Source organism: Nocardiopsis sp. NPDC057823, assembly GCF_042797335.1.
GTDB lineage: Bacteria > Actinomycetota > Actinomycetes > Streptosporangiales > Streptosporangiaceae > Nocardiopsis > Nocardiopsis changdeensis.
The window spans coordinates 1-55,971 of record NZ_JBHVLR010000011.1 but is presented as its reverse complement, the minus strand read 5'-3'; the positions used below and the strand labels follow the sequence as shown (position 1 = coordinate 55,971).

Sequence of the window (55,971 nt, the reverse complement as noted above, 5' to 3'; positions counted from 1 at the left end):
TTGATGTCCTTGACCAGGCGCTCCTGGGCCTCGGCCTCGGCGTGGATGATGATGGCCTGGCGCTGGCGCTCGGCCTCCTCGACCGCGCGCAGGCGCTTGATGGCCTCCTCCTGCTCGGCGACGGTGCGGTCCACGGCGACCCGCTCGCGGATGACGTCGGCGACCTCGCGCTTCTCGGCCTCGACCTCCTTGTCCTTGGAGATCCGGCTCAGCTCGGTCTCGCGCTCGCGGCCGATGACCTCCAGCATGCGGTCCTTCTCGATCCGCTCGGTCTCGATGGCGATGACGCGCTCGCGGTTCTTCTCGGCGACCGCGATCTCGCGCTGCTGGTTCTGGTGCTGGACGCCCAGCGCCTCGGAGGTGCGGATGTTGGCGGTCTCGGCCTTGAGGCGCTCCTCGGCCTGCACGCGGGCCGTCTCGGCCTCCTCGCGGGCCTTGATGATCTCGATCTCCCGCTTGGCCTTGGCCGCCGCCTCCTCGCGCCGCTTCTCCAGCTCGGCGAGGGTCTCGGAGGTCTCGGTGTTCTGGCGGTCGATCTCCTTCCTGCGGTCGTTCTCGAAGGCGTTGGTGCGCTTGTGCTCGGTGGCGGTGCGCTCGGTGATCTTCGAGATGCCCTGCGCGTCGAGGATGTTGTTGGCGTCGTGCTGGTGCAGCGGGGTCTGCTCCAGGTAGTCGATCGCCACGTCCTCCAGCACGTAGCCGTTGAGGTCCTGGCCGATGACCTCGACGATCTGCTGGCGGAACTCCTCGCGCTGGGTGAACAGCTCCTCGAAGTCGAACCGCTTGCCGACGGTCTTGAGGGCCTCGGCGAACTTGGCGTTGAACAGCTCCTGGAGGGTCTCGGGGTTGCTGGCCCGCTCGGTGCCTATGGCCTTGGCGACCCGCTTGACGTCCTCCTCGGTCTCGTTGACCCGGATGAAGAACTTCACGCTGATGTCGGCGCGGATGTTGTCCTTGCAGGTGAGGCCGTCGCGGCCGCGGCGGTCCAGGTCCAGGGTCTTGACCGAGATGTCCATGTACTCGGCCTTGTGCAGGACCGGCAGGATCACCGCACCGGTGAAGGTGACGTGGACGTCGCGCGTCTTGGAGATGATCAGCGCTTCACCCTGCTTGACCTTCTTGAACATCTTCAGGATGGAGACGATCAGGAGGAGCAGGACGAGGAGGGCGACGGCCAGGGAGATGCCGACGGTGAGGAACGCCGCGTCGGCGGCCTCTCCGGTGGATGGGGCGCTCAGCAACACGTATGGGGGCCTTTCTGCGATTGACCGTGCGGGGTCGAGTGGCCGTGCGGGGGCGGCGCGGGCGGGGGTGCGGGGCCCGGACGCTCCCGGGAGGGGGCTCGTGGAATGGGACGCGGGCCCCCGGCCGGTGGTTCCGTTCCCTGGGGGAAAGACTCGTGTCCGAGGGGCTCGTGCACGAGCCGGTGGCCGGAGGACCTGGGGGAGCCGGCGGGCACGGGCCCGCCCGGGTCGGCTCCGGCCGGGGCAGGCCGTGGCCGGGGTCAGCCCTGACCGGGGTCCAGGGCCGGGTCGAAGCGGGTGACCAGGAAGACGTCCCGGTCGTCGCTGTGGTCGAAGATCAGGGCGGTGCTCCCCGACGGCAGCACCTCGCCGCCGATGGTGCGCACCGGGATGGTGATGGAGGCCCCGCCCGCGGTGGTGATCTCCGCGTGGCCGAAGCCCTCGTTCGCCGAGCCGATCCGGATCACGCAGGTGCGGCCGACCAGTTCGTGCTTGGAGGACCCCTTGCCCTTGGGCAGGAACCGCTGCACGGCCATGACCGCGCCGCTGGTGAACGCCCACGCCGCCACGACGGCGATGACGAGGACGACCGCTCCGAGCGCCCAGAGCAGGGCGCCGTCGGGGGTGAGGAGACTGGTCACGATCCCGCCCATCATGCTCACGAACCAGGCGGAGAGCACCAGCACGGTGATCTCCACGGTCACCGGGGCCCTGCCCAGCCCCACCCGCCCCATGACCGCGCTCGCGCCCGCGGGGTCGCCGTCGGAGTCCGCGGAGTCGAGGACGTCGGTGTCGGCCAGGCCGACCGCGACCACGATCCAGTAGAGGACGATCACGAGGAGCATGGGGGTGAACAGTACGGTCGGGAAGCCGAAAGCCGTGCTGAGGAACAGCCCCACGCGGATCACGCCCCTTCGCGTCCATCCCGGTCCCCGGCGGCGCACGGGGGATGGTGGCCGTCAGGACGGGGACCGTGCCCGGAACTTTACCCAACGTCCCAGTTGAACGCGGTCCGGGGGGCCAGGGAACGTGGCCGGAACCGGCCACCGCCGCGCGGATTTCCGCGACGCGCGCACGGGCACCGGGGTTTACGGCGCAGTATTTCCGCACAGTGAATTCTTCGAGGTCATCGGGTGTCGTTTTCCCGGAACGCCCGGCCCGGCATTCCCCGGAACGCCCCCGCCGACAGGCGGATATCACATTGAGCTACGGTGCGGCATTCAAAGGTATTCGGATCCCGGCGCGGCGGAGGACTGTGGCGCTTCCCGAACGCCTCATTTAGGATCTGCTGCACCGCACAAGCGCGCCTACGGAGGGCGAGGTCTATCTCGTGAACCCCGGAAGCGGTTTCAACGGAGTCTTCTTCCGCCTTCTCGGGCCGCTCCAGGTCGAGGCGGGTTCCGAGCAGGTGCACATTCCCCCCGGACGCCAGCAGGTCATTCTCCGTGCGCTGCTGCTTGAGGCGGGGCGCACCGTTTCCACGGACCACCTGGTCGACGTGACCTGGGACTGCGATCCCCCCGACACGGCCCGCACCCAGGTGCAGATCTGCGTCTCGCGGCTGCGCAAGAGCCTGGCCCCCCTCGGCACGCCCCTGCTCACCTCCCCGCCGGGCTACCTGCTCCGAGTGGAGCCGGAGGCCGTCGACGTCCACCTGAGCCGCATCCTCGCCGAGAGGGCCGGGGAGGCCGTCGCCGGGGGCCGCCCGGAGGAGGCGGTCGCCCTGCTGCGCCGGGCGGCGGGCCTGTGGCGCGGCCCGTCCCTGGGCGGCCCGTCCGGCCGCCTGCTGCGGCCCCTGGCCGACCGGCTGGACGAGGACCGCGCGTCCCTCGTCGAGGCGTACCTGGACCTGGAGCTGGAGCTGGGCCGCCACGACCTGGTCGTCGGGGAGATCGACGACCTCGTCCGGAGGTACCCCCTGCGCGAGCGGCTGCGCTACCAACTCATGCTCGCCCTGCACCGTTCCGGGCGCCGGGCCGAGGCGCTCCGGGTCTACCGGCGGGGCCGGGAGCTGAGCACGGCCGAGCTGGGGCGCGAACCCGGACCGGAACTGCGCGCCCTGGAGGCCGCCGTCCTGGCGGGGGAGTCGCCGCCCGACCCGGACCCGGCCCCGGCGGCGCCCGCCGCCCCCGTCGCGGTCCCGGCCCCGCGCTCCCGGGCGGGAGCCCCGTGCCCCCGCCAGCTCCCCGCCGACACCGCGGACTTCTCCGGACGCGGGGAGCAGGCGGCGGCACTGGAGGCCGCCCTCACCGGGCCGGGCCGCGGCGGGGGCCGGGCCGCCCTCTGCGCGGTCGTCGGCCTCCCCGGCGTCGGCAAGAGCGCCCTGGCCGTGCACGTCGCCCACCGGCTGGCCCGCGCCGGCTTCCCCGACGGACAGCTCTACTGCGACCTGCGCGGCGGCAGCGGGACCCCGCTGGACCCCGCGCGGGCGCTGGCCCGGTTCCTGCGCGCCCTGGGCGTCCCCGACCGGGCGCTGCCCGAGGGGCTCGGGCCGCGCGCGCGGATGTACCGCGACCTGCTCGCACGGCGGCGGGTCCTGGTGCTCCTGGACGACGCCGCCGACGATCGGCAGGTCGCCGACCTGCTGCCCCCCGGGCCCGGCTGCGCCGCGATCGTCACCGGCCGCTCCGGCCTCGCCGGGATTCCCGGGGCCGACCTGGTCGAACTCGACGTGCTCCCGCAGGACCAGGCGCTGGAGCTGCTGCGCCGGGTGATCGGACCCGAACGGACGGACGCCGACCCCGAGGCCGCCGCCGAGCTGCTGGGCACGGTGGGCAGGCTGCCCCTGGCCCTGCGGATCGTCGCCGCCCGGCTGGTCGCACGGCCCCACTGGTCCCTGGCGTCCATGGTCGCCCGGCTCGCTGACGAGCGGCACCGCCTCGACCAGCTCTCCCACGGCGGGCTCACCGTGCGCGCCGGCCTGGTGCCGGGCTACGAGGGCCTGGCCCCGGACGCCCGGCGGACCCTGAGGCTGTTCGCGCTGGCCGACGGCCCCGGACAGCCCGGGTGGGCCGCCGGGGCGCTGCTGGACGACCGCAGGCCCCGCCCCGACGAGCTGCTGGAACCCCTCGTCGACGCCCGGATGCTCGCCGCCGACGGCACCGACGCCGCGGGCGGCCCCCGCTACCGGTTCCACGACGTCGTCCGCCTGTTCGCGCGCGAACGCCTGGCGGAGGAGGAGACGGAGTCCGAGCGGCGGGAGGCGGCGGCCCGGCTGGTCGGCGGCTGGCTCTTCCTGGCGGAGGAGGCCGACCTGCGCACCGGGGGCGGATCCGGCCGCATCGGCGCGGGGGGCCGGTGGCGCCCGCCCCCGGCCGATGCCGTCCTGCGCGACCCGGCGGCCTGGCTGTCGGCGGAGCGGTCCCGCCTGTGCGCGGCCGTGGACCTGGCCGCCGACCACGGTCTCGACGAGCTGTGCTGGAACCTGGCGCTGGCCCTGGTCCCCCTGTTCCACCGGCGCGGGTACCTGCGGGAGTGGGACCGGGTCAACGACCGGGCCGCCGAGGCGGTGCGCGCCGCGGCCAACCGCCGCGGGGCGGCGGCGGTCGCCTACTCCCGCGGCTGCCTGGACCTGGACCGGCGGAGGCCCGCCGACGCCCGCGCGGCCTTCGAGGAGGCCCTGGCGGTGTTCGGGGAGCTGGGCGACGTGACCGGCCGCGCCTGGTGCACCTGGGGGCTGGCCCGGCTGGAGCGGGCCGCCGGACGCCGCGAGCACGCCCTGGAGCTGTGCGGGCGGGCCCTGCGCGACTTCCAGGAGGTCGGCGACCCGGACGGGGAGGGGCGCGCCCTCATGCTCAGCGGACACCTCCGCACGGCCGCCGGCGCCGTCGACGCGGGGGAGGCCGACCTGGCCCGGGCACTCACGCTGTACGAGCGGACCGGGGACCCCCGGGGCCGCGCGCGGGTGCTGAGCCGGATGGGCCGGATGGCGCGGGACCTGGGTGATGAACGGCGGGCGCTGCGCCTGCTCACCGAGGCGCGGGAGCTGGACGGCGGGGAGGAGCGGGTGCCGCATACGGTGCCCGGCCCCCGGGACCTCGGGGACCGGGACGGGACGGCGGCCCGGGCGCCGGAGCAGGCGTGAGCGGCGCCCCCGCCCGGGCCGGCCGCGGCCGGCCGGTCACCGCGGGGCGCGGTCCCAGGAGGCGATGAGCCCGTGCTCGGACAGGGAGAACACGTCCCTGTAGACCAGCGTGGCCATGCGGGACGTCTCGGTGAACGCCCCTTCGGCGACCACGCCCTCCCCGCTGACGCGCACCAGGTCCACCCGGTGCAGGCCGCGCCCGGCCAGGTGCTCGCGCAGGGCCGCCTCGACCCGGCGTCGGCCCCGGCTGTACGGGACGCCGGGCAGGCGCAGGCGGGCGTACTCGTCCAGAAGGGAGGCGCAGCCGTCCAGGTCGGCGCGGTCGACGTAGTCGTAGAGGAGGAGCACGTGTTCGGCGCCCGCCCGCGCCACCCTTTCGCTGCGGCCGGGGGTGTGCTCCTGGCCGTGTGCGGTCATCCGGCACCTCCCCGGCCGGGGGTGCGCGGAACACCGCGGACGGCGGAGGCGTGGTTCATGGCGACTCCCGGGCGCTCGTGGTTCGGGGCCCACGCTAGGAAAACCCCCTGTCACCGGCCTATCCCCGGGCTATCCCGGCGTCTTCGCCGCGCTTCCCGGTAGCCGATATATCACTTAACGTGATATTTGCAGTTCCCTTCCGTCCGTCTTTCAACCATCCGAAATTTGGGTCTGGGTCCCAGTGGTGGGAATGTGAGAATTCGACCACGGCGACCTCGGTTTTCGGTCGAATAAAGTTCGCTTCTCTTCGCAATGCGTGTGATATAACTCCGTTTCGGGAGTCGTTCTCTTTGATTTCAGAACGGTGGGGAGCTGTGTGATCACGACGGGCGATCGGCCTGGCGACGACGGAATGGTGTTCCGCGTGCTCGGCCCCATCGAGGTCCGGGGCGCCGGGGGCCCGGTCCGGGTGCCCGTCGGCCGGCAGCAGACCGTCCTGGGCATCCTGCTCCTGGAACTGGGCCGCGTCGTCTCCACCGACCAGATCGTCGACATCCTCTGGGAGCACAGCCCGCCGGAGACCGTCCGGACCCAGGTGCAGATCTGCGTCTCCCGGCTGCGGACCCTGCTCAAGCCGACCGGCGCCGTCATCGAGACCCGGTCCCCCGGCTACGTCCTCAACGCCGCCCCCGAGACCGTGGACGCGCACGTCTTCCGCGCCCGGGTCCGCGAGGCGACCGCCCTGTCCCAGCAGGACCGGGGCGAGGAGGCCGCCGCCCTGCTTCGCTCCGCGGTCGGCCTCTGGCGCGGGCCGGTGTTCGGCGGCGTCGGCGCCGAGGCCCTGCGCGCCCGGGCCACCCACCTCGACGAGGAGCGGATGGCCGCCGTCGAGTCCTATCTCGCCATCGAACTCGAACTGGGGCGGCACCAGCGCCTCATCGGCGAGATCAACGGGCTGGTCGAGGAGCACCCCCTCCGTGAGGGGCTGCGCGCCCAGCTGATGCTGGCGCTGTACCGGTCCGGCCGCCAGGTCGAGGCGCTGGAGGTCTACCGCCGCGGACGCGACCTGCTCATCGAGGAGCTGGGGCTGGAGCCCGGGTCCGAGCTGCGCGAACTGGAGCGCGCCATCCTCGCCGGCGACCCCTCCCTGGAGCACGCGCCCCCGCAGGGCCCGGCCCACGCCTCGGGCGGCGGGCCCGCCACCGCGTTCGGCGGCGGGGTCACCCCCTTCCAGCTGCCCTCCGACACCGTGGACTTCGTCGGCCGCGACGGCACCATCGACCGGGTCGAGGGCGTCCTGGCCGAGCCCGGCAACGGAGCCCGGGTCGTCGTGCTCATGGGACGCCCCGGGGTCGGCAAGAGCTCCACCGCCGTGCGCGTCGCCCACCGGCTGGGCCCCGAGCGCTATCCCGACGGGCAGCTCTACTGCGACCTGCGCGCCACCCGGGGGACCCCGCTGGACCCCGGCGAGGTCCTGGGCCGCTTCCTGCGGGCGCTGGGCGTGCCCGGCCCCGCCGTCCCCGACGACGTGGACGAGCGCGCCGCCATGTACCGCGGCCTGCTGGCCACCCGCCGGGTCCTCATCGTCCTGGACGACGCCGCCACCGAGTCCCAGCTGCTGCCGCTCATCCCGGCCGGCCCCGGCTGCGGGGTCCTCATCACCTCCCGGGCCAACCTCACCGGCCTGCCCGGCGCGACCTTCCTCCCCCTGGAGACCCTCTCCGAGGACGCCTCGCTGGCCCTGCTGCGCCAGGTCCTGGGCGATGCCCGGGTCGACGCCGAACCCGAGGCCGCCCACGCGCTGGTGGGCGCGGTGGGGAGGCTGCCCCTGGCGCTGCGCATCGTGTCCGCCCGCCTCGCCGCCCGCCGCCACTGGTCCCTGTCCTCCATGGTGGACCGGCTGGCGGACGAGCGGTACCGCCTGGACGAGCTGGCCCACGGCGACATGACGGTGCGGGCCAGCCTGTCGCTGACCTACGACGGACTGGAGGCCGGGACGGCCCGCGCCTTCGGGCTGCTCGGCCTGGTCGAGGGCCCCACCATCCCCATGTGGTCGGCGGCCGCCCTGCTGGGGGACGACCGCCCCTTCCCCTCCGACATCGTCGAACCGCTGGTGGACGCCCACCTGCTGGACATCGTGGGCACCGACCCGTCCGGGGACCCGGTGTACCGCTTCCACGAGCTGGTGCGCGACTACGCGCGGGAGAGGTCGGCCGACGTCGAGGACGACGCCTCCCGCGGCGCCGCCATCGACCGCCTCATGGGCGGCTGGCTGGCGCTGCTGGACGCCGCCAACGACGACCTCATGGGCGGGGAGTACCTGCGGGTGCGCGGCGGGGCGCCCCGGTGGTCCCCTCCCGCGCGGTACGTCGAGCGCGTCCTGCGCGACCCCTACGCCTGGTTCGAGGGCGAGCGCGCCAACCTCCGGCACGTGGTGCTCCAGGCGGTCGAGCTCGGCATGGACGAGCAGAGCTGGGACCTGCTGGTCGGCTTCTCGGTCTTCCTCACCCGGCGCGGCTACATGCAGGAGCTGGCCGAGCTGCACGACCGGGTCGAGCCGTTCGTGCGGGAGCGCGGCAACCGGCTCGGCATGGCCTCCCTGTGGGCCACGGTCAGCGAGGCGCTCAGCCACCGCTACGACGGGCCCACCCGGGCGGCGCTGCTGGAGCGGTCCCTGGAGGCGTACACCGAGCTCGGAGAGGTGCGGGGCCAGGCGATCGCCCGCCGCGCCCTGGCCACCCTCACCGCCGAGGCCGGGGACGAGAAGCGCGCGCTGGGCCTGTGCGAGGAGGCGCTGGAGGGTTTCATCGCCGTCGGGGACCTGGGCGGCCAGTGGCGCAGCCTGATGCTCACCGGCTACCTGCGCGGACGCGGCGGCGACGTCGACGGGGGCCGCGCGGAACTCGACCGGGCCCTGGAACTGGCCGGGCGCACCGGGGACCCGCGGGCCAGCGCCCAGGTGCTGCGGCGCAGTGCCCAGCTCGACCTGCTCCGGGGGGACGTCGGGCAGGGGATAGGGCGGCTGCGGGAGGTGCTGGCCGTCGTCGAGGAGCTGGGCGACCTCGTCGGCCAGGCGATGGTGCTGCGCGACCTGGGGACCGCCTGCGCCCAGGCGGGCCGGATCGATGAGGCGCGGGGGCTGCTGGAGCGCGCGATGGCGGCCTTCGACCAGCTCTACGAGGAGAGGGAACGAGCCGAGGTGGCATCCGTGTTGGCCGACCTCGGCTGACCGTTCGCCATCGTCCTCACCCCCGCCCGCTACTTCTCCCAGCGGTCGGCCGGGGTGTCCACCTTCACCGTGACGGTGGCGGGGCCCTTCTCCCCGGGACCGGACGGGACGTCGACGGTCACCGAGACGGCGGCGCCGGGGCCCGTCTTCTCCCAGCGGTCCTCCAAGGTGCCGGCCCCCGTGTCCGCCAGGGCGGGGGAGGCGCCCAGGGAGACGGCGACGGCGGCGGCGAGGGCGAGGGAGAACTTGACGATCCGCATGGTGACCTCCGTTGGTGAGGGCCCCGTCTTCTCGGGGGATGGCCACATCCTGCCCCGCGCCGCCGCCGAAGGCTTATCACAGGGCTATTCGCACCATTGCACGGCGCTGACAAGGGCCTATCCCGCCCGGGGATAGGTCGCGGATAGCGGGTGGATGCCCCCCTTTCCGATGATCGTGGGGAGCCGATCGCGGGAGGAGATCCCGGGGCATCGGACCGGGATCGCCTTGGAATGCGGAGTGGTGATGAACGACGTCCCCATGCTTGAGACCCTGGGAGAGTGCCGTGTCGACGGGCGCCCCGTGCGTCACCGGCGGGCCGCGGAGCTGGCCGCGGTCCTGCTCCTGTCCGACGGGGCGGCCCCCCGCGACTGGCTCTCCACCGTGCTGTTCGAGGGCGACCCCTCGCCGTCCAGCCTGCCGACGCTGGCCATGCGGGCGCGGCGGATCGGCCTGGACGTCCGGTACGAGCGCGAGATCGGCGCGTACCGCATCGGCGAGGGGGTCCGCTGCGACGTCGTCGAGTTCCTGTTCCTGCTGTCGCACGGCTACGTCGCCCAGGCGATGGAGTTCTACAAGGGCCCCTTCATGGTGCGCAGCCAGAGCCCCTTCGCCGTCCAGACCCGGGCCCACCTGGAACAGCGCATCGTCGAGGCCGTCGTGGACACCGGCGACGCGCGCCTGATGGCCGACACGCTGCGGGTCGTGCGCGACCCGGGGATGCGGCGGGCGCTGGTGCGCGACGCGGACGCGGCACTGGTCTGACGGGCCGGTCAGGGCGGGGAGACGAGCAAAAGGGAGGGGACGGCATGCGGAAAGGCCAGGCGCAGCAGGCCGTACCCCGCTCCGGCCGCGCCGGACAGCGCCGGGGCGGCCCCCGGGGTGAGGCACCAGCCGCGGGCGCGGCCGTGCGCGCACAGGCCCGCGGCGGCGCGCAGCGGGACCTCCTCCGCGCCTCCGCCGCGCCACCGCGCGGCCGACACCAGGAACTCCAGGACGCCCAGGTCGCCGTGGCAGGCCCCGTGGTCGCCGGTGGAGCGCAGGCCGCCGCGGAGCAGGGCGTCGCGGACGGCGCGTTCCAGGGACGCCAGGTCCTCCAGGGCGGCCGAGCGGACCGCCGGCTCGCGCGCGTCGGCCAGCAGGGACAGCCGGGAGAGGCCGATCCCCGCCAGGCCGTGGCACCACGACACGTCCGCGGGCGGACGCCGTTCCAGCGCCTCCCGCTCCCGGGACAGCAGTCGGCCGACGGCCCCGCCGTACCCCGCGCCGGGCAGCGCGGCGTCCATGCGGGAGAGCGCGACCAGGACCCCGGTGGAGCCCGAGGCCATGCCGGGCTCGGGGGGCGCGGCGGCGGTCTCCTCGGCGAGCACCGAGGCGACGCGGTCGGCGACGGCCAGCGCCCCCGCCCCGGGCAGCGCCGCGTGCAGCGCCAGCGCGGCCAGGACGGTGCCCGCACGTCCCCCGGCCAGGCCGGGGGAGCCGGTGCCGGTGTGCCCGCGCAGCAGGGCCAGGTGCGCCAGGGCGCCCCGGGTCCGGGTGTCGTGCCCGCGCACCGCGCCGGCCGCGGCCAGGTGGACCAGTGCGGCAGCGGCCCGGCCGAACCGGTCGGGGGCGCGGGGGGAGAAGCGCAGGGCGGCGGTGTGGTCGGCGGCGGCCTCGGCGCGGGCCCGCAGGTCGGGGCCGCCGCCGAGGTCGGCGAGCCGGGCCAGCAGCGGTCCCGCCCCCGGGTCGCGGGGGGAGAGGCCGCGGGCCAGGTCCGCGGCCGCGGCGAGCGCGGTCTCCCCGTCCAGCGGCCGGTCGCCCGGACGCGGGTCGGCCGCGTCGGGGTCGTCCGGGCACAGGTCGCGGGCGGTCCGGCGGACCAGCGCCACCGCCCCGCCGGCGCCGTGGCGGTCCAGGGACCTCAGCCGGCGGCGCACGGACGCGGCCGGCGCCTCGGCGAGCACGCCCGGGACGGTGCGGCCCGCGCTGTCGACCAGGTCGACGGCCCCCGCCGGACCCGACAGGTGCGGCAGGTCGCCCCTGAGCAGGTCGGTGGACTCCGCCCGCAGCAGCGCCGACCACAGCCGGGCGTCCCCGTCCCCCGGCAGGGGCCGGGGCAGCAGCAGGGAGCGGGTGAGGCCGTCGCGCAGCAGGTCCGGGCGGTCCCCGGCGTCCAGGGAGGGCGCGTACAGGGCGGCCGGGTAGAGGTCGTGCCGCAGCAGGGCGCGGGACAGCCCGCCCAGCGGGCCCTTCCGCGACAGCCAGGTCCCCCGGTCGGCCACCAGGGCGTCGTAGGCGAACGCGAACCCGTCCGTCAGCGCGCCCGTGTGCCCCTCCAGCGGCAGCACCCCGCCGCCGGACCCGGGCAGGTGCTCGTCGTCCTCCAGGGGCTCCTCGTCCAACGGGTCGTCCTCGTCGCCGTCCTGTGAGACCGCGGCGTCCACGGGCCGCTCCGGCGGCCGGACCACCCCCGCCAGCAACCGCTCGGCGTCCGTCAGCACCGGGTGCGCGCCGTGCGCGACGATGTCCCGGTGGCGCGGGGCACTGCCGCTCAGGGCGTGGGCCAGCGCGGTGACGGCGCCCAGCCGCCAGTAGAAGGCGACGCCCTCCCCCTCGGGGCAGGGCTCGTGCTCGACGCGGAGCGTCCACCCGTGGTCGGGCAGGCGCAGCACCGGGACCGAGGACAGCCGGTGCGCGGGGCCGCGCGCGTTGAACCAGGAGACGATCCCCTCCCACAGCACCGCCGCGTCCGGCGGGCGCGGGGTGCGGACCATCCGGACGTCGCCGAACGAGACCACGGCCCCGGCCAGCCCGCCCGGGCGGCGCACGTACCCCGAGCCGAAGTCCACCAGGGTCACGGCGTCCAGCCGGCCCCCGTGCAGCCGGTCCAGCTCCGGGAGGTCGGCGACCAGGTCGCGGGCCAGCTCCAGCCGGGACTCCTCCCAGCGGGAGAGCACCTCCGCGACCCGGCGCAGCAGCACCGTGTACTCCTCCCACAGCTCGCGCTGCACCCGCGGCCGCGACAGCAGCTCCAGGTAGGCGCGGAACCGGGCCTCCCCGCTCGCGCCGCCGATCCGGCCGGAGAGCTGGGCGAACTGCATCTCCAGGGCCACGGTCGGGGTCATAAGGCGGCTCAGCTCCTCGTCCGGCCACGCCCCGGCCAGCAGGTCCGGCAGCCCGGCCAGGCGGGGGTCGGCCCCCCGCACCAGCGCGGTCGCCGCGTCGTGCAGGGCCCTCTGGTGCCCGTGCACGGCGTCCAGCGCCGGGCGCAGGAACCCGGCCGCGTCGGGGTCGGCGAGGAACGCCTCCCGCGCGCGTCCGGTGTCCCGCCCCAGGGCGATACGCGCGTCCGCGCGGCGCACCCACGCCTCCGGCGCGCCGGAGGCGGGCGCGTCCCCGGCGGTGTCGTCCGCCGCCCGCCGCCAGGGGAGTTCCTCGACGGTCCATTGCCTTTCCATGTTCGGCTCCCGTTCCGACCGGGGTCCCGATGACGTACCGGTGCTGTGGACCCAGTCTCACCAGGGGCGTTCACGTCGCCATCACGCCGGGGCCGGCGTCGATAGGCGGCCGATAAGCGGGCGATGGGGCCCCGGGCGACAGTAGGTGTGCAGGGATCGGACCTGTGCCGAGAAGGAGGCGTGATGACGAGGACCGTGGAGGTGTCGACACTGGGCCGCTGCGCTGTGGACGGCACGGCCGTGGCCAACCGCAGGGCCGTGGAGCTGGCGGCGCTGGTCGCCCTGTCGAACGGCTGCGTGCACCGCGACCGGGTGCTGGTGGAGCTGTTCGAGGCCGACCCGGCCCCGTCCAGCCTGCCGACCCTGGCCATGCGCGCCCGCCGGGCGGGCATCCCGCTCGGCTACGACCGGCGCCGGGCCTGCTACACGCTGGACGGCGCGGTCCGCTTCGACGTCGTGGAACTGCTCCGGCTCGTCCGCGCCGGGGACCCGGAGCGGGCCCTGGACCTCTACGCCGGCCCCTTCCTGTCCACCAGCCAGAGCCCCTTCGCCGCCGACACCCGGGCGGGCGTCGAGGGCGCCCTCGTGCGGGCGGTCCTGGCCCGGGGCGACGTCGCGCTCATGACCCGGGCGGACCGGTTGGTCAAGCACCCGGAGCTGAGCGAGGAACTGGTCAGGCGCGGCGCCGATCCGGCCACCGTCTCGCTGAGCCGCTCCTGGCTCTCCGGGCTCGGCTTCCCCGGCTGAGCCCTCCCGGCGGTGACGGGACCGCGGGCGGGAGGAGGACCCCGGACGACCGGAAAGGCCGCCCTTCCAGGTACCCCCTCCCCCCTGTGCCGGGGTGGTCTCTGGTACGTGCACCAGTCTCCGGCGCCGGATTCGCAGGGGCTTCACACGGCCCGGAAAAAAATTCTCGGAAGGATGTCGATCCGGCGGCCGCCCGTTCGACGAACAGGTGAGAGCGGGGGAGGGACCCCCACACCGCACGGAAGGCGAACACCATGCGCTACATGATGTCGATCATGTCCGACCCGCAGGCCGAGGCGAACACCGAGATGACCCCGGAGATCTTCGAGGCGATGGCCGCCTACAACGAGGAGCTGGTCAAGGCCGGCGTGCTGCTCGCCGGGGACGGCCTGGCGCCCTCCGCCGAGGCCGTCCGGGTGACCTTCTCCAACGGCGGGGCCCGGGTGACCGACGGCCCCTTCGCCGAGGCCAAGGAGTTCATCGCCGGGTACTGGATCCTCCAGGTGTCCTCGCCCGAGGAGGCCGTGGAGTGGGCCAAGCGCTGCCCCCACCCCCCGGCGGGCGACTCCGCGGAGCTGAACCTGATCCTGCGCCGGATCATGGACACCGACGACTTCAGCGACGACATGATGCCCGCGGAGCTCAAGGACCGCGAGCGCGAACTGCGGGGGCAGAACGCCCACGAGGCCCACGAGGACTGACCCGGGGGCGGGTTGCGGCGGTGTGTCCCGCGGTGCTCTGATGGGCCCGTGAGCCACACCGATACCCGGCGCGCGGTGGAGGCGGTCTGGCGAATCGAGTCGGCCCGCCTCGTCGCCGCGCTCACCCGCATGGTCGGCGACGTCGGCCTCGCCGAGGAGTTCGCCCAGGACGCGCTGGTCAGCGCCCTGGAGAAATGGCCGCGGGAGGGCGTGCCCGACCGGCCCGGCGCCTGGCTGACCACCGTCGCCAAGCGCCGCGTCGTCGACCGCTGGCGGCGCGACGAGCGCTTCCAGGACCGCATGGCCGAACTCGGCCGGCAGGTCGTCGAGAACGACGGCCAGGGCGGATTCGACGCCGTCCTGGAGGAGGACTACGGCGACGACCTGCTCCGGCTGATGTTCGTGTGCTGCCACCCGGTGCTGTCCACGCAGGCCAGGGTCGCCCTGACCCTGCGGATGCTGGGCGGGCTGACCACCGAGGAGATCGCCCGCGCCTTCCTGGTGCCCGAGTCCACCGTCGCCCAGCGCATCGTCCGGGCCAAGCGCACCCTGGCCGAGAAGAAGGTGCCCTTCGAGGTGCCCGTCGGCGGGGACCGCGACGCCCGGGTGGCCTCCGTGCTGGAGGTCGTCTACCTCGTCTTCAACGAGGGGTACACGGCGACCTCGGGTGACAGCCTCCTGCGCCCCGAGCTGTGCGAGGAGGCCATGCGGCTGGGCCGGGTGCTCGCCGGGCTGCTCCCCGAGGAGCGCGAGGTGCACGGGCTGCTCGCGCTGATGGAGCTGCACGCCTCCCGGTTCCGAGCCCGGGTCGCCCCGGACGGGTCCCCGGTGCCGCTCGCCGAGCAGGACCGCTCCCGCTGGGACCGGATGCTCATCACCCGCGGCATGGCGTCGCTGCTGCGTTCACTGCCGCCCGACCCCGCGCAGCCGCGCGGCCCCTACGCCCTCCAGGCGGCGATCGCCGCCGAGCACGCCCGGGTCCCGGACCCCGGCGACACCGACTGGACCGTCATCTCCGCCCTCTACCTGGCGCTGGCCCGGCAGACCGGGTCGCCGGTGGTGGAGCTCAACCGTGCGGTGGCGGTGTCGATGGCCCACGGCCCGGCGGCCGCCCTGGAGATCGTGGACTCCCTGGAGGGGGCCCTGGACGGCTACCACCTGCTCCCGTCCGTCCGCGGCGACCTGCTCGAACGCCTGGGCCGGGAGAAGGAGGCCGAGGCGGAGTTCCGCCGCGCCGCCTCCCTCACCCGCAACGAGCGCGAGCGCTCCCTGCTGCTGGCCCGCGCCGACCGCCTCGCCCCCTGATTCTGCCTTCGGCAGTAAGGGCTGGCGCACCCGCCCGGCGGAGGGCCAGACTGCGGTTCATGAGACTTCTGGTACTGGGCGGCACGGAGTTCGTCGGGCGGGCTGTGGTCGAGGACGCGCTGGAACGGGGGTGGGACGTCACCGTCCTGCACCGGGGGACGCGGCCCGCGCCCGAGGGGGCGACCGTGCTCCACGGCGACCGGCTGGCCCCCGACGGCCTGGCCGCGCTGGAGAAGGGCGAGTGGGACGCCGTCGTCGACACCTGGTCGGCGGCGCCCAGGGCGGTGCTGGAGGCCGCCCGGCTGCTGGCCGACCGGGCGGGGCACTACACCTACATCTCCAGCTGCTCCGTCTACACCTTCCCCTCGGCGGCGGGCTCGGACGAGTCCTGGCCCACGGTCGACGCCGACCCCGGGGCCGACGGCACCGAGTACGCGGCCGACAAGCGCGGCGGCGAACTGGCCGTGGAGGCGGCCTTCGGCGACCGCTCCCTGTTCGTGCGGGCCGGGCTCATCCTCGGCCCCTACGAGAACATCGGCCGCCTGCCCTGGTGGCTGAACCGGATTGCCCGGGGCGGCCCCTTCCCCGCGCCCGGCCCGGCCGACCTGCCGATCCAGTACGTGGACGCCCGCGACCTGGCCGCCTGGACCCTGGACGCCACCGAGGCGGGGCTGTCCGGGCCGTTCAACCTGGTGAGCCCGCCCGGACACGCCACCGTCGGCGAGCTGATCGACGCCTGCGTCGCCGCCACCGGCTCCGGCGCCGAGCCCGTGTGGCTCACCCCCGAGCAGGTCGCCGCGGCGGAGGTGGAGCCGTGGTCCCAGCTGCCGGTGTGGCTCCCGCCGGGCGAGCTGCACGACTCCCTGCACGGCAACGACGTCTCCAAGGCGGTGGCCGCGGGGCTGCGCTGCCGCCCGGTCGCCGAGACCGCCGCCGACACCTGGGAGTGGCTGGTGTCCATCGGCGGCACCGCCCCGCAGCGCCCCGACCGCCCCGCGGTGGGCCTGCCCGAGGGCGCCGAGGAGCGCCTGCTGGCCGGACGCGCCTGACACGCGCGCGGGGGGCCGCCCGGTCCGGGCGGCCCCCCGCGGCCGGGTCCTACTCCGCCGGCGCTCCCAGCGGTCGGGACGACACGACCAGCCTGTCGGCGGCGTCGTTGACGTCCACCACCACCGTGTCCCCCTCGGTCAGCGCGCCCGACAGCAGCTCGCGGGCGAGCGGGTCGCCGATCGAGGACTGCACCAGGCGGCGCAGCGGCCGGGCCCCGTAGTTGGGGTCGTAGCCGGTCATCGCCAGCCACTCCCGCGCCCCCGGCGTCACGTCCAGGTTCAGGCGCCGGTCCGCCAGGCGGCGGGCCAGCTTCTCCACCTGGAGGTCCACGATCCTCGTCAGGTCCTCGATGGACAGCGCCTCGAACATGATCACGTCGTCGAGCCGGTTGAGGAACTCGGGCTTGAACGTCGCCCGCACCACGTCCATGACCCGCTGCTCCCGCGTCGCCTCGTCCAGGGTCTGGTCCACCAGGAACTGCGAGCCCAGGTTGGAGGTGAGGATGAGGATGGTGTTGCGGAAGTCCACCAGCCGCCCCTGGCCGTCGGTCAGCCGGCCGTCGTCCAGGACCTGGAGCAGGGTGTCGAACACCTCGATGTGGGCCTTCTCCACCTCGTCCAGCAGCACCACCGTGTACGGCCGGCGGCGCACCGCCTCGGTGAGCTGGCCGCCCTCCTCGTAGCCGACGTACCCGGGGGGCGCGCCGACCAGGCGGGACACCGAGTGCTTCTCGGAGTACTCGCTCATGTCGATGCGGACGATCGCCCGCTCGTCGTCGAACAGGAACTCCGCCAGCGCCTTGGCCAGCTCGGTCTTGCCGACGCCGGTCGGGCCCAGGAACAGGAACGAGCCCGTCGGCCGGTCGGGGTCGGAGATGCCCGCGCGCGCCCGGCGCACGGCGTCCGCCACGGCCACGACGGCGGACCGCTGGCCGATCAGCCGCCGGCCCAGCTCCTCCTCCATGCGCAGCAGCTTGGAGGTCTCGCCCTCCATCATCCGCCCCACCGGGATGCCGGTCCAGGACGAGACCACCTCGGCCACCTCGTCGGCGCCGACCTCGTCCTTGACCATGGAGTCGGTCTCGGCCTCGGCGGACTCCTCCGCCTGGGAGGCCTCCTCCAGCTGCTTCTCCAGCTGCGGGATCTCCCCGTACATCAGCCGGGACGCCGTGGCGAAGTCGCCCTCGCGCTCGGCCAGCTCGGCCCGGGTGCGCAGCTCGTCCAGCCGGCCCTTGAGGTCGCCGACCCGGTTCAGGCCCGCCTTCTCCTGCTCCCAGCGGGCGACCAGCCCGTTGAGGCGCTCCTGCTTGTCGGCCAGGTCCGCGCGCAGCCGCTCCAGCCGCTGCCGGGACGCCGGGTCCGACTCCTTGTCGAGCGCCATCTCCTCCATCTTCAGGCGGTCGACGGTGCGGCGCAGCTCGTCGATCTCCACCGGGCTGGAGTCGATCTCCATGCGCAGCCGGGACGCCGCCTCGTCGATGAGGTCGATGGCCTTGTCCGGCAGGAAGCGCGCGGTGATGTAGCGGTCGGACAGGGTCGCGGCGGCCACCAGCGCCGAGTCGGAGATCTGCACCTTGTGGTGCGCCTCGTAGCGGCCCTTGAGCCCGCGCAGGATCGCGATGGTGTCGGTGGCCGTCGGCTCGCCCACGAACACCTGCTGGAACCGGCGCTCCAGGGCGGGGTCCTTCTCGATCCGCTCCCGGTACTCGTCCAGCGTGGTCGCGCCGACCATGCGCAGCTCGCCGCGGGCCAGCATCGGCTTCAGCATGTTCCCGGCGTCCATGGACCCGTCGCCGGAGGCCCCGGCGCCGACCATGGTGTGCAGCTCGTCGATGAACGTGATGACCTGGCCCTCGGAGTCCTTGATCTCCTGGAGCACCGCCTTGAGGCGCTCCTCGAACTCGCCCCGGTACTTGGCGCCCGCCACCATCGCCGACAGGTCCAGGCTGATCAGCCGCTTGCCGAGCAGGGACTGGGGCACGTCGCCCGCGACGATGCGCTGGGCCAGGCCCTCCACCACGGCGGTCTTGCCGACACCGGGCTCGCCGATGAGCACCGGGTTGTTCTTGGTGCGGCGGCTGAGCACCTGGATGACCCGACGGATCTCGCCGTCGCGGCCGATCACCGGGTCCACCTTGCCCTCGCGGGCCCGCTCGGTCAGGTCGACGCCGTACTTCTCCAGCGCCTGGTAGGTCTCCTCGGGGTTCTCCGTGGTGACCCGGCGCTTGCCGCGCACCCGCTCGAACGCGTCGAGCAGCGCCTCGGGTGCGGCACCGGCGTCCTTGAGCAGCCGGGCCGCCTCGCCGCCGTCGGCGGCCAGGCCCACCAGCAGGTGCTCGGTGGAGACGTACTCGTCCTCCATCTGCTGCGCGCGCTGGGCGGCGGTGTTGATGGAGACGATGAGCTGGCGGGAGGAGCCGGGCGAGGCCGCCGTGGACCCGGTCACCTGGGGCAGCGCGTCGACGGCCTCGTCGACCCTGTCCTTGAGCCGGTCGGGGTCGGCCCCGACCTCCTTGAGGAGCGGGCGGGTGACGCCCTCGGCCTGGTCCAGCAGCGCGGTCAGCAGGTGCACCGGCTCGGTCTGGGGATTGCCCTTGGTGGTGGCCAGGCGGATGGCCACCGACAGGGCCTCCTGGCTCTTCTGGGTGAGCTTGTAGTTCATGTGCGGTGACTCCTTATGCAAGCCGTGTCACGCAGGGTGATGTGTCGCGGTCGGCCGGACCCCGTGCCCCCGTGCCGGGCCGGCCGTCGCGGCCGTCAGGCCCCGTCGCCGCCGATCCGGTCGGGGCCGGGGCCCTCCTGCCCGGAGTCCCTCCGCTGACCGTCGTCCTCGGCGGTGTTGAAGATCGTCACGCGGGTGCGCCGGACCAGTTCGCCGCGCACCGCGGTCCCGCTCTCGGAGCGGGGCGGGCGGGCCCGCCGGGCCACCGCCCGGCGCGCCGCCTCCAGTTCGTTGGCGAGGTGGAACACCTGCTCGCGCAGCTGCTCCGCCTCGTGCTCCAGTTCCAGGATCCGCTTGATCCCGGCCAGGTTGATGCCCTCCTCCTGCGACAGCCGCTGCACCTCGCGCAGCGTCTGCACGTCGCGCATGGAGTAGCGCCTACCGCGTCCGGAGGTCCGGCCCGGGGACACGATCCCCAGCCGGTCGTACTGCCGCAGCGTCTGCGGGTGCATGCCCGCCAGCTCGGCCGCCACGGATATCACGTAGACCGGCGCGTCCACGCCGAAGGAGTCGTTCATCGGTCTCACGCACCCTTCGCCCGCGCTTCGAGCCCGTCGCGCGGGTCGTGGTCGGACGTCGCCGCGCGGAACTTCTCCAGGGCCTCGCGGGCATCGCCGTTGAGGTTCTTGGGGACGGAGACCTCCAGGGTGACGATCATGTCGCCGGTGGTGCCGTCCTTGCGGGTGACGCCCTTGCCGCGCACCCGCAGCTTGTGGCCGTTCTGCGTGCCCGGCGGCACCTTGACCGTCACCGGGAAGCCGCCCAGGGTCGGGATGCGCACGTCGGCGCCGAGCACCGCCTCGGGGAACGTGACCGGAACGGTGATCGTGACGTTGTCGCCGCTCCTGCCGAACACCGGGTGCTCCTTCACGTGGACGACGACGTACAGGTCGCCGGCGGGCCCGCCGTTCTCACCCGGCGCGCCCTTGCCCTTGATGCGGATGCGCTGGCCGTCGGCCACACCGGCGGGGATGCGCGTCTGGATGGTGCGGGTGCTCTTGCCGCGCCCGCTGCCGTGGCAGGTGTCGCAGGGGTCGTCGACGACCAGGCCGCGCCCCTTGCACTCGCTGCACGGCTCCGACAGGGAGAAGCCGCCGAGGTTGGTGTTCTCGTGCCCGGTGCCCGAGCACTTGGGGCACATCCGCGGGGCGGTGCCCGCCTTGGCCCCGGTCCCCTTGCAGGTGGGACAGGGCGCCTCGCTGGCCAGCTGGAAGGAGCGGGTCACACCGTCCGCGGCCTCGCGGAAGGTCAGGGTGGCCTCGGTCTCGACGTCGGCGCCGCGCCTGCTGCGCGTGCCGGTGCCGCCCCGGCCCCGGCCGCCGAACAGGCCGCCGAAGAGGTCGCTGAGCCGCTCGCCGCCGGTGCCCCCGCTACCGGCGGTGCCGCCCTGGCCGAACAGGTCGCTCATGTCGAACCCGCCCGGACCGGTCCCGCCGCCGGGCCGGTACGAGCCGCCGAACAGGGACCGCGCGTCGTCGTACTCCTTGCGGCGCTTGTCGTCCGACAGGACGTTGTACGCCTCGGAGATCTCCTTGAAGCGGTCCTCCGCCTTGGGGTCGCCGGTGTTGGCGTCGGGGTGGTTCTCGCGCGCCAGCTTGCGGTAGGACGACTTGATCTCGTCCTTGGAGGCGGTCTTTGAGACTCCGAGGACCTTGTAGTAGTCCTTCTCCAGGTAGTCCTTGGTGCTCATCGACTGGGTGCCTTCTCCCGCTGCTCTGATCGCGTCCGATGTTTCCAGGTGGTCCCGGGCCGCCCGGGACCGGGGTCGGCTCTGCGGGCCACCCGTGGGTGGCCCGCAGAGCCGCGGGTCCGACCGCTACTCCTCGGCCCTGCCGCCGGAGTCCTCCGCGTCGCCGGCGGGCGCCTCGGCGGAGCCGGACTCCTCGGAGCCCTCCACCGGGTCGCCGACGACCACACGGGCCGGGCGCAGGATCCGCTCGCCCATCCGGTACCCCGGCTGGAAGACCTCCACCACCGTCTGCACCGAGATCCCGGGGACCGGGACCAGGGTCAGCGCCTCGTGGACGTTCGGGTCGAAGTCGTCGCCCTGCTCGGCGAACCGCTCCAGGCCCAGCTTGGCGACCGCGCCCTCCAGGGCCTCGCCCACCGCCTTGAACCCGCCGGTGAGCTCGTCGTGGTCGCGGGCCCGGCCGATGTCGTCGAGGATCGGCAGGAGTTCACCCAGGACCTGGGCGGTGGCGACCTCCCGGACGGCCACCCGGTCCCGCTCGACGCGCTTGCGGTAGTTGGAGTACTCCGCCTGCACGCGCTTGATGTCGTTGGTGAGCTCCACGACCCGCTCGTCGGCGTTGATCGCCTCGGACACCACCTGCTCGGGGGTGTCGGGGATCTCGATCCCCTCCACATCCTCGGCGTCGGCCCCGGCGTCGGCCCCGGCCTCCGGGGCCTCCTCGGGCTCCTCCGCCGCGGCCCCGCGCACCTCACCGGTCTCCGGGTCGATGCGGCGGTTGTCGCGGATCACCGGACCCCGGCGCTCCTCGCCGTCGCCCGCGCTGCCGTTCGCGTTGTCAGACTGCGCCATCTGGGACGCGCCCTCCTTCCTCTCGGCCGAAGCGGGTCAGGACCGGTCGCCCTTGTTGTCCTCGTCGACGATCTCGGCGTCGACGACGTCGGCGTCGTCCGCCGAGGCGTCGGAGGCGGAGTCGCCGGCGGCACCGTCGGCGCCCTGCTGCTGGCCCTGGCTGTAGATCGCCGAACCGATCTTCTGGCTGGCCAGCGCGACCTTCTCGCTCGCCGTGCGGATGGTGTCGACGTCCGACCCCTCCAGGGCGGTCTTCAGGTCGGCCAGCGCGGCCTCGGTCTCCGAGCGCACGTCCGCCGGGATCTTGTCCTCGTTGTCCTTGATGACCTTCTCGGTCTGGAACACGAGGGACTCGGCGTTGTTGCGGACCTCGGCGCTCTCGCGGCGCTTGCGGTCGTCCTCGGCGTACTGCTCGGCCTCGCGGACCATCTTGTCGATGTCGTCCTTGGACATCGCCGAACCGCCGGAGATGGTGACGGACTGCTCGCGGCCGGTGCCCAGGTCCTTGGCGGTGACGTTGACGATGCCGTTGGCGTCGATGTCGAAGGCCACCTCGATCTGCGGGACGCCGCGCGGCGCCGGGGGCAGACCGGTCAGGTCGAAGACGCCCAGCTTCTTGTTGTCGCGGGCCATCTCGCGCTCGCCCTGGTAGACCTGGATCTGCACGGACGGCTGGTTGTCGTCGGCCGTCGTGAAGATCTCGGAGCGCTTGGTCGGGATGGTCGTGTTGCGCTCGATGAGCTTGGTGAACACGCCGCCCTTGGTCTCGATGCCCAGGGACAGCGGGGTCACGTCCAGCAGCAGGACGTCCTTGACCTCGCCCTTGAGCACGCCGGCCTGGAGCGCGGCGCCGATGGCCACGACCTCGTCGGGGTTGACGCCCTTGTTGGGCTCCTTGCCGCCGGTCAGCTCCTTGACGAGCTCGACGATGGCGGGCATGCGGGTGGAGCCGCCGACCAGCACCACGTGCTCGATCTCGCTCAGGCTGATGCCCGCGTCCTTGATGACCTGCTGGAACGGGATCTTGGTCCGCTCGACCAGGTCGGCGGTCAGCCGCTGGAACTCGGCGCGGGTGAGCTTCTCGTCCAGGTGCAGCGGGCCCTCCGCCGAGGCGGTGATGTAGGGCAGGTTGATCTGCGTCTCGCTGGAGGAGGACAGCTCGATCTTGGCCTTCTCCGCGGCCTCGCGCAGGCGCTGGAGCGCCATCTTATCCTTGGAGAGGTCCACGCCGTTGGCGTTCTTGAACTTCTCGACCAGCCAGTCGACGATCGCCTGGTCCCAGTCGTCGCCGCCCAGGTGGTTGTCGCCGTTGGTGGCCTTGACCTCGACCACGCCGTCGCCGACCTCCAGCAGGGAGACGTCGAAGGTGCCGCCACCGAGGTCGTAGACGAGGATCGTGGCCTCGTCCTCCTTCTCCAGGTGGTAGGCGAGGGCGGCGGAGGTGGGCTCGTTGATGATGCGCAGGACGTTGAGGCCCGCGATGGTGCCGGCCTCCTTGGTGGCCTGGCGCTGGGAGTCGCTGAAGTAGGCGGGGACGGTGATGACGGCGTCGGTCACGTCCTCGCCGAGGTAGGCCTCGGCGTCGCGCTTGAGCTTCTGCAGGATGAAGGCGCTGATCTGCTGGGGGTTGAAGGTCTTGTCGTCGATCTTCACCGTCCAGTCGGTGCCGATGTGGCGCTTGACCGACCGGATGGTGCGGTCGACGTTGGTGACCGCCTGGCGCTTGGCGACCTCGCCGACGAGGACCTCACCGTTCTTGGCGAAGGCGACGACGGACGGGGTGGTGCGGGAGCCCTCGGCGTTGGTGATGACCGTGGGCTCACCGCCCTCCAGGACCGCGACACAGGAGTTCGTCGTACCGAGGTCGATTCCGACCGCACGTGCCATGTTGCTTCCTCCGTCAAAGTTGAGTCGTTCGGGCGTAAGTTTGCTTCGTCCGGCGAGGGTTGTCAAGTCAGTTGAGTCGAGGCGACTCAAGTTACTTTCTACGACCTGACAACGAGCGACCCTGCGGGGTTGTTCCCGACTCCGGCGGGTTTCACGAGGAAGATGACGGAACCCCGGGGGAACCCGGGGGGATCCTTGACCGTGACTCGGGGTCGACCCCGGGGAGAACCGGGGACGGGTCGGGGGTGGTGTGCGCACCACTCCCGATACGGGGGGCCGCGACCCGCGAAAGGGGTGCGCGCGGCCCCGACGGGACGGGGGCCGCGGCCGTAGCTTCGGGGCATGGACACAACGGCCCACCCGTCACCCTCCACCACCCTCAACGGACGCCTGCGGCGCGGTCCCGCCCACCCGTCGCCCACCGCCACCCTCAACGGACGCCTGGGGCACGGCTCTCCCGCCCCCCGCCCCTGGCCCGTGCGGCTCCTCGCCGACACCCGGCACACGCTCCTCGGCCTGCCCCTCGCCGTGGTCTCGTTCTCCCTGATCGTCACCGGCCTGGCCGCCGGGCTGGGCGCCGCGGTCGCCGGGGTGGGGCTGTTCATCCTGGTGGGCACCCTCTACGCGGCCCGCGGGATCGCCCACGTGGACCGGATCCGCCTCGCCGACCTCACCGGCGGTCCCGTCCTGCGCGCCCCCTACCGCGCCCCCGCCCCCGGCGCCGGACCGCTGCGCCGGGCACTGGCCCCGCTGGCCTGCGGGCGCAGCTGGCTGGAGGCGCTGCACGCGGTGGTGCGCTTCCCGGTCGCCCTGGTCGCCTTCGTCGTCACGGTCACCTGGTGGGCCGGCGCGCTGGCCGGCCTGCTCTACCCGCTCTGGGGGTGGTCGCTGTACACGATCCCCGGGTACACCGACCTGGGCTCGCAGCTGTCGATGGACCACCCGCTGGTCGCCACCGCCCTGCTGCACATGGCCGCGGGCGCGCTGTTCCTGCTCACCCTGCCCGCGGTGGTGCGCGCCTGCGCCTACGCCGACGCCTCCGTCGGCCGGGCGCTGCTGCTCCTGCCGGAGGACCCCCGGGTGCGCGTGTACACCGCCCCGGCGGACCGCGTCCCCGCCGGGATCTGACCGCCCGGCCCCGGCCCCGGCTCCGTGGCCGGGGCCCTCGCCGCCGCGAACGCGCTCCCCCCGCAGGGGTGGCCCGCCGCTCCGCGCCCGCCGGCCCCGGCCGGCGGGCGCCGTCGTGCGGGCCGGTGGGATGACCGATGCCGGGTGGTGCGGGGGAGCGGTGGAATGGGCGGACGCGGTGCGCACGGGGGCGCCGCGGGGCGCCGCCGCGGCGCGTGTCACGGGGTGAACAGGGTGGACCCGCGTGGTTTCGTTGCGGCAGGAGTCACTAGCGTTGCCCCTGCGCGGTCGGGGTTTCCCGCAGAGCCGGTGGCCGTCGCATGATTACCCGCTAGTAACATAGATTTCGACCGCCGGTGTGTGGCGCACCGGCCGACGCAGCAGGATGGGAGGCCACGGGCGATGCTGTACCTGACACTGGGCATCATCACCTCGGTCCTCGCCGTGGTCGCCTTCACCATGTTCGGTCTGGCAGTCCGCCAGATCGTGCGGACCGTGAACGTGGGCCGACCGGTGGAGGCCGAGCGCAAGGGGCCGTTCGGACAACGGCTCACGATGGCGATCATCGAGATCGTCGGCCACGGCAGGATGCTCAAGCGGCCGTGGGTGGGTGTGGCCCACTGGTTCGTGATGGTCTCCTTCCCCCTGCTGGTCTTCACGGTCATCGAGGCGCAGGGCGAGGTCTTCGACCCGCACTTCCACCTGCCGTTGATCTACGACTGGACGGTCTACGGCCTGGCCATCGAGCTGATCGCCGGGACCAGCCTCGTCGGCATCCTGGGCCTGACCGCGTACCGGGTGCTCAACCGCCCCGCGCGCAAGGGCCGCGACTCGCGGTTCATGCACTCCAAGCAGTGGACCGGCTACTACGTCGAGGCGTACATCATCGGCCTGCTCCTCGCGATCTTCGCGATCCGCGGGCTCAAGGCCGCCACGGACACCTTCCCGTTCCCGGTCTGGGCCACCCCGATCTCCCACGCGGTCGGCGCGGTCATGCCCGGCGAGGCGGCGGTCGCCGACCCCGCGATCGCCCTGATCGCGGCGTTCAAGCTGATCATCAGCTACGCGTTCTTCATGGTCCTGGCGCTCCAGCTCACCATGGGCGTGGGCTGGCACCGCTTCATCGCCCCGGTCAACATCTACTTCAAGCGCAACGCCGACGGCTCCCCGTCGCTGGGCGCCGCCAAGCAGATGATGAACAAGGACGGGAGCGCGCCCCTGGACTTCGAGGAGGCCGACCCCGACGAGGACCCGTTCGGCGCGGGCAAGATCGAGGACTTCACCTGGAAGGGCCTCCTCGACTTCACCACCTGCACCGAGTGCGGCCGCTGCCAGTCCCAGTGCCCCGCCTGGAACACCGGCAAGCCCCTCTCCCCGAAGAAGGTCATCCTCGACCTCCAGCGGCACGCCTACGAGAAGGCCCCGTACCTGCTCCAGGGCATCAACGCCGAGACCCTCGCGGAGAAGCCCGACGACAGCCACGCCGGCGTCGACGTCCTCGCCCTCCTGGAGAAGCCGCTGGTCGGCACTGAGGAGGAGGGTGGCGTCATCCACCCCGACGAGCTGTGGGCCTGCACCAACTGCGGCGCCTGCGTCGAGCAGTGCCCGGTGGACATCGAGCACATCGACCACATCCTCGACATGCGCCGCTACCAGGTCATGGTCGAGTCCAACTTCCCGTCCGAGGCCAACACCCTCCTGAAGAACCTGGAGAACAAGGCCAACCCGTGGGGCATGTCCGAGGACAAGCGCATGGACTGGATCGAGGAGCTGGCCTCCCAGGAGAACCCGGTCGAGGTGCAGGTCGTCGACGACAAGCTCGACGCGGACACCGAGTACCTGTTCTGGGTCGGCTGCGCCGGCGCCCTGGAGGACCGGGCCAAGAAGACCACCAAGGCCATCGCCGAGCTGCTGGACATCGCGGGCGTCAAGTTCGCCGTCCTGGGCGGCATGGAGGCGTGCACCGGCGACCCGGCGCGTCGTCTCGGCATGGAGTACGTCTTCCAGATGCTGGCCCAGCAGAACGTCGAGACCCTCAACGAGGCCGGCGTCACCAAGATCGTGGCCAGCTGCCCGCACTGCTTCAACACCCTCGCCAACGAGTACCCGCAGCTCGGCGGCACCTACGAGGTCGTCCACCACAGCCAGCTGCTGGCCAAGCTGGTGGACGAGGGCAGGCTGACCCCGGTCGAGTCCATCGACGAGAACATCACCTACCACGACCCGTGCTTCCTGGGCCGCCACAACAAGGTGTACACGCCGCCGCGCGACATCATGGCGAAGGTGCCGGGCGTCAAGACGCAGGAGATGCACCGCCACAAGGAGCGGGGCTTCTGCTGCGGCGCCGGCGGCGCCCGCATGTGGATGGAGGAGCGGATCGGCAAGCGCATCAACACCGAGCGGGTGGACGAGGCGCTGACCACCAACCCCGACACCGTGTCCACCGCGTGCCCGTTCTGCCAGGTCATGCTGGGTGACGCGATCAACGAGAAGAAGTCGCAGGGCGAGGCGAAGGAGACCCTCGAGGTCGTCGACGTCTCCCAGCTGCTGCTGCGCTCGATCAAGGGCGGCAAGCCGCAGGAGGCCGAGCCCGCCGACGCCTAGGAGTCGGCCGGACCCGGCAGGGGGCGCTCACCGAGGGGTGGGCGCCCCCCGCGTCTTCTCCGAGCGGAGCAGCAGCAGGGCCAGCACCGCGATCCAGGCGAACCCGACCAGCAGGGACGCCCGCTGGTAGAGCCCGCCCACGGCGACCAGGCCGGGGTTCTGCTGGAAGCCGGCGCTCGCCCACAGGAAGCAGGCGAAGAAGGCGGCCGCGGTGAGCACCGAGTACCCGGCGACCACCCAGCGCCGGTCGGCCAGGGACCGCAGGGCGTAGAGCACGCAGGCCAGCGGCAGCCCGAAGAAGAACAGCGCGGACGCCGCGTCGTGCAGGACGCCCAGCGGTGTGTAGACCAGCTCGTGGGGGGTGCCCGGCGGGTAGCCGCTGACGGGGTCGGTGCGGAACAGCCCGGCGCCGACCAGGCCGGCGCCGCACAGGCCCAGCAGCCACGGGACGGGCCCGGTGCGGCCGGCGCGGCCGAGTTCGCGCCCGGCGCCGACCGCGAAGGCCGTGAGCAGCGCGCCGGTGAGCAGGAAGTTCAGTACCTGGACCCCGCCCGCCCCGTTGAGCGCCAGCGAGCTGACCGGGTGCCGGGCCAGGGAGTATTCGGGCCGCAGCAGACCCGCCAGGGTGGACACCCCGAGGAAGAGGGGGCCTGCGGCGACCCCGCACCACAGGAGCCCGCGGTTGGGTGACATGGACATCCTTCGTCGTCGTGGACAAGGGGACCACAGTAGGCTCGGCCCCGCCGGTCCGGAAAGTCCGGTCGCGGCCCTTTCCGGGTGGAGCCGGCCGCCGGTCGTCAGAGGAGATGCCGCGGGGCGGCCGTCGGTTGGGGGACCTTCGCCGGGAGCGGGGGCCGGACGGGAACTCCAAATAACGGACCGTTTACGGGACGGGCGGCCGCAGGCCCGTATATGCGGAACTGCGGAAAGGCCGAAAATCACGTCCCGGACACCCGGCGCGGCGGGGTTTGGCGGGTCAGGACCGGGTTTCCGGTTATTCCTCCCGCGCGCGTCGGGCGGGGAAATCACCCATCGGATATGACTTCCTGGGAAAAGATCACGGGGAACCCCGAAAGGGCGGAGTTCGCGCCCCACGCCCCGTGTTTTTCGTGTAGAACTCTTACCAGCACCCCCGACCGGGCGCCCGGCGCCCACCCGGGGTGTTGCCGCCCGTACGCGGTGAGGAAGGGGCGCGTGCGGGCGGCACCCCGTGCCCGGGACCCGTGACATCTGTCATCGTCGGCCCCGGTGGATTCCCACACGCGATCGGTGACAACGGCGTCTGTGGCCCCGGCCCCGGTTCCGGGAGTCTGGAGCCATGACGACGACGAGCACCGAATCCCTCTCCGACCGCACCGCCCCCGACGGCCCGGCGGTGGTCGTCCGCGACCTGCACCAGCACTACGGCGACTTCGAGGCGGTCAAGGGCATCTCCTTCGAGATCCGCCCCGGCGAGCTGTTCGCCCTGCTGGGCACCAACGGCGCCGGCAAGACCACCACCATCGAGACGCTGGAGGGCTTCCGGCGCCCCAGCTCCGGAACCCTGCGGGTGTTCGGCACCGACCCCTACGGCCAGCCCACCGCCCTGCGCGGCCGCACCGGCGCCGTCCTCCAGGGCAACGGCCTGATGGAGGACCTCACGGTCCGGGAGTCCCTCGTCCTCGCCCACGATTTGGTCTCCGACCCCCGCGACGCCGACGAGCTGCTGGAGCTGGTCGCCCTCACCGACAAGGCCCGCATCCCGGTCCGCCAGCTCTCCGGCGGGCAGAAGCGCCGCCTCATCCTCGCCCAGGCCCTGGTCGCCCGGCCCGAGGTGCTCTACCTCGACGAGCCCACCACCGGCATGGACCCCGAGGCCCGGCACACCACCTGGCGGATCATCTCCGAGCTCAAGCGGCAGGGGGTCGCGGTCCTGCTCACCACCCACTACCTGGAGGAGGCCGAGCGCCTGGCCGACCGGCTCGCCATCATGCACCGCGGCGAGATCCGGGTCGAGGGCACCCTGGAGGACGTCCTCGCCTCCTGGGGCGACCGGGTCACCTTCCGGGTGCCGGAGGAGGTCGGCACCGACGACCTGCCCGAGCCGTCCGGGGCCGAGGCCGCGGTGCGGACCCGCGACGGGCGGCTGTGGGCCACCTACACCGTCAGCGGCGCCGACGTCGAATCGCGGGCGCACCGGGTGGTCTCCGAGCTCGTCGCCTGGGCCGCCGAGCGCGGCGTGGTCCTGCGCAACCTCCAGGTGCGCGGCGCCTCCCTGGAGGACGTCTTCCTCCAGGTCGCCGGCGCCACCGGCCTCGCCGAGCAGTAACCCTTCCCCCGCCGACCTTCCGCACCCGGAGCGCATCCCATGACCCTCACCGCCGAACCCGCCACCGCCGTCCGCCCGCCCGCCATGAGCCCGGTACGCCAGACGCTGCGCCTGGCCCGCACCGAGTTCACCCTCTTCGTCCGCTACAAGACCGCCTGGATGTTCCTGGGCCTGGCGGTGTTCATGTTCCTCGTCCCGATGAACCTGCCCGACGACCCCGTCATGGGCGACATCGGCAGCGCCGACCTCGCCATGATCGCCGCGATGGGCAGCATCGGCCTGATCATCGGCATCGGCCACCCCTCGAACGTGTTCACCGCCCGCCGCGAGTCGCTCGTCCTCAAGCAGCTGCGGGTCAACGGGGTCACCCAGGGCGCGCTGTTCGGGGCGGTGGTGCTGCTGGTGGTCCTCATGTCCCTGGCCATCGCCGTGCTGGGCGCCGCCCTGATCTACGCCAACTCCGGCTCGCTGCCGCAGGACCCGGTCATGCTGGTGCTCGCCATCACGCTCAGCGCCGTCTCCATGAGCTTCCTGGGCCTGTGCGTCACCCCGCTGGCGCGCACCGCCGAGTCCGCCCAGATGGCCTCGATGGTGCCGATGATGTTCCTGCTCTTCGCGGGCGGCAACATCCTTCCGACCAGCATGTTCCCGGACCCGCTCGTCGAGGTGCTGGGCTTCCTGCCCTCCACCGCCGCGGGCCAGCTCGCCCAGGCCTCCTACACCGGCTACGACGTCTTCTCGGGCTACGCGTCCGCCGCCCCGGCCGGGTTCGGGGAGCTGTGGGCCGCGGCCGTGCCCGCCGTCGGCCTGCTGCTGCTGTGGACGCTCCTGTTCGCCGTGCTGGCCTTCCGCACCTTCCGCTGGGACCCCCGTCAGGCATGACGCCCCGGCACCCGGCCCGGTACCGCCCGCCCCGTCCGGGGCGGGCGTTCCCATGGGGGAGACTCGAACGGTGAACCAGGAGACCGCGTCCCCGAGCGCCGCGCAGCGGCGCCACCTGCGGACGGCCCGCCGGATGACCACCTACACGGTGTTCGTGACGCCCGTGATCGTGGTCCTGTGGCCCGTGATCGAGTTCGTCCAGACGCGCATGCACGGCAACCCCGGCTGGCCGGAGGCCGTGTCCCTGGTCCTGCTCACCGGCTCCTCCGTGTGCATGGGACCCCTCCTGGTCGACCGGATGCGCGGGGAGGCGGCCCCGGACACGCGCCTGTACGTCGCTTCGGTGCTCCTGGCCTGGTCGGGGGCGCTGTTCCTGCGGGTCGAGGTGTACATGGTCTCCGCCCTGGGCGCGTGGCTGTCGGTCATGCTGCACCTGCACCGCGACGGGCGCCGGTCCGCCCTGCTGGGACTGCTGACCGCCCTGGTCCCGTGGATCGCCTGGCCGTTCCTGTACCCGAACTCCCACGCCGGGGTGTTCGCGGTCTTCTGGGCGGGCGGGGTCCTCATGTGGGCCCTCTTCTACCTGGGCTGCACCGTCTCCTTCCGGCTCTGGGACATCGTGCGCGACGCCTTCGCGGCCCAGGAGGCCAAGGCCCGGCTGGCGGTGGCCGAGGAGCGGCTGCGGTTCACCCGCGACCTCCAGGACCTGCTGGGGCAGGACCTGAGCGTGCTGGCGACCCGGGCCGCGCGGGCGGAGCGGAACGTGTCCCGGGCCCCGGAGGAGGCCCGCGCCGAGGCGGCCGAGGTGCACGCGCTGGCCCGCGACGCGCTGCGCCGGGTCCGCGCCGCGGTCAGCGGCTACCGGGAGCTGGACCTGGCCGAGGAGGTGCGCTCGGTGACGGCGGCCCTGGAGGCCGACGGGACCCGGACCACCGTGACGGGGCTGGGCGGCCTGGACCCCTCCCCGGCGGAGGCGTCCCTGGCGGCCTGGGTGGTGCGCGAGGTCGGCACCGACGTGCTCCGGCGCAGCGGCGCCACCCGCTGCCGCATCGCCTTCTCCCGGGACCCCGGCACCGGGCGGGCGGTGGTGGAGGTCTCCGACGACCGGGCCCGCCGGGGAGGGGAGACCGGACCCGCCGGTGTGACGGACGGGCTGGCCGACCGGGTGGGCCGGGAGGGCGGCACCCTGGCGGCGGTGCGCACGGAGGACGGCGGCCACCTCCTGCGCGTCCACCTGCCCGCCGGCGCGACCCCCTCTTCCGAAGCCGAGGAGAACCGTTGACCTCCCCCCGCGAACGCGAGGGCGCGCCGGCGCCCTCCGAGGACCGGCACGACCGCACGATGCGCTTCGCCCGCCTGATCATCATGGTCACGATGGGCATGGTGGCGATGATGCTCGGCGGCATCCCGCTCTTCGAGGTCGTCTTCTCCGGGCCGTCGGACGACCCGTGGCGGCCGCTGGCCGCCCTGGGCACGTCGCTCCCCCTGACCGTGCTGGTCCTGCTGCTGATGCGGGACCGGATCGACGGCCGCAGGGTCCCCGACCCCCTCCTCTACTGGGGGTCGCTCGCCCTGCTCGCCGCCACCTCCGTCCTGCTCCGGGACGCGATGCTGACGATGGGCCTGTACGCCTCCTGGTGGTCCGTGGGTGTGTTCGCGGCCCCGCGCCGCTGGGGGGTCCCCGTCACGCTGGTGCTGCTGGCGGCCCCGTGGGCGATCTACCTCACCGAGAGGCCGGACCTCCCCTTCGCCTCCCACCTGCTCTTCTGGGCCGGGGCCATCCTGTGGGCGCTGCTGATGGCCTCCGGCTCCATGGCCACCATCTGGCTGTGGGACATCACCCGGCAGGCGGTGGAGGGGCAGTCCGCCCGGGCCCGGCTGGCGGTCACCGAGGAACGGCTGCGGTTCGCCCGCGACATGCACGATCTGCTCGGGCACAGCCTGTCGGCGCTGGCGGTCAAGGCCGAGCTGGCCGGGCGGCTCGTCGACCGGGCCCCCGAACGCGCGGAGAAGGAGCTGCGCGAGGTCCACGGCCTCGCCCAGGAGGCGCTGGGCCAGGTGCGCGCGGCGGTCGACGGGTACCGGGAGCCGGACCTGGCCGAGGAGGTCGCCTCGGTGCGCGGTGTCCTGGAGACGGCCGGGGTCCGGGTGGAGGTCACCGGACTGGAGGACCTGGAATGCGCGGAGGTCCCCGCCGGAGCGACCGCGCCGATCGCGTGGGCGGTGCGCGAGGGCGGCACCAACGTGCTGCGGCACAGCGACGCCACTCGCTGCCGGATCGACTTCTCCCTGGTCGGCGGGGAGGGCGGCCGGGCCCTGGTGGTGGAGATGTCCAATGACGGGGCCCGCGACGGCGACGGCGGCAGGGGCAACGGCCTGAGCGGGCTGTCCGAGCGGCTGTCGGCGGCGGGCGGCGGGCTCACGGCGGCGCGCACGCGCGAGGGCGGGTTCCTGCTGCGCGCCGTACTGCCCCTCTGACCTCAGCGGGCCCGGGCCGGGCCCTCGGGGGCGGGGGCCAGCCCCAGCACCCGGTCCAGCTCCTCCCGGGCCAGGCGGCGGTCGGCGTGGGCGGCGGCGGCGAGCACCTCCGCGTACAGCTCGATCTCGTCGAGCGCGACGTGGTCGTGCAGCGGAGCGGGCCGGTGCGGTTCGGATGCCACACGCGTTCACCCCCCGGGGGGTACAGAGGTGTCCTGGACGGGCGCAGGCCCCCTGGGGAGCGGACGGTGGAGGGCACGGGAACCCGTCCGGAGGACCCGGACCCAGGGTACGCGGCCCCCTCCGGGACCCGCATGACCCGGGAGGACCAGTGCCGGGACCACCCGGTCCGACCAGGAGGACGGGACCCTCCGGTCCACCCGTCACTCTTCTCCCACCACCCGCTCACTTTTCGCATTCGTGTGATCGTGCTGTGAAGGCCCCGGGAGATCGTGGGGTGACCGCAAAGGGCATACGGGAGGAGAAACACCATGGCCCAGAACAAGGGAACCCCGCGCAAGGTACTGATCGGAGCCGCCATCGCGGTGCTCGCCGCGAGCGCCGCCATCGCCGTCCTCGACCCGTTCCCGGGCGCCCAGCTGGGCGCCGGGCTGGTCGGGGCCGTCGCCCTCGTCGCCTTCGCCGTGCTGTCGGTCGGCGGCCGCAACTCCGTCAAGGCCTGACCCGAACGAAACCGTCCGGCCCGTCCTCCCCGCCCCGGGGGACGGGCCCTTTCGCGTCCCCGCCGCCGCGGCCGCCCTCACACGCCGCGCGTTCCTGTGATGGCGGCGCGACCCGCGGCCGTGAACCTCGGCTCAGATGTCTCGGCGCACGGGAGAGGAACGGCGATGAACGCACACGAGGCGAAGACCGTCCGCATCGGCCTGCACCTGGGCGGAGCACTGCTGGCCCGGCGCATCCGCGCGGTGCTGGCGGGGCGCGACTGGTCGGTGACCGAGCTCGGCGCCGCACCCGGCCCCGGGGAGCTGGAAGGCCTGGACGTCCTGCTGCTGCGCAGCGGCGCGATCGCCGGGCTGCCCGGCCGCCGCGAGCACCCCGGCCCGGCCTGCGTCGTCTTACTGGAGGGCGAGTCCGACCCGCGCTTCGTCGAGGTGGCCCGCTGGGGCGCCCACGCCATCGTGGACCGGGACGACCTGGACGGCAACATCACCCACGCCATCGAACAGGCCCTGGCCGGGGCGGTGTGGATCTCGCCGACCTTCGCCGGCCGGTGGATGGAGCTGATGCCGCCGATCCTGAGAGCCGACCTCGGCGCGGCCGAGCCCCTGTTCGGGGAGAGCCTGACCCGGCGCGAGCAGGAGGTGCTGGACCTGCTCACCCAGGGCCTGTCCAACTCGCAGATCGCCGACCGGCTCATCCTCAGCACCGGGGCGATCAAGTTCCACGTCTCCAACCTGCTGCGCAAGTTCGGCTGCGACCGCCGCTCCCAGCTCATCGCCCGGCACGGCGCGGGCGCCGGGCGTGTCCGGACCGCGGTCTGAACACGCCCGGCGCCCGGGGCGCGGGGTCAGCCCTGCGCACCGGCCCCCACCGGGGCGGCCTCGGCGCCGGCGAACTGGTGCATGGACAGCTCCATGTACAGCTCGTCGGACTCCACCAGCTCCTCGTGGGTGCCCGTCGACCGGATGCGGCCGCGCTCCAGGACCAGGATGCGGTCCGCCTCGCGCACGGTCGCCAGCCGGTGGGCGATCACCATCACGGTGGTGATCCGCGACGCCTCCCGGATGGTCTCCTGGAGGGCCTGCTCGTTGATCGAGTCGAGCTGGGAGGTGGCCTCGTCCAGCAGGAGCAGCCGGGGACGGCGCAGCAGGGCCCGGGCGATCGCCACCCGCTGGCGCTCGCCGCCGGAGAGGGCGACGCCGCGGTGGCCGACCAGGGTGTCCAGCCCGTTCTCCAGCCGGCCGACCAGCCCCTCCAGGCGGGTGCGGGAGATGATGTCGGCCAGCTCCTCCTCGGTGGCCTCGGGGGCGGCCATCAGCAGGTTCTCGCGCAGGGTGCCGGAGAGCACCGGGGCCTCCTGCTCCACGTACCCGATCCCGGCGCGCAACCGGTCCAGCGGCCACTCGGTGATGTCCCGGCCGTCCATCCGGACGCTGCCGGCCTGGGGCTCGTAGAACCGCTCGACCAGTGAGAAGACCGTGCTCTTGCCCGCCGCGGAGGGGCCGACGAACGCGGTCATGCCCCCGGCGGGGACGTCGAAGGTCAGCTCCTCGAACAGGGGCACCTGCGGGTCGTACCCGAACCGCACGTTGCGGAAGGACACCGACGCGGGCCGGTCGGCGGACGCCGGGGTCCAGCTCCCGGCGCCGGTCTCCTCCTCGTTCGGCATCGCCTGGACCTCGCGGATGCGCTGGAGCGAGGCCAGGCCCGCCTGGAGGCCGCTGATCGAGCTGGTCAGCTGGGTGATCGGACCGGTCAGGTAGAAGAGGTACAGCAGGAACGCCACCAGGACGGACAGGTCCAGGCCGCCGGTGGCGGCGCGGGCCCCGCCCACACCCAGGATGATGAGGAACGACACCTGGACCAGCAGCCCGGTGGACATGCTCCCGGCGGAGAACCACACCGCGGCCCGCTTCCCCTGCTGGAGCGCCCGCTCGGAGGCGGCCGTCACGACGGCGATCTCGCGCTCCTCCGAACCGCTGGCCTTGATGGTGCGCAGCGAGTTCAGCGACCGCTCCAGGGTCGAGCCCATCTCGCCCAGGGCCTCCTGGACGTTCAGGCTGGCCCGCCGGATGCGCGGCACGACGGCCCCGAACGCGAAGCCGACCACCACGACCACGGCCAGCAGCAGGGCCAGCAGCCCCAGGTCGAGGTAGCCCATGAGGACGATGATGCCGACGAACTGGAGCGCGCCGATGAACAGGTCCACCAGGTCGCGGGTGGTCGCGGTGCGCAGCTGGTTGCTGTCGGACACCACCCGGGAGAGCAGGTCGCCGGGGCTGCCGTGGTCGAGCACCGACATGCGCAGCCGCATGATGCGCCGCACCAGGTCGCGGCGCACCCCGTGCACGATGCCCTCGGCCGTGCGCTCGGTCAGGTAGTTGCCGACGGAGGCCAGGACCGTCGCGAACACCAGCAGCGCGGACAGCACCAGGATGAGCGCGACGTCGGGGCCCCCGCCCACCGCCATCCCGTCCAGGAAGTACTTGGCGACCATCGGCTGGGCCAGGGTGAGCAGCGCGGCGACGGTGGTGATCAGGCCGCCGGACCACAGGGCGAGGGAGTGCGGCCGGGCGTAGGACAGCAGGCCGCGCAGGCCCACCGGGGGTTCGGGTGCGGGCGCGTCGGTGTTCACAGGACGACCTCCTCGGCCGGTTGGTGGGGTGTGGTGGGTGCGGTGAGCGGCTCCGGGGTTCCGAGTAGGGAGGCGTCGCCACAGACGATCCCGGTGAAGCGTTCGGGACGGAAGAACTCCCGGGAGACGTCCACGACCTCGTCGTGGGTCACCCGGGCCAGCTGGTCGGCGAAGTCGGCGAGCCGCATGGGGTCCTCGCCGTTCAGGGCCATGTCCATGAGGCTGCCGGTGACCTCGGCCAGCGAGGTCAGGCGGGTGCGCATGCATCCGGCGGCGAACCGCTGCGCCGCGCGGAACTCCTCCTCCGTGGGCGGGTCCAGGACCATCCCGGACAGCTCCTCGGCGATCCCGGCCAGGACCGGGCCGGCGGTGGCCGCCGCGGTCTCGGCCTCCACCGCGATGAGGTTCGCGCCAGGGAAGGAGTCGACGTAGGCGTTGACGCCGTACACGTAGCCGTGGTCGTTGCGCAGGTTGCGGCTGAGGCGGGTGGACACGGCCCCGCCGCTGAGGGTGTTCAGGGCCAGGAACAGGGGCGCGTAGCGGTCGTCCTCGCTGGACACCGCGTCGGCGCGCAGTCTCACGTGGGCCCGGTCGGTGCCGGGGACGTGGACCACGGCGGGCGCGCCCGGGGCCAGCGCGGGGACGGGGGGCACGACCCACCCGGGGGCGGGGGAGTCCCAGCCGCCGAAGGCGCCGTGGACGGCCGCGAAGACCTCCTCGGCGTCCAGGGAGCCGCCCACGACGAGCAGCATCGCCCCCCGGGGGCCCCAGGTACCCGCGGGGACCCGCAGGTCCTCGGCGGAGGGCTCGGCGGGCAGCGGGTGGCGCCCGGCGCCCGCCCGGTTGCCCGCCAGGTGGTCCCCGTAGAGCCCCCGGTACAGGCCGTCGACCGCCCGGTGCTGGGGGTACGCGGCGGACGCCTCCAGCAGGGCGCGCTGGCGCCCGTACTCCCGCTCCGCCTCCCCGGGGTCGATGTCGGGTGAGCGCACCGCCTCGGCCAGGTAGCGCAGCGTCCGGTCGAGGTCGGCGGTGCCGCAGCCCCCCGACAGGACGGTCGCCCAGGGCGAGGCGGAGCCGTGCACCTCCACGGCGGAGGACTCCAGGTCCTCGCGGGAGGTGTCGCCCGCCCCGGTGTGCAGGACGGCGAGCGAGGCCCGCAGCTGGGCCCGGAACAGCTCGCCGGGCGTCCGGCTCGTCCCGGGGACCACCATCCGCAGCTCCGCCAGGGGGGTGTCCCCGTGCGGCAGGCAGCACACGCGCAGCCCGTTGGGCAGGGTCCGGCTCCGCAGGTCGTGGACGCGCATCAGTGTTCCCCTCCTTCTCCGGGGGAGAGCACCAGCAGGGCGCGGTGCTCCCGGGTCAGCAGCCGGGCGGCGGCGGCGACGTCCTCGGCGGTCGCCTCCGTGAAGCCGCGGTGGACGGTCGCCGGCAGGTCGCCGTCGCCGAACAGCAGCTCACCGCGGCCGACCGCGCGGGTGCGGGCGGCGAGCTGGTCGGTCCGGCGGTGGAAGGCGGCCAGCCGCCGGGCCCGCGCCCGGGCCAGCTCGGTGTCCGTGGGGCCGTGCTCGGCCAGCCGCCCGACCTGCCCGCGGACGGCGTCGAGGATCACGTCGCGCTCCACGTCGGCGGGGTGGACCGCGGACAGGACCCACATGTCGGGGTCGCGCGCGTCCAGCAGGTCGAAGAGCCCGTCGCGGGCCGACACCCCCAGGGCCTGCCCGGTGACCTCCGCCAGGCGGCGCGGCACCAGCGCCCCGGGGCCGCCGGCCAGCAGCTCGGCGACCAGGGCCAGACCGAAGTGCGCCGCCGGGTCGACCGCGGCGTCGGGGGTCCGGTAGCCGAGGGCGAACCCGGGCCGGGCCGCCAGCGGGTCGTGCGCGGTGCCCGTCACGGTCCCCTCGGGCTCCGGCTCCCAGTGGTGCGGGCGCGGCGGTGCGGGCCGGGCCGGGAGCGTCCCGAAGTGGGCCTCGGCCAGGTCCAGCGCCCGCAGCGGGTCGATGTCGCCGCTGACGGTCAGCACCGCGTTGGACGCCGTGCAGTACTCCTCCAGGAAGCCCCGGCAGTCCTCCAGCGTGGCCCGGGACAGCGCCGCCGGGTCGCCGAACCCGTCGTGGGCGTTGGCGTAGGACCGGAACAGCACCGGCGACAGCGACGGCCACGGGAACCGGCCGTAGGGCTTGCGGCCCTTGGCACCGATCTCCTCCTCGATGACCCGGATCTGGGTGCGCAGACCCGCCTCGGTGATCTCCGGCTCGCGGACGCGCCGGGCCTCCAGGGCCAGCATCTCCTCGGCGTGGTCGGAGGGGACGACGGTGTAGTAGTCGGTGTAGTCCTGCCGGGTGGAGGCGTTGCAGAACCCGCCCAGGGCCTCGATGCCGGTGAAGTGCCCGGCCGCGCCGTCGCCCTGGAACAGCAGGTGCTCCACCAGGTGGGCGAGCCCGGGGAACTCCGGGGGGTCGGACCGGAAGCCGGTGCCGAAGTGCAGGGCGATCCCCACGGCGCTCACCGAGCGCAGCGGGAGGACGCGGACGCGCAGCCCGTTGGACAGGGTCCGGTGCAGGGTGCGCGGCGGTGCGGTGGCGGTGGTCATCGCCGGGTGTCCTCCGTTCCGATGGTTCCGGTGGTGTGGTCCAGCAGCCCGGCCCCGTGCCGGTCGAAGGCGTCGGCCACCACCTCCAGGTGGGAGTCGACCGACGCGTGCCAGCCCACGTAGGCGCAGAAGTCGTGCACGTGGACCAGGACCCGCAGGGCGGCGTAGCGCCCGACCGCGTCCAGGTCCGGGCCGGGCCCGTACCCGGCGAGCAGGCGGTCCAGCAGGCGGCCCACCTCCTCCCGGGAGGCCGGTACGACCTCGCGGTGCTCCACCAGCTCCCCGGCCAGCCATCCGAGGTCGAACTCGGCCGGGCCCACCGCCAGCTCCTCGCCGGTGAGCAGGACGCCCTCGGACCCGGAGGAGACCGAGGGGATGAGCACTCCCAGGCCGGGCGCCCCGTGCAGCAGGGCGCCGGGGACGTCCCGGCCGTACCGGGCCAGGTCCTCGCACCACTCCCGGGCCAGGTCGAGCCGCCGTCGGCCCAGCACCCGCCCGGCGACCCGGTGCAGGTGGGCGGCGGCGTGCGGTCCCCGGCCGCTCTCCAGCCACCGCAGCAGCCGGGCGGGACCCTGCGGGGACGCCAGGACGGGCTCGGCGGGGACCGGCAGGGCGTGGATGCGGGACAGCAGTTCGCCGGTCCCGGTCATCAGGCCGCCCGGGCCGGTGACGTCCGCCTCCTCCTGGAGCATCCGCTTGGCCACCGAGGACGGGCCGGGGGCGGAGAAGACCCGCCAGGTCTGCCCCGGGTCGGGCGGCAGGTCCACCCGGGCCCGGACGGAGCCGGGCAGGTCCTCCAGGGGCCGGCGCAGCCGGATGGGGGCGGTGCCGATGGGCACCGAGCGGTCGATGCCGCTGTTGCGGATCCACACGAACCCGTCGGTGATGGTGTGCAGCACGGTCGTGTGCACGTAGGCGGTGCCGAAGTCGTCGACGATCCTGGTCAGCACGGCGTCCCCACCCCCACCAGGGCGCGGCGCAGTGACTCCACGCCGGTCAGGACGTCGGGCAGCGGGGCGGCGACGGCGGCGTCGTAGCCGCCGGTGTGCGCGCTCATCCCCGGGACCGGGTCGACCACCACCACGTTGTCGCGCTCGCGCAGCGCCTCCACGTGCTTGCGGTACACCAGCGATCCGGCCGCGCCCGGGGGCACGGACGGCGCGACGGCCACCGGCGCGGACGTGCACTGGAGCGCGAGCATCGCCGGGGTGTCGCCCAGGCCCACGGCGAACCGGGCCAGGAAGTGGAACGACGCCGGGTAGACGATGACGGCGTCCGGCCAGACGGCCAGGTCCACGTGCAGCGGCTTCTCGGTGGGGTCGTCGGACCAGGCGTCCACCAGCACCGGGTTGGGCTCCATCGCGGTGAGCGCGGTGTGGGACACGAACCGGGTCGCCGACGAGGTCAGCACCACCCGGCGGCGCAGCCGCGGGTAGCCCATGCTCAGCCAGGGGGACCAGGACGTCATGTGGGTGGCCGCCAGCGAGCCGGTCACGATGACCAGCAGGCGTTCGGCCCCGAGTTCGGGGAACAGGTCGGGGTGCGGTGCCTCCTCAGCCACGGAGCTCCTCCCATGCCTGGGCGATCTCCCGGACGTCGGCGACGGCCGAGCGGATGCCCTCGGTGTTCACGACCCCGGCGGGGTTGACGACGATCTCGCTCACCCCGGCGTGCTCGTAGTCGAGCAGGCCCTTGGCGACCTCCTCCGGGGTCCCGTACAGGTACACGCCCTTGTCGACCAGGGCGGCGGCGCCCGACTCGGGGTCGGCGGGGTCGGCCGGCACCCCCGCCCTGCGCAGCATCTCGGTGTAGTGCGGCAGGCCCAGGTGGGTGCTCGCCCCGCGCAGCGCCAGCCGCCGCGGGTCGCGGCCCGGGCGCGCGATCGCCGCGTGGACCACGGTGGCGATCCGCGGCGGGGCGGGCCGCCCGGCCCGTGCGGCGCCCTCGGCCAGCGCCGGGGCGATGGTGTCGTGCACGTGGTGGGCGGGGGTCAGCCACGTGATGGCGACGTCGGCCGCGCCCCCGGCCCGGCGGGCCATCCCGCTGCGCAGCACGCCCAGGCCCACCTCGACGCGGGGGAACCGGCCGATCTCCGGCAGGACCAGGCCCTCGCCCTGGTGGAACGCCTCGTTCACGGACTCCTCGGCCGGGCCGCCGTCGAGCAGGTCGCGGACGGCCAGGGCGTACTCGGCGGAGGTCCGCGCCGGGGTGTCGTAGGGCCGCCCGCGCAGCGCGCCGACCAGGCCCGGGGTGGCCGGGCCGTAGCCCACCACCACGGGCTTGCCGGTGATGCGGGCCAGGCTGCGGGCCTGGACGGCCGCCTCGAAGGGGTGCCGCAGCGGCATCAGGGTGACGCCGATGCCGACGGGGACGCGGTGGCCGCGCCCGGCCAGGTAGGCCAGGACCTGGTGGGTCTCGGCGTTCAGGGACTGCCCCATCCACAGCCGGTGCAGGGCGGTCTCCTGGACCAGCTTCGCCACGGGTTCGACGAGCTGGGGGCGTTCGGGCTGTTGGGGCTGGATCACGCTCAGGTGCGCTCGGGCCGACATGGCGATCTCTTCCTTCCGATGGCGCGGGGGTGGGGTCAGGTCCGGGTCCGGTCCGGGGCCGAGCCCGAGGCGCGTCGGGTCATCCGGCGCAGCAGGGGGACGGCGGCGGCGAGCAGCAGGGCCGTCCAGACGGCCGTCACGGCGGCCGCGGCGAGCGGGTTCCAGGTGTCGGCGCCGCCGAACCCGAGGGGCGTGCCGCCGGTCAGCCCGGCGTCGACGCCGTTGGCGATCCACTCGAACGGCAGGACCCGCACGGCGGCCCGCAGCGGTTCGGGGAAGAACGCGGCCGCCCCGGTGCCCGCCAGCGCGGCCGGGACGTACACGGCCAGCGCCGAGTAGGAGAGCAGGTCGCCCCCGGCGGGCAGGACCGCGCCCAGGAGCAGGCCCAGGGCCACGAAGAACAGCAGGCCCAGGACGAGGGAGCCGAGGGCGCCGGGCAGGGCGGCCGGGCCGCCCGCGGACAGGCCCCCGACGGTGAACGCCAGGCCCAGCAGGGCGCCGATCGACACGGCGCTCACCGCCAGGACGTGCAGGCACTTCTCCACGACGTAGGCCTGGAGCCCGCCGGGCAGCAGCCGCAGCCGCAGCAGGGTGCCGTCGGCCCGCGCCGCCAGGACCGCCTGGGCGACGGCGAAGGTCCCCGACTGCACCATGACCAGCATCAGGAAGGTCATGGCCAGGCTCGACGGGGAGGTGATGAAGAAGTCGGAGTCCTCGCGGGGGGCGGCCACCATGCAGGTCGTCCCGTAGACCAGGACGAAGAGCAGCTGGAAGTCCAGCAGCAGGCGGTCGGGGGAGGCGAGGGCGAGGCGGGCGCCGGTGCGGAACCGGTCCGCCCCCGCCCGCAGGGCGCGGCGGTTCACGGTGCGATCCCCTCTCGGGAGTCCAGGTGGGCCAGGTAGGCGTCCTCCAGGGAGCCGGTGCCGTGTTCGGCGGCGAGCTCCTCGCCGGGGCCGTCGAACGTGATCCGCCCGGCGACCAGGACGGCGATCCGGTCGGCGATGCGCTCGGCCTCGGCCATGTCGTGGGTGGTCGCCAGGACGGCGACGCCCTCGGCGGCGATCGAGCGGACCGCGTCGTGGAAGGCGCGGCGCGACCGGGGGTCCAGGCCGACGGTGGGCTCGTCCAGGAACAGCGCCTCGGGGCGGCCGGCCACGGCCAGGGCCAGGTCCATACGGCGGCGCTGCCCGCCGGACAGCTCGCGCACCCGCCGGTCCGAGAAGTCGGTGAGGCCGAACCGCGCGGTGAGCTCCGCCGGGTCGGCCGGGTCGTCGTGGTAGAGGGCGACGTGCCGGAGCAGGGCGTCCACCGGCCAGTCGGCGTGGTCGCGCCAGGACTGGAGCACGACGCCGATGCGTCCGCGCCAGGCGTCGTCCGCGTCGCCGGGGTCGCGGCCCAGCACCTCGACCGTTCCGGAGGTCCGCCGTCGCAGGCCCTCCAGGATCTCCATGGTGGTGCTCTTGCCGGCCCCGTTGGGGCCCAGCAGGGCGAGCACCTCGCCCCGGTGGACGTCGAGGTCCACGCCGCGCAGGACCTCGCGCGCTCCATAGGCCATCCGCAGACCGGCGGCCCTGACCAGTGGGGACATCGACGTGCCTTCCTCTCTCTCGTCGGGAGATGACCGCGGGGCCGCCGATGCGCTCGGCTCGGCGGCCCCGGGCGGTTCATTCCTTCAGGGGGTGATCAGGTGATCAGCAGCCCCAGTACTTGGTGCCGCTGACGGAGGCACCGGAGGCGGCGCTGGCGCTGACCGCGATGGAGACGACCACGGTCGGGGTGACCTCGGGGTTCTCCGACTCGGCGGAGTCGGCGATCTCGGCCGGGGTGGTGTAGTCGTCGGCGCCTTCGAAGAGGTTCTGCTCGGTCATGTCATTCCTTCTTTCGTGTGTTGTGTTTCCTGGTGGAACGGATCGGTGCGGACCGCGGTCAGCAGCCGACCCGGAGGGTGGTGGTCACGGTGACGCTGGTGACCGGCTGGAGGGTGGTCGGGAGCGTGGGGGTCGGTGCGAGCGTCGCCTCCGGGGACTCCGACTCGGCGGAGTCGGCGATCTCGGCCGGGGTGGTGTAGTCGTCCGCGCCGCCCATCAGGGATTCGGTGCTCATGCCGTTCCTTCCTTCCTGCCGCAGGGGTGTCAGCAGCCGACGCGCAGAGTGGTGATCACGGTCGTCGCCGGCCCGGTGGTCGGCAGCGTCGTGGCGGGGAGCGTGGTGATCGGGATGAGCGACACCTCGGGCACCTCGCTCTCGGCGGAGCCGGCGATCTCGGCCGGGGTGGTGTAGTCGTCCGCCCCGCCCATCAGGGATTCGGTGCTCATGGCCGTGTCCTTCCGAGACGGTGGCTCAGCAGCCCAGGGCCTTGGTGGCCCCGGCGCTGGCCGCGGCGCCGGAGACGAACGAGATGGTGACGGTGGGGGTGATCTCGGGGTTCTCGACCTCGTGCTCCTCGGCGATCTCCGCCGGGGTGGTGTAGTCGTCGGCGCCCTCGAACAGGTTCTTCTCGGTCATGTCCGTGTCCTTTCGGGTCGGCGGTTCAGCAGCCGATGGCCTTGGTGGCGGCCGCGCTGGCCGCGGCGCCGGAGACGAACGAGATGGTGGGGGTGATCTCGGGGTTCTCGACGTCGGTCTCCTCGGCGATCTCGGCCGGGGTGGTGTAGTCGTCGGCGCCCTCGAACAGGTTCTTCTCGGTCATGTCCGTTCCTTCTCTTCCGTGTGCTCTTCGTTGTCCGGTCCGTGCCGGCGGGGGGTTACCGGCGGGGCTTCACCGACGGTGAAGCCCGCCAGGAAGTCGGGGATGGAGGGGGCGTCGGCGACGCCCCCGTTTCCCGACGTGGGTGGGGTGGACTCGGAACCGGTGGTCACGGCCCTCGCCTCCCGAAGGGGTTCGTCAGCAGCCGAAGGTGTTGGTGAGCGCGAGGCTCGCGTTGAAGCTGCCGATGGCGGACGCGATCGAGGCGGGGGACGCCTCGGGGTTCTCGACGTCGTTCTCCTCGACGATCTCGGCCGGGGTGGTGTAGTCGTCGGCGCCCTCGAACAGCGTCTTCTCGCTCATGCGGTGTCCTTTCGTTGGGTGTTTTCCTCTGGTGTCCCGGGGCGCGGTGGCCCGGCCCCGGAAGTTCGTGCGGCCGTCAGAGGCCGATGTCGGGCGAGCCGTGCCCGCGGTGCAGGGCTCCGGCCGGCACCCCGCCCTCCTCCAGGGAGCGGGCCGCCTCCGCGGCGCGGTCGGTGCCCTCGCGGACCGCCCGGACCAGGCCCTCGGCGATCAGCCGTGAGCGGTGCTGGCCGAAGCTGAGGGTCCGGTCGCGCAGCTGCCCGTCGTCCGGCTCCCAGGCCCAGGCGACGCCGGGCGCCAGGGGCGCGGTGTAGAGGGAGGCTCCGGTGCCCAGGCCCTCGGTGCCGCGCAACCCCTCCACCAGGGCGGGGACCGCCGGCCAGGAGGAGCTGCCGAGGTAGACGACGATCGCGTCGTTGCGCGGGTAGGACGACCGGGTGGACAGGGCCTTGGCCTGGTAGCGGACGCCCGCCTCCTCCAGCAGGGTGAGCGCTCGGCCCCAGACGCCGGGGGCGCCGAGGTGGTCGGGGACGCTCAGGTACAGGCGGAGGATGTCCCCGCCGTCCAGGGAGTGCCCGCGGGAGCCGTGGACCATCAGGAAGCCGGGGGAGCGCCGCGGCAGCACCGACGGGATGCGGATGCGGGACCCGCCCGGGGCCTCCTCGACCCCGGCGCGCGGCACCCGGACCCGGACACCGCCCAGGCGGACCACGACCTCGTCCTGCGCGCCGCCGTCGGCGGCGGTGCCGGGGACCTCCATGACGCTCGTGTCGTGGGGGACCCGTTCCCGCAGGGCCTCGACCATGCGGGGGTCGCTGACGGCCGGGTTGCGCTTGGCGGCGCGGGGCGGCCGGCCGGTGTGCAGGGCCAGGTAGAGGGCGTTGGCCAGGGAGGCGGTCAGGTGCTTGGCGTCGGTCCCCTCGAACCGGTGCCCGCGGACCTCCCCCTCCTTGCCGTCGGGGGCGAAGTCGATCTCGTCCAGGGCCCGCCGCAGCGGTTCCGCCAGCGGGGGCGCGGTGGTCGTCGCACTCACACTCGTTCTCCGAATCCGATCGCGGGGGCGTAGCCCTGCGGGTTCAGCAGGGCGCGTCGCCCCACACCCGCGGCGGCCTTGTTCAGGGGGGTCAGGTAGGCGGCGTGCTGGGCCGCGGCCAGCACCCGGTTGAACAGGTGGTGGCCGACGTAGGCCGTGGCCCTGACCGCCAGGTCGATGTCGCCGCGGGCCTCGGGCCGGGCCTCCAGGTAGGCGGCCCAGAACGCCTCGATGTTGCTGCGCAGCAGCTCGAAGCGGCGGGCGCCGCCCGAGATCGGGTCCTCGGGGGAGGAGGTCATCGCCATGACGCCGCGGTGCAGCCACTCGCCGGCGAACGCGCCGATGTCGGAGGCCGGGTCGCCCGGGCGGATCTCCTCCCAGTCGGTGAGGTACAGGACGTCGCCGTCGCTGAGGAACTGGTCCAGCCGCAGGTCGCCGTGGACGAGCCCGGTGCGGTGCCGTCCGGCGCCGCCGGGGGGCACCGCCAGGGCGGAGGCCACCTCCCCGTCGTCGTGCAGCAGCCGCCACAGGTCCAGTTCGCCGGCGCTGGCCGCCGCGTAGGTCTCCAGGTCGATCGAGTCCAGGGTGCGCGGCGGGTCGGCGGGGCGGGCGCCGGCGCTCAGCTCCTCGGGCACCTCCAGGGAGTGGAGGGCGGCCAGGGCGCGTCCGGCCTGCTCGGACATCTCCTCGGTGAAGAGGTCGTCCCGGGCCAGGTCGGCGCCGTTGACCACGTCCTCCAGCAGCTCGAAGGCGGCCAGGCCGTGCTCGGTGTCCACGGCGTGGACGCGGGGGCCGACCAGGTCGGGGCTGTCGGCGGTGAGGCCGTCGACCAGGGCGATGCGCTCCAGGCGGGCGCGGACGTCCTCGGCCGGTCCGTTGAGGCGCTTGACGAACACCCCCCGGCCGGATTCGGTCTCGCCGGCCCAGATGTCGTTGCGGCCCAGGTAGGAGGTCAGGGTGTCTTCGACGAACCCGCCGAAGCCGTTCCGCTCCAGCAGGGCGGTGACCTCGGGGACGTCCTCCAGGGGGATGGGGTCGAAGGTGGTGGGCTTACTCGCCATCGGGGTTCACCTCGTAGACGGACACGAAGGACTGGCTGTGGTGGGTGAGGGGCTCCCGGTTCCAGCCCGCGTACCGCTCGCGCAGTCGCAGGCCGGCCAGGCGGGCCATGAGGTCCAGCTCCGAGGGCCAGACGTAGCGGCTCAGCTCGACCAGGCGGGAGTTCTCGTCTCCGACGAAGGTGCGGACGATGACCGCGAGCTGCGCCATCCGGTCGACGTAGGTCGTGTAGAGGCCGACCGTGCCGTCCTGGAGGTGCTGGGCCTCGGTCTTGGTGCCCTCGTCCAGCCCGTGGTAGATGAGCGGGTTGTAGGTCTCCAGGACCACCACACCGTCGTCGGCGGTGCGCGAGCGCATCAGGCGCAGGGTGGCCAGCTGCTTCTCCGCGTCGCTGACCATGCAGAGCGTGTTGAGCGGGTTGACCGTGACGTCGAAGGAGCCCTCGGGCAGCTCCTCGGAGAAGTCGCCGGCCACGGCGGTGATCCGGCCCTCGGGGTCGTTCTCCCGCAGCTTGCGGAGCATCTCCTCGGAGGCGTCGATCCCGGTGACCCGCAGGCCCCGGGCCGCCATCGGCAGGGCGACGCGGCCGGTGCCCACGCCCAGCTCCAGGACGCTGCCGCCCGGGGCCAGGCCCGCGATGAACTCCGCGGCCTGGTCGGCCAGGGGGCTCGCCGGGTAGATCATGTCGTAGACCCCCGCCAGGGAGTCCCCGTAAATATTCGCCGTCTGCATGGCTCTCCGGGCGGCTCCGCCCTGTCCTTTCCCGTTCGCCTTCGGTGTGTCCCGCTCTTTCGTTGTCACCATCCTGGACCCGCGCCCCGGTGAATGCGCTGCCCGTCTTTCCATTCCTGTTCCAATCCAAGGTCGAGGAATTCTCGGGTGGGTTTGACCCGTTTTGCGCGGAGGTTTGCTATGGTGTGATCGTCGCAGATCAGAGGGCTTCTGGTCGAAGGATTGGCCGGGTCCTGGTCTTTGGTCCAACCGGTTTCCAGGCCGTTCGGGGAGTGCGCGAAAAAATATTCCGTGCTTCGCGTACGGGTGCGGTGAATGATATTGATCGTGCCGTTCCATCGAGGTAGAAAAGGGGGCATGGCACAAACCGCGAAAAAGAACAAGGAAACCGACCGCCGAACCGCCGGCCCCGTCGTCGAGGTGCGGGACCTGCGCCAGCGCTACGGCGACTTCGAGGCCGTCAAGGGGATCTCCTTCGAGATCCGCCCCGGCGAGCTGTTCGGCCTGCTGGGCACCAACGGCGCCGGCAAGACCACCACCATCGAGACGCTGGAGGGCTTCCGCCGTCCCAGCGCGGGCACCGTCCGGGTGTTCGGCGTGGACCCCTACGGCCAGCCCTCCCAGATCCGCGAGCGCGCCAACGCCGTGCTCCAGGGCAGCGGGCTCTTCGACGACCTCACGGTCCGCGAGACGCTGGACTTCACGGTCGGCCTGGCCTCCCGCCCGCGCGACGCCGCCGAGCTCCTGGAGACGGTCGGCATGGCGCACAAGGCCGACACCATGGTCCGCCAGCTCTCCGGCGGCGAGAAGCGCCGCCTGGACCTGGCCTCCGCACTGGTCACCCGGCCCGAGGTGCTCTACCTCGACGAGCCCACCACCGGCATGGACCCCGAGGGCCGCCGGGACACCTGGAAGATCATCTCCGACCTCAAGGAGCAGGGCACCGCGATCCTGCTCACCACCCACTACCTGGACGAGGTCGAGCAGCTCGCCGACCGGCTCGCCATCATGCACCGCGGCGAGATCCGGGTGGAGGGCACCATCGGGTCCGTCCTCGCCGAGTACGGCGACCACATCGGGTTCCGGGTCCCCGCGGGCGTGCGCAGCGGCGACCTGCCGACCCTGTCCGGCGAGCGGCCCGGCCTGGAGACCCGGGACGGGCACCTGCACGTCTCCTACACCGTGCGCGGCGAGGCCGGCCCGCACCGCGCCTACCGGGCGCTGGCCCCGCTGGTCGAGTGGGCGCGCGACAACGACCTGGAGCTCGCCGACCTCCAGGTCCGCGGCGTGACCCTGGAGGACGTGTTCCTCCGGATCGCCGACGAGGGCGACGAGTAGACCCCCGATCCAACCCGCTACGGAATCAGGAGCACCCCATGACGCACACCCTCATCCCGGACACGGCGCGCGAGGCCGCTCCGGCCCCCGCCGACCCCGACCCCGTGACCCCGGAGGCCCGCCGCCCCAGCGGCCTCTTCCAGCAGGTCTCCGTCCTCGCCCGGACCGAGTTCCGGCTCTTCCTGCGGTACAAGACCGCGCTGATGTACCTGGCCCTGCCCGGCGCCTTCCTGCTCCCCTTCGCGGTGATGGAGCCCACGGAGCTGGTGCCCGGCGTCCTGTCCGTCCACTACCTGCTGCCCGGCACCCTGGTCGCCATCGCGACCACCCTGGGCCTGGTCCACCCCGCCAACGTCCTGACCATGCGCCGCGAGGCCCTGGTCCTCAAGCGGCTGCGCGTGAGCGGGGTGCGCCCGGCGGCGGTCCACACCTCGATGGTCGCCCTGGTCACCCTGCTCTGCCTGGTCGTGGGCGCCGTCTTCCTCGCCCTGGTCGGGGTGATGGCGGACCGGCTCCCCGCCGACCCGGTGATGATGGCGCTGGCACTGCTCCTGTCCTCGGTGTCCATGGCGCTGCTGGGCACCCTCATCTCCCCGCTGGTCCGCAACGGCGAGACCGCGCAGATGGTCTCCATGGTGCCGATGCTCGGCATGCTGGTCCTGGGCGGCGTGATGATCCCCCTGGACGTCATGCCCGACTCGCTGGCCACCGTCCTGCGCTTCCTCCCGATCGCCCCGGCCGTGGACATGCTGCGCTCCGGCTTCCTGGGCGCGGACGCCTTCGGCTCCATCCAGGAGCTGCACGACGCCGGCTTCGCCGAGCTGTGGGTGAACGCCCTGCCCGCCATCGGCGTGCAGCTCTTCTGGATCGCGGTGTTCGCGTTCCTGGCCCACCGGTTCTTCCGCTGGGACCCGCGCCGGTCCTGACGACGGCCCCGACACGACCCCGACACGGGTCGCCCCGCCCCGAGGGCGGAGCGGGCCCGGGAGCGCACGACGCCGTGCGTTCCCGGGCCCGTTCCGCGTTCCGGTGTCCGGCCGGGCTCAGCGCCAGGTGACCCCGGCGTGTTCCCGGGCGAGCTGCGCGTAGTGGACGGAGGTGTACTCCAGCACGGCCCGGTCGTCGTCGTCGAGCTCCCGGACGACCTTGCCGGGGACACCCGCCCACAGGGTGCCGGGCGGCACGGTCTTGCCCGGCGGCACCAGCGCGCCGGCGGCGACGAAGGCGCCCCTGCCCACCCGGGCCCCGCCCATGACGATCGCGCCGATGCCGATGAGCGAGCCCTCCTCGACGATCGCGCCGTGCACCATCGCCTTGTGGCCCAGGCTGACGCCGTCGTGCAGCTCCACCGGCTGGCCCGGGTCGGAGTGCAGGCCGCACTGGTCCTGGATGTTCACGCGCTCGCCCACCACGATGTCCTCGGTGTCGGCGCGCAGGACCGATCCGTACCAGACACTGCTGTCCGCGCCCAGCCGGACGCGGCCGACCACGACCGCGCCCGGGGCGATCCAGGCGTCGGGGTGGATCCGCGGGGTGCCGAACCCGGCCTCCCCGATCCGCGGCCCGGGGGCCGCCTCGCGGCCTTCGGTCCCACTGCCCATGTCGTGCTTCCTTTCGGTGGAGCGTGCACCGGCCCTCACGGCGGTGCGGAAGGCGGCGAAGTTGACCGCTCCGCCCCCGCGCGGGGATGATCGCGCATACCTTAGTAAGAACGTGATCGTAGGCCGCACGCCGATGTCCCCCTCGGGACCCTTGACGGGGTGTCGCGGCGTGTGCCTACCGTGGTCGTTCGGTCGTCCACAGTGTGACGCTCCGCGCCCGGCCGTTCCCCTCGTGCGGTCGAGGTCGCGGTGAAAAAGGACACTCGCCCACGGAGCATGCTTTACACGGGCTTGCGGGTGTTCACCGGACAATGGGGTACGGGGCAAGTCTCACCAGCTGCGACGTGCAGCCGATGACGGTGTACTAGGACATGAAAGGCACATGAGCGATATGTTGCCGGGTAGCGGACTGCAACAGGACATGTTCCCGACGGTGCGCAAGGGCGGTTACGACAAGGCGTCGGTCGACGAGCGCTTCATTCGTCTGAACAACGACAACCAGAGTCTGCGCCAGCGTCTCAACCAGATGGACGACGAGCTGGAGCAGTACAAGCGCGACCTGGCGGTCGCCCGTGAGAAGGCCCAGACCAAGCCCGAGCACGAGCAGATCAGCGAGCGCATGGCCGAGATCCTCCGCATCGCGGAGGAGGAGGCGAACGAGCGCCGGGCCAAGGTGGACTCCGAGGTGCAGGAGGCCCGGAAGCGGGCCCAGGAGGAGATCGCCAAGCTCCGCAAGGACGCCGAGGACCACGCCGAGCGCATCATCTCCTCCGCGCGCTCGGAGGCCAACGAGATGGTCACCGGCGCCAAGAAGGAGTCGGACCAGCTCCGCGAGCAGGCCCGCCAGGAGGGCGAGCGCCGCTTGGGCGAGGCCGAGGCGCGGGCCAAGAAGATCCACGACACCGCCGACCGCAGGCTCGCGACGCTGACCGCGACGCACTCCGAGGCGCTGCGCCGCCTGCGCGACATGCACTCCACGCTGGCCGACCTGGTCGCGGCGGAGGACAAGGCGGGGGCGCTGGAGACCGGCCTGACCCGTGAGGAGAACGTCTCCCCGGCACCGGCCAAGCCCGCGCCCGCCAAGCCCGCGCCCGCCAAGCCGGAGGCGGCCAAGTCCGCACCCGCCAAGCCCGCGCCGGAGGCCGCCAAGGCGCCCGGCCCGGTCGCGACGGAGCCCGCGGCCCAGGTCGAGGCCAGGACCGAGGTCTTCACGCCCAAGCCCAAGCCGGAGGCGGCCAAGCCCGCTCCCGCCGAGCCGGAGCCGGCCAAGCCCGCGCCCGAGGCCGCCAAGCCCGCTCAGCCCGCCAAGCCCGCGGAGGCCCCCAAGCCGGAGCCGGCTCCGGACGAGGCCACCATCCGGATCACCTCCCTTCCCGAGGTCCCGGACGAGTCCACGGTGCGGATCAAGCCCAACCCGCGGCCGCAGGCCCAGGGCCAGGAGCCCAAGGGTCCGCAGGCCGAGGCCCCGCGTCCCCCGCAGGGCGCGCGGTTCACCGGCCCCGCCCCCGAGGGCGGCCCGCAGGCCCCGCAGGGCACCGGGCCGCAGGCTCCGCAGGGCACCGGGCCGCAGGCCCCGGCCTCCGCCGAGCCCGGCGGCGACCCGGGCATCACCGGCATCTACCGGCGTCCGGAGGGCGGCCAGCCGCCGTCGGGCGACGAGGGCGTGCGGGTCATCCGCAAGCCGTAGCGCCGGCGCCGCGCGCACGACGATTCCGGGGTGGGGGCCGAGGTCCCCACCCCTGGTGTTTTATGTCCGGTTGTAGGGCGACGTCCGCCTTGTCGCGGGAGGTCGGCTACCATTCCGGAAGCCATGATTATCCGCGCGGCCATCCGGTCCGACCTCGGTGCGATTCTGCGTCTCCTCCGCGAACTCGGCGATACGACCCACACGCAGAGCGCTCACGTCCGCATGTCCTCCGCGGCCGTGCGCGCCTGGACCCGGATGGAGAACGACCCGGACCGCACCGTCCTGGTCGCCGAGCAGCGGGGCCAGATCATCGGCACCCTCGACCTGCTGGTGGTCGCCAACCTCACCCACGACGCCCAGCCCTGGGCCGTGGCCGACAACCTCGTCGTCGACCCGAACCTGCGCCGCCGCGGCATCGGCCGGGCCCTGATGGAGGACGCGCTGGACCGCGCCTCCCGGGCCGGGTGCTACAAGGTGGAGCTGCTGTCCCACGAGAGCAGGCGGGGGGCCCACGAGTTCTACAGGGCCCTCGGCTTCTCCGACTCCGCCGAGGGCTTCCGCCGCTACCTCTGACCCGTGCCCCGGGTGCCCGCTCCGGGCCCGCGGTGCCCCGGCGGCGCTACCGGCCCCTGGCCGGGGGACCGCCGCGCAGCGGCACGCCCCGCATGAACGCCACCGCGACCAGGCCCAGCACGGCGATGGGCACGCCCGCCAGGAACACCCCCTGCATCGCGTGGTCGAACGCGCCCACGATCACGTCGCGCACCGGGCCCGGCAGCGCGTGCACCAGCTCCGGCGAACCCTGGGCCGCCCGGCCCGCCCCGGCCAGCTGCTCCGCCAGCTCCGCGGCGCCCGAGTCGGTCCCGCCCGCGGCGTCGGCCGCCGCCCGCTCCCGGGCCGCCGCCACCGCGGCCGCCAGCTCGGTGTTGAGCCGCCCGACCATTACCGCGCCGAACGCCGCCACGCCCGTGGCCCCGCCCAGGTTGCGGAAGAACACCACCGAGGCGGTGCCCGCGGCCATGTCGGCGGTGGGCAGGGAACTCTGCGTGGCCAGCAGCAGGAGCTGCATGTTCAGGCCGAAGCCCAGTCCCACCAGGGCCTGCCCGACGACCACCGAGGTCAGACCCGGGTCCAGGTGCGCCAGGGAGAGCAGCACGAACCCGACCACGCACAGCACCATGCCGACGACCGGGTAGGCCTTCCAGCGGCCGCTGCCGCTCACGGCGTACCCGGAGCCGATCGAGGTGACCAGGAACGCCGCCACCAGCGGCAGCGTCATCATCCCCGACACGGTCGGGCTCATCCCGTGGACCATCTGGAGGTACTGCGGCATGTAGATGATCAGGCCGAACATCATCATGCCCACGCACACCGACGCCGCCGAGGACAGCACGAACGTCCGGTCGCGGAACAGCCGGGCCGGGATGATCGCCTCGCGCGCCCGCCGCTCCACGACCACCGCGCCCGCCGTCAGCAGCACCGCGGCGGCGCCCAGGCCGATCGCGAGAGGCGAGGTCCAGGCGATCTGGGTGCCGCCCAGGCTGAGCAGCACGATCGCGGTGCTGGCCGCCCCGAAGATCAGGGCGGCGCCGGTGTAGTCGACCGGGGCGTCGCGCCGGGGCGTGAACGGCATGGTGAACATGAACTGGATGACCACGAACGCGAACACCGCCAGCGGCACCGTGATCAGGAAGCACCAGCGCCACCCCAGCGGACTGTCCACCAGGAACCCGCCGACCAGCGGCCCGAGCACCGTGGACACCCCGAACACCATGCCGATGAGGCCGCTGTAGCGGCCGCGCTCGCGGGGGGCCACCACGTCGCCCAGGATGATGTTGGGCAGCGTGGCCAGACCGCCCACGCCCAGGCCCTGGAGGGCGCGGGCGGCGATCAGCCAGTTGATGTCCTGGGCCAGCCCGGCCGCGACCGACGCGACGATGAAGATGCCCAGGGACACCTGGAACAGCAGCTTGCGGCCCCAGATATCGGAGAGCTTGCCCCACACGGGGGTCGAGGCGGTCATGGTGAGCAGGGCGGCGGTCGCCACCCACGCCAGCCGGTCCTGCCCGCCGAGTTCGCCCATGATCGTCGGCAGCGCGGTGCCGATGATGGAGTTGGTGAGCATCGAGGTGAGCATCGCCAGGACGAGGCCGACCATGATGCGCCGGACCACCCTGGGGGAGGGGAGGACCTGGGCGTGGGGATCGGGCGGTTCCGGGGTACGGGGGACGGATGCACTGCGTACTGCCTGTTCCAACGAGATCCCTCATCCCGGACACACGAAAGGCCCCGCGGCGTATTGCCGGGGGCGGAATGTCCATCTCCAGGTATAGGTAAACGGTGTTGACCTTGTCAAGTCGATATCACCGGGGACGATTCGGTAGGCGAACCGGCAGCCGGGGTGTCAACCTGGAATCCGCACAGTCAGAGCAGGTCCGCCGAAGGGTGTGGAGATGGACGGTACGGACGAAACCGGAAGCGGTGCCGGGCCCGCCCGCGGCCGCGAGGCGACCAGAGAGCGCATCCTGGCCAGTGCCCGGGAGCTCTTCACGGAGGAGGGCTACGGCGCCGTGTCCTCGCGCAAGATCGCCGCGCACGCCGGGGTCAACGTCGCCCTGATCAACCGCTACTTCGGCGCCAAGCGCGGTCTGCTCACCGAGATCCTGCGCGAGGACGGCGTCTTCCCCGGCCTGATCGAGGGGGACCGGGACACCCTCACCCGGCGGCTGGCCGAGCACGTGGTGAGCCGCCTGCACGGCGAGAGCAGCGCCCTCCAGCGCGCCCTGGACCACTCGGCGGGCGACCCCGACCTCCAGGCGGTCTACCAGGGGCGCATCACCAGCGCCCTGATCGACCCGCTGGAGGCCTACCTCGGCGGCGGCACCGGAGCGCGCGCGAACGCCTCCCTGGTGACCGCGCTGATGCTGGGCATCACCCGGGTCCGCCTGGTCGAGGGCGCCACGGCGCTGCGCGCCCAGGCCCGGGAGGACCTCACCCGGCGCGTCGAGGCGCTGCTCGACCTGTGCCTGGAGGACTTCTCCGGGGAGTGACCCCGCCTGCCGCCCGGTACCTCCCGGCCGCCGTCCTCCGCCTGTCGCCCGCCGACGCCCGCCACCGCCCTCGAAGGACGGCCTGCGGGCCCTGTTTTGCCGGATCGGCAAGGAGAGTGGCGTACCGGGGCCCCGATGGTGAGTCTGGTCGTGGAGGTGGTCGACGATGACCGATGAGCAGTTCCCCGACGCGCCCCCGCCGGAGATGTTCCGCGCGGAGTACTGGGACGAGCGCTTCGCCGCGCCGGAGCGGATCTGGAGCGGGAACCCCAACGTCGCACTGGTGGCCGAGGCGGCCGGCCTGGAGCCGGGCCGGGCGCTGGAGGTCGGCAGCGGCGAGGGCGACGACGCCCGGTGGCTGGCCGAGCGGGGCTGGGAGGTGACCGCCACGGACATCTCCGCGGTGGCCCTGGAGAAGGCGGCCGCCCGGGTCGCCGAGCAGGTGCCCGAGGCCGCCGCCCGGATCACGTGGCGGCAGGCCGACATCTACGCCTGGGTGCCGCCGGAGGGCGCCTACGACCTGGTGACCTCGCACTACCTGCCGCCGCGCCCGGAGCGGCGGGCGGAGGTGTTCGGCGGGCTGGCCGCGGCGGTCGCCCCGGGCGGGACCCTGCTGCTGGTATCCCACGCCCTGCGCGACCTGGAGGACGGGGTGCCGCGCCCGCCGTGGCCGGAGATGTTCCCGACCCTGGAGGAGATGGCGGCCCTGGTCCCCGAGGACCGCTGGGAGACGGTGACCCTGGAGGAGCGGCCGCGCCCGGCCGTCTACAACGGCACCGAGTACACCATCCACGACGTGGTCCTGCGCGCCCGCCGCCGCGCCTGACACCGGGGTCCGCCCCCCCCCCCCCCCGGCGGCCGGGGGGGCCCGAACCGGCCCCCGGAACCCCCCCCCGGGCCGCCGACGCGGCGGGGGGGCCCGGGGGCCCGCCGCGGGGCCCC

General features: G+C 73.6%; 52 protein-coding genes (1 of these 52 only partly in view). 21 read left to right on the top strand and 31 right to left on the bottom strand.

From position 1 onward, the window contains the following. On the bottom strand, positions 1-1,244 hold the 5' portion of the coding sequence (locus tag ACFVNO_RS18600) for a flotillin family protein (protein ID WP_355257580.1). It extends 841 nt beyond the left edge of the window; only the first 1,244 of its 2,085 coding nucleotides appear in the window; its start codon is at positions 1,242-1,244; its stop codon lies off the left edge, out of view. A gap of 260 nt (positions 1,245-1,504) precedes the next feature. Continuing rightward, a complete protein-coding gene (locus tag ACFVNO_RS18595) occupies positions 1,505-2,143 on the bottom strand; it encodes a DUF1449 domain-containing protein (RefSeq protein ID WP_355257939.1) in 639 nt (212 codons plus the stop codon). Positions 2,144-2,574: 431 nt separating this feature from the next. Between ACFVNO_RS18595 and ACFVNO_RS18590 the strand changes: the two genes are divergently transcribed. Next, on the top strand, positions 2,575-5,328 hold the full coding sequence (locus tag ACFVNO_RS18590; protein WP_378894029.1) for a BTAD domain-containing putative transcriptional regulator: 2,754 nt from the start codon (positions 2,575-2,577) through the stop codon (positions 5,326-5,328). Positions 5,329-5,364: 36 nt separating this feature from the next. On the opposite strand, the gene ACFVNO_RS18585 is transcribed toward ACFVNO_RS18590, so the two are convergent. Beyond that, entirely contained in the window at positions 5,365-5,745 is a 381-nt protein-coding gene (locus tag ACFVNO_RS18585; protein ID WP_355257574.1) for a nuclear transport factor 2 family protein, read from the bottom strand. Between the two features lie 424 nt (positions 5,746-6,169). Between ACFVNO_RS18585 and ACFVNO_RS18580 the strand changes: the two genes are divergently transcribed. Further along, entirely contained in the window at positions 6,170-8,974 is a 2,805-nt protein-coding gene (locus ACFVNO_RS18580; RefSeq protein ID WP_355257571.1) for a BTAD domain-containing putative transcriptional regulator, read from the top strand. A 29-nt stretch (positions 8,975-9,003) separates the two neighbouring features. Here the strand turns inward: ACFVNO_RS18580 and ACFVNO_RS18575 are convergent, their stop codons facing one another. Continuing rightward, positions 9,004-9,234 (bottom strand): hypothetical protein, encoded by a 231-nt coding sequence (locus ACFVNO_RS18575; RefSeq protein WP_355257568.1) that lies wholly within the window; start codon positions 9,232-9,234, stop codon positions 9,004-9,006. 244 nt (positions 9,235-9,478) lie between these two features. On the opposite strand from ACFVNO_RS18575, the gene ACFVNO_RS18570 reads away from it, so the two are divergent. Then, entirely contained in the window at positions 9,479-9,997 is a 519-nt protein-coding gene (locus ACFVNO_RS18570) for a hypothetical protein (protein ID WP_220564368.1), read from the top strand. An 8-nt stretch (positions 9,998-10,005) separates the two neighbouring features. Here ACFVNO_RS18570 and ACFVNO_RS18565 read toward each other — a convergent pair whose 3' ends face one another. Then, on the bottom strand, positions 10,006-12,672 hold the full coding sequence (locus ACFVNO_RS18565; RefSeq protein WP_378894024.1) for a DUF4135 domain-containing protein: 2,667 nt from the start codon (positions 12,670-12,672) through the stop codon (positions 10,006-10,008). Between the two features lie 183 nt (positions 12,673-12,855). Here ACFVNO_RS18565 and ACFVNO_RS18560 point away from each other — a divergent pair, with 183 nt between their 5' ends. The 4 genes from ACFVNO_RS18560 (at position 12,856) to ACFVNO_RS18545 (ending at position 16,474) form a co-directional block, all read left to right on the top strand. Then, positions 12,856-13,419, top strand: coding sequence for a hypothetical protein (locus ACFVNO_RS18560; protein WP_355257562.1), 564 nt, complete (start codon positions 12,856-12,858; stop codon positions 13,417-13,419). A gap of 254 nt (positions 13,420-13,673) precedes the next feature. Next, entirely contained in the window at positions 13,674-14,120 is a 447-nt protein-coding gene (locus ACFVNO_RS18555) for a YciI family protein (RefSeq protein WP_355257559.1), read from the top strand. A 48-nt stretch (positions 14,121-14,168) separates the two neighbouring features. Further along, positions 14,169-15,425 (top strand): RNA polymerase sigma factor, encoded by a 1,257-nt coding sequence (locus ACFVNO_RS18550; RefSeq protein WP_355257556.1) that lies wholly within the window; start codon positions 14,169-14,171, stop codon positions 15,423-15,425. A 59-nt stretch (positions 15,426-15,484) separates the two neighbouring features. Beyond that, complete coding sequence (locus tag ACFVNO_RS18545) at positions 15,485-16,474, top strand: NAD-dependent epimerase/dehydratase family protein (protein ID WP_355257552.1); 990 nt, start codon at positions 15,485-15,487, stop codon at positions 16,472-16,474. A 49-nt stretch (positions 16,475-16,523) separates the two neighbouring features. Here the strand turns inward: ACFVNO_RS18545 and clpB are convergent, their stop codons facing one another. From clpB to dnaK, 5 genes are all read right to left on the bottom strand, one after another. Beyond that, positions 16,524-19,136, bottom strand: a complete 2,613-nt coding sequence (clpB, locus tag ACFVNO_RS18540) for an ATP-dependent chaperone ClpB (protein WP_355257549.1) — start codon at positions 19,134-19,136, stop codon at positions 16,524-16,526. A gap of 95 nt (positions 19,137-19,231) precedes the next feature. Then, positions 19,232-19,714: a heat shock protein transcriptional repressor HspR gene (locus ACFVNO_RS18535; protein WP_220564377.1), complete on the bottom strand. Its 483-nt coding sequence runs from the start codon at positions 19,712-19,714 to the stop codon at positions 19,232-19,234. A 5-nt stretch (positions 19,715-19,719) separates the two neighbouring features. Further along, positions 19,720-20,886, bottom strand: a complete 1,167-nt coding sequence (dnaJ, locus tag ACFVNO_RS18530) for a molecular chaperone DnaJ (RefSeq protein WP_378894017.1) — start codon at positions 20,884-20,886, stop codon at positions 19,720-19,722. Positions 20,887-21,012: 126 nt separating this feature from the next. After that, entirely contained in the window at positions 21,013-21,738 is a 726-nt protein-coding gene (gene grpE / locus ACFVNO_RS18525; protein WP_378894015.1) for a nucleotide exchange factor GrpE, read from the bottom strand. 36 nt (positions 21,739-21,774) lie between these two features. Next, positions 21,775-23,625: a molecular chaperone DnaK gene (dnaK, locus tag ACFVNO_RS18520; protein WP_378894012.1), complete on the bottom strand. Its 1,851-nt coding sequence runs from the start codon at positions 23,623-23,625 to the stop codon at positions 21,775-21,777. A gap of 342 nt (positions 23,626-23,967) precedes the next feature. Between dnaK and ACFVNO_RS18515 the strand changes: the two genes are divergently transcribed. Together ACFVNO_RS18515 and ACFVNO_RS18510 are read left to right on the top strand one after the other, a co-directional pair. After that, on the top strand, positions 23,968-24,753 hold the full coding sequence (locus ACFVNO_RS18515) for a sensor domain-containing protein (protein ID WP_378894009.1): 786 nt from the start codon (positions 23,968-23,970) through the stop codon (positions 24,751-24,753). A gap of 402 nt (positions 24,754-25,155) precedes the next feature. Beyond that, positions 25,156-27,357, top strand: coding sequence for a (Fe-S)-binding protein (locus tag ACFVNO_RS18510; protein ID WP_378894006.1), 2,202 nt, complete (start codon positions 25,156-25,158; stop codon positions 27,355-27,357). A gap of 27 nt (positions 27,358-27,384) precedes the next feature. On the opposite strand, the gene ACFVNO_RS18505 is transcribed toward ACFVNO_RS18510, so the two are convergent. Next, on the bottom strand, positions 27,385-28,050 hold the full coding sequence (locus ACFVNO_RS18505; protein ID WP_355257536.1) for a DUF998 domain-containing protein: 666 nt from the start codon (positions 28,048-28,050) through the stop codon (positions 27,385-27,387). Positions 28,051-28,675: 625 nt separating this feature from the next. Between ACFVNO_RS18505 and ACFVNO_RS18500 the strand changes: the two genes are divergently transcribed. From ACFVNO_RS18500 to ACFVNO_RS18485, 4 genes are all read left to right on the top strand, one after another. Further along, positions 28,676-29,665, top strand: coding sequence for an ABC transporter ATP-binding protein (locus ACFVNO_RS18500; RefSeq protein WP_378894002.1), 990 nt, complete (start codon positions 28,676-28,678; stop codon positions 29,663-29,665). Positions 29,666-29,704: 39 nt separating this feature from the next. After that, positions 29,705-30,547: an ABC transporter permease gene (locus ACFVNO_RS18495; protein ID WP_220564385.1), complete on the top strand. Its 843-nt coding sequence runs from the start codon at positions 29,705-29,707 to the stop codon at positions 30,545-30,547. Positions 30,548-30,617: 70 nt separating this feature from the next. Continuing rightward, positions 30,618-31,829, top strand: a complete 1,212-nt coding sequence (locus ACFVNO_RS18490; RefSeq protein WP_355257529.1) for a histidine kinase — start codon at positions 30,618-30,620, stop codon at positions 31,827-31,829. Continuing rightward, entirely contained in the window at positions 31,826-33,025 is a 1,200-nt protein-coding gene (locus tag ACFVNO_RS18485) for a sensor histidine kinase (RefSeq protein ID WP_378893997.1), read from the top strand. Before ACFVNO_RS18490 ends, ACFVNO_RS18485 begins: the two co-directional genes overlap by 4 nt. Positions 33,026-33,027: 2 nt before the next feature. Here the strand turns inward: ACFVNO_RS18485 and ACFVNO_RS18480 are convergent, their stop codons facing one another. Further along, a complete protein-coding gene (locus ACFVNO_RS18480) occupies positions 33,028-33,207 on the bottom strand; it encodes a hypothetical protein (RefSeq protein WP_355257523.1) in 180 nt (59 codons plus the stop codon). 309 nt (positions 33,208-33,516) lie between these two features. Between ACFVNO_RS18480 and ACFVNO_RS18475 the strand changes: the two genes are divergently transcribed. Continuing rightward, the gene (locus ACFVNO_RS18475; RefSeq protein WP_378893994.1) at positions 33,517-33,708 is read left to right on the top strand and encodes a hypothetical protein; all 192 of its coding nucleotides are present in this window, start codon (positions 33,517-33,519) and stop codon (positions 33,706-33,708) included. Positions 33,709-33,873: 165 nt separating this feature from the next. Beyond that, positions 33,874-34,527 (top strand): response regulator transcription factor, encoded by a 654-nt coding sequence (locus tag ACFVNO_RS18470; protein ID WP_355257520.1) that lies wholly within the window; start codon positions 33,874-33,876, stop codon positions 34,525-34,527. A gap of 26 nt (positions 34,528-34,553) precedes the next feature. Here the strand turns inward: ACFVNO_RS18470 and ACFVNO_RS18465 are convergent, their stop codons facing one another. The 17 genes from ACFVNO_RS18465 to ACFVNO_RS18385 form a co-directional block, all read right to left on the bottom strand. Next, complete coding sequence (locus ACFVNO_RS18465) at positions 34,554-36,341, bottom strand: ABC transporter ATP-binding protein (protein ID WP_355257517.1); 1,788 nt, start codon at positions 36,339-36,341, stop codon at positions 34,554-34,556. Beyond that, a complete protein-coding gene (locus ACFVNO_RS18460; RefSeq protein WP_355257514.1) occupies positions 36,338-37,645 on the bottom strand; it encodes a pitrilysin family protein in 1,308 nt (435 codons plus the stop codon). The genes ACFVNO_RS18465 and ACFVNO_RS18460 overlap by 4 nt, the downstream gene beginning before the upstream one ends. Next, the gene (locus ACFVNO_RS18455; protein ID WP_355257511.1) at positions 37,645-38,931 is read right to left on the bottom strand and encodes a pitrilysin family protein; all 1,287 of its coding nucleotides are present in this window, start codon (positions 38,929-38,931) and stop codon (positions 37,645-37,647) included. Before ACFVNO_RS18455 ends, ACFVNO_RS18460 begins: the two co-directional genes overlap by 1 nt. Then, the gene (locus ACFVNO_RS18450) at positions 38,928-39,881 is read right to left on the bottom strand and encodes a hypothetical protein (protein ID WP_355257508.1); all 954 of its coding nucleotides are present in this window, start codon (positions 39,879-39,881) and stop codon (positions 38,928-38,930) included. Before ACFVNO_RS18450 ends, ACFVNO_RS18455 begins: the two co-directional genes overlap by 4 nt. After that, positions 39,875-40,492, bottom strand: a complete 618-nt coding sequence (locus ACFVNO_RS18445) for a flavoprotein (RefSeq protein WP_355257505.1) — start codon at positions 40,490-40,492, stop codon at positions 39,875-39,877. Before ACFVNO_RS18445 ends, ACFVNO_RS18450 begins: the two co-directional genes overlap by 7 nt. After that, a complete protein-coding gene (locus ACFVNO_RS18440) occupies positions 40,485-41,480 on the bottom strand; it encodes an LLM class flavin-dependent oxidoreductase (protein WP_355257502.1) in 996 nt (331 codons plus the stop codon). The genes ACFVNO_RS18445 and ACFVNO_RS18440 overlap by 8 nt, the downstream gene beginning before the upstream one ends. Before the next feature lie 35 nt (positions 41,481-41,515). Next, positions 41,516-42,343 (bottom strand): ABC transporter permease, encoded by an 828-nt coding sequence (locus ACFVNO_RS18435; protein WP_355257499.1) that lies wholly within the window; start codon positions 42,341-42,343, stop codon positions 41,516-41,518. Beyond that, positions 42,340-43,068: an ABC transporter ATP-binding protein gene (locus tag ACFVNO_RS18430; RefSeq protein WP_355257496.1), complete on the bottom strand. Its 729-nt coding sequence runs from the start codon at positions 43,066-43,068 to the stop codon at positions 42,340-42,342. Before ACFVNO_RS18430 ends, ACFVNO_RS18435 begins: the two co-directional genes overlap by 4 nt. A 103-nt stretch (positions 43,069-43,171) precedes the next feature. Then, a complete protein-coding gene (locus ACFVNO_RS18425; RefSeq protein ID WP_220564398.1) occupies positions 43,172-43,348 on the bottom strand; it encodes an LxmA leader domain family RiPP in 177 nt (58 codons plus the stop codon). Positions 43,349-43,406: 58 nt separating this feature from the next. Beyond that, on the bottom strand, positions 43,407-43,583 hold the full coding sequence (locus tag ACFVNO_RS18420; protein WP_220564399.1) for an LxmA leader domain family RiPP: 177 nt from the start codon (positions 43,581-43,583) through the stop codon (positions 43,407-43,409). 29 nt (positions 43,584-43,612) lie between these two features. Continuing rightward, on the bottom strand, positions 43,613-43,795 hold the full coding sequence (locus tag ACFVNO_RS18415) for an LxmA leader domain family RiPP (protein ID WP_220564400.1): 183 nt from the start codon (positions 43,793-43,795) through the stop codon (positions 43,613-43,615). 25 nt (positions 43,796-43,820) lie between these two features. Beyond that, complete coding sequence (locus ACFVNO_RS18410; protein WP_220564401.1) at positions 43,821-43,985, bottom strand: LxmA leader domain family RiPP; 165 nt, start codon at positions 43,983-43,985, stop codon at positions 43,821-43,823. A gap of 25 nt (positions 43,986-44,010) precedes the next feature. Then, a complete protein-coding gene (locus ACFVNO_RS18405; protein WP_220564402.1) occupies positions 44,011-44,169 on the bottom strand; it encodes an LxmA leader domain family RiPP in 159 nt (52 codons plus the stop codon). Between the two features lie 195 nt (positions 44,170-44,364). Next, positions 44,365-44,529, bottom strand: a complete 165-nt coding sequence (locus ACFVNO_RS18400) for an LxmA leader domain family RiPP (RefSeq protein WP_220564403.1) — start codon at positions 44,527-44,529, stop codon at positions 44,365-44,367. Positions 44,530-44,605: 76 nt separating this feature from the next. Continuing rightward, a complete protein-coding gene (locus tag ACFVNO_RS18395) occupies positions 44,606-45,562 on the bottom strand; it encodes a T3SS effector HopA1 family protein (RefSeq protein WP_355257489.1) in 957 nt (318 codons plus the stop codon). After that, the gene (lxmK, locus tag ACFVNO_RS18390; RefSeq protein ID WP_220564405.1) at positions 45,559-46,623 is read right to left on the bottom strand and encodes a class V lanthionine synthetase subunit LxmK; all 1,065 of its coding nucleotides are present in this window, start codon (positions 46,621-46,623) and stop codon (positions 45,559-45,561) included. The genes ACFVNO_RS18395 and lxmK overlap by 4 nt, the downstream gene beginning before the upstream one ends. Then, on the bottom strand, positions 46,613-47,353 hold the full coding sequence (locus ACFVNO_RS18385) for a bifunctional 2-polyprenyl-6-hydroxyphenol methylase/3-demethylubiquinol 3-O-methyltransferase UbiG (RefSeq protein ID WP_220564406.1): 741 nt from the start codon (positions 47,351-47,353) through the stop codon (positions 46,613-46,615). The genes lxmK and ACFVNO_RS18385 overlap by 11 nt, the downstream gene beginning before the upstream one ends. 357 nt (positions 47,354-47,710) lie before the next feature. Here ACFVNO_RS18385 and ACFVNO_RS18380 point away from each other — a divergent pair, with 357 nt between their 5' ends. Both ACFVNO_RS18380 and ACFVNO_RS18375 read left to right on the top strand, forming a co-directional pair. Continuing rightward, positions 47,711-48,691, top strand: coding sequence for an ABC transporter ATP-binding protein (locus tag ACFVNO_RS18380; protein WP_355257485.1), 981 nt, complete (start codon positions 47,711-47,713; stop codon positions 48,689-48,691). Between the two features lie 38 nt (positions 48,692-48,729). Beyond that, positions 48,730-49,617, top strand: a complete 888-nt coding sequence (locus ACFVNO_RS18375) for an ABC transporter permease (protein ID WP_378893976.1) — start codon at positions 48,730-48,732, stop codon at positions 49,615-49,617. A 117-nt stretch (positions 49,618-49,734) separates the two neighbouring features. On the opposite strand, the gene ACFVNO_RS18370 is transcribed toward ACFVNO_RS18375, so the two are convergent. Further along, positions 49,735-50,292 carry a gamma carbonic anhydrase family protein gene (locus ACFVNO_RS18370; protein WP_355257479.1) on the bottom strand — a complete coding sequence of 186 codons (558 nt, stop codon included), beginning with the start codon at positions 50,290-50,292 and terminating at the stop codon, positions 49,735-49,737. Between the two features lie 391 nt (positions 50,293-50,683). On the opposite strand from ACFVNO_RS18370, the gene ACFVNO_RS18365 reads away from it, so the two are divergent. Together ACFVNO_RS18365 and ACFVNO_RS18360 are read left to right on the top strand one after the other, a co-directional pair. Next, positions 50,684-51,979 carry a cell division protein DivIVA gene (locus ACFVNO_RS18365; protein WP_378894277.1) on the top strand — a complete coding sequence of 432 codons (1,296 nt, stop codon included), beginning with the start codon at positions 50,684-50,686 and terminating at the stop codon, positions 51,977-51,979. A 123-nt stretch (positions 51,980-52,102) separates the two neighbouring features. Beyond that, entirely contained in the window at positions 52,103-52,552 is a 450-nt protein-coding gene (locus ACFVNO_RS18360) for a GNAT family N-acetyltransferase (protein ID WP_220564410.1), read from the top strand. A gap of 46 nt (positions 52,553-52,598) precedes the next feature. Here ACFVNO_RS18360 and ACFVNO_RS18355 read toward each other — a convergent pair whose 3' ends face one another. Further along, positions 52,599-54,236 (bottom strand): MDR family MFS transporter, encoded by a 1,638-nt coding sequence (locus ACFVNO_RS18355; protein WP_378893971.1) that lies wholly within the window; start codon positions 54,234-54,236, stop codon positions 52,599-52,601. A gap of 196 nt (positions 54,237-54,432) precedes the next feature. Here ACFVNO_RS18355 and ACFVNO_RS18350 point away from each other — a divergent pair, with 196 nt between their 5' ends. Together ACFVNO_RS18350 and ACFVNO_RS18345 are read left to right on the top strand one after the other, a co-directional pair. Next, positions 54,433-55,029, top strand: a complete 597-nt coding sequence (locus tag ACFVNO_RS18350) for a TetR/AcrR family transcriptional regulator (RefSeq protein ID WP_378893968.1) — start codon at positions 54,433-54,435, stop codon at positions 55,027-55,029. Positions 55,030-55,195: 166 nt separating this feature from the next. After that, positions 55,196-55,855 carry a bifunctional 2-polyprenyl-6-hydroxyphenol methylase/3-demethylubiquinol 3-O-methyltransferase UbiG gene (locus ACFVNO_RS18345; protein ID WP_355257470.1) on the top strand — a complete coding sequence of 220 codons (660 nt, stop codon included), beginning with the start codon at positions 55,196-55,198 and terminating at the stop codon, positions 55,853-55,855. Positions 55,856-55,971 lie beyond the last annotated feature (116 nt).

Coding starts and splice junctions, on each gene's coding strand:
- ACFVNO_RS18415 (WP_220564400.1), bottom strand. CDS start 43,795: ATGAGCACCGAATCCCTGATGGGCGGGGCGGACGACTACACCACCCCG.
- ACFVNO_RS18385 (WP_220564406.1), bottom strand. CDS start 47,353: ATGCAGACGGCGAATATTTACGGGGACTCCCTGGCGGGGGTCTACGAC.
- ACFVNO_RS18585 (WP_355257574.1), bottom strand. CDS start 5,745: ATGACCGCACACGGCCAGGAGCACACCCCCGGCCGCAGCGAAAGGGTG.
- ACFVNO_RS18470 (WP_355257520.1), top strand. CDS start 33,874: ATGAACGCACACGAGGCGAAGACCGTCCGCATCGGCCTGCACCTGGGC.
- ACFVNO_RS18570 (WP_220564368.1), top strand. CDS start 9,479: ATGAACGACGTCCCCATGCTTGAGACCCTGGGAGAGTGCCGTGTCGAC.
- ACFVNO_RS18510 (WP_378894006.1), top strand. CDS start 25,156: ATGCTGTACCTGACACTGGGCATCATCACCTCGGTCCTCGCCGTGGTC.
- ACFVNO_RS18400 (WP_220564403.1), bottom strand. CDS start 44,529: ATGAGCGAGAAGACGCTGTTCGAGGGCGCCGACGACTACACCACCCCG.
- ACFVNO_RS18420 (WP_220564399.1), bottom strand. CDS start 43,583: ATGAGCACCGAATCCCTGATGGGCGGCGCGGACGACTACACCACCCCG.
- ACFVNO_RS18360 (WP_220564410.1), top strand. CDS start 52,103: ATGATTATCCGCGCGGCCATCCGGTCCGACCTCGGTGCGATTCTGCGT.
- ACFVNO_RS18375 (WP_378893976.1), top strand. CDS start 48,730: ATGACGCACACCCTCATCCCGGACACGGCGCGCGAGGCCGCTCCGGCC.
- ACFVNO_RS18560 (WP_355257562.1), top strand. CDS start 12,856: ATGACGAGGACCGTGGAGGTGTCGACACTGGGCCGCTGCGCTGTGGAC.
- ACFVNO_RS18500 (WP_378894002.1), top strand. CDS start 28,676: ATGACGACGACGAGCACCGAATCCCTCTCCGACCGCACCGCCCCCGAC.
- clpB (WP_355257549.1), bottom strand. CDS start 19,136: ATGAACTACAAGCTCACCCAGAAGAGCCAGGAGGCCCTGTCGGTGGCC.
- grpE (WP_378894015.1), bottom strand. CDS start 21,738: ATGGCGCAGTCTGACAACGCGAACGGCAGCGCGGGCGACGGCGAGGAG.
- ACFVNO_RS18495 (WP_220564385.1), top strand. CDS start 29,705: ATGACCCTCACCGCCGAACCCGCCACCGCCGTCCGCCCGCCCGCCATG.
- ACFVNO_RS18455 (WP_355257511.1), bottom strand. CDS start 38,931: ATGACCACCGCCACCGCACCGCCGCGCACCCTGCACCGGACCCTGTCC.
- ACFVNO_RS18545 (WP_355257552.1), top strand. CDS start 15,485: ATGAGACTTCTGGTACTGGGCGGCACGGAGTTCGTCGGGCGGGCTGTG.
- ACFVNO_RS18575 (WP_355257568.1), bottom strand. CDS start 9,234: ATGCGGATCGTCAAGTTCTCCCTCGCCCTCGCCGCCGCCGTCGCCGTC.
- lxmK (WP_220564405.1), bottom strand. CDS start 46,623: ATGGCGAGTAAGCCCACCACCTTCGACCCCATCCCCCTGGAGGACGTC.
- ACFVNO_RS18565 (WP_378894024.1), bottom strand. CDS start 12,672: ATGGAAAGGCAATGGACCGTCGAGGAACTCCCCTGGCGGCGGGCGGCG.
- ACFVNO_RS18555 (WP_355257559.1), top strand. CDS start 13,674: ATGCGCTACATGATGTCGATCATGTCCGACCCGCAGGCCGAGGCGAAC.
- ACFVNO_RS18370 (WP_355257479.1), bottom strand. CDS start 50,292: ATGGGCAGTGGGACCGAAGGCCGCGAGGCGGCCCCCGGGCCGCGGATC.
- ACFVNO_RS18380 (WP_355257485.1), top strand. CDS start 47,711: ATGGCACAAACCGCGAAAAAGAACAAGGAAACCGACCGCCGAACCGCC.
- ACFVNO_RS18410 (WP_220564401.1), bottom strand. CDS start 43,985: ATGACCGAGAAGAACCTGTTCGAGGGCGCCGACGACTACACCACCCCG.
- ACFVNO_RS18365 (WP_378894277.1), top strand. CDS start 50,684: ATGTTGCCGGGTAGCGGACTGCAACAGGACATGTTCCCGACGGTGCGC.
- ACFVNO_RS18505 (WP_355257536.1), bottom strand. CDS start 28,050: ATGTCACCCAACCGCGGGCTCCTGTGGTGCGGGGTCGCCGCAGGCCCC.
- ACFVNO_RS18425 (WP_220564398.1), bottom strand. CDS start 43,348: ATGACCGAGCAGAACCTCTTCGAAGGCGCCGACGACTACACCACCCCG.
- ACFVNO_RS18460 (WP_355257514.1), bottom strand. CDS start 37,645: ATGCGCGTCCACGACCTGCGGAGCCGGACCCTGCCCAACGGGCTGCGC.
- ACFVNO_RS18535 (WP_220564377.1), bottom strand. CDS start 19,714: ATGAACGACTCCTTCGGCGTGGACGCGCCGGTCTACGTGATATCCGTG.
- dnaJ (WP_378894017.1), bottom strand. CDS start 20,886: ATGAGCACCAAGGACTACCTGGAGAAGGACTACTACAAGGTCCTCGGA.
- dnaK (WP_378894012.1), bottom strand. CDS start 23,625: ATGGCACGTGCGGTCGGAATCGACCTCGGTACGACGAACTCCTGTGTC.
- ACFVNO_RS18475 (WP_378893994.1), top strand. CDS start 33,517: ATGGCCCAGAACAAGGGAACCCCGCGCAAGGTACTGATCGGAGCCGCC.
- ACFVNO_RS18515 (WP_378894009.1), top strand. CDS start 23,968: ATGGACACAACGGCCCACCCGTCACCCTCCACCACCCTCAACGGACGC.
- ACFVNO_RS18430 (WP_355257496.1), bottom strand. CDS start 43,068: ATGTCCCCACTGGTCAGGGCCGCCGGTCTGCGGATGGCCTATGGAGCG.
- ACFVNO_RS18345 (WP_355257470.1), top strand. CDS start 55,196: ATGACCGATGAGCAGTTCCCCGACGCGCCCCCGCCGGAGATGTTCCGC.
- ACFVNO_RS18350 (WP_378893968.1), top strand. CDS start 54,433: ATGGACGGTACGGACGAAACCGGAAGCGGTGCCGGGCCCGCCCGCGGC.
- ACFVNO_RS18440 (WP_355257502.1), bottom strand. CDS start 41,480: ATGTCGGCCCGAGCGCACCTGAGCGTGATCCAGCCCCAACAGCCCGAA.
- ACFVNO_RS18405 (WP_220564402.1), bottom strand. CDS start 44,169: ATGACCGAGAAGAACCTGTTCGAGGGCGCCGACGACTACACCACCCCG.